This is a genomic window from Reinekea marinisedimentorum (assembly GCF_004341165.1).
Classification (GTDB): domain Bacteria; phylum Pseudomonadota; class Gammaproteobacteria; order Pseudomonadales; family Natronospirillaceae; genus Reinekea; species Reinekea marinisedimentorum.
This window is the reverse complement of sequence record NZ_SLZR01000008.1, coordinates 1-57671: the sequence shown is the minus strand read 5'-3', so window position 1 is coordinate 57671 and position 57671 is coordinate 1. Positions and strand designations below refer to the sequence as shown.

General features: G+C 52.3%; 46 protein-coding genes (1 of these 46 running past the window's edge). 26 read left to right on the top strand and 20 right to left on the bottom strand.

Features of this window, described 5'->3' with window-relative positions; genetic code table 11:
- A protein-coding gene (locus BCF53_RS10350) for a transporter substrate-binding domain-containing protein (protein ID WP_165901881.1) crosses the window boundary here: on the bottom strand, nucleotides 1-3197 show its 5' portion. The gene continues 1402 nt to the left of window position 1, outside the view; the window shows 3197 of its 4599 coding nt (coding positions 1-3197); the start codon lies at nucleotides 3195-3197; its stop codon lies beyond the left edge, outside the window.
- Nucleotides 3198-3359: 162 nt separating this feature from the next.
- Nucleotides 3360-3818: an Lrp/AsnC family transcriptional regulator gene (locus BCF53_RS10345; protein WP_132701664.1), complete on the bottom strand. Its 459-nt coding sequence runs from the start codon at nucleotides 3816-3818 to the stop codon at nucleotides 3360-3362.
- A gap of 126 nt (nucleotides 3819-3944) precedes the next feature.
- Between BCF53_RS10345 and BCF53_RS10340 the strand changes: the two genes are divergently transcribed.
- Nucleotides 3945-4556 (top strand): LysE family translocator, encoded by a 612-nt coding sequence (locus tag BCF53_RS10340; RefSeq protein WP_132701663.1) that lies wholly within the window; start codon nucleotides 3945-3947, stop codon nucleotides 4554-4556.
- An 82-nt stretch (nucleotides 4557-4638) separates the two neighbouring features.
- On the opposite strand, the gene BCF53_RS10335 is transcribed toward BCF53_RS10340, so the two are convergent.
- The 3 genes from BCF53_RS10335 to BCF53_RS10325 form a co-directional block, all read right to left on the bottom strand.
- Nucleotides 4639-4893: an acyl-CoA-binding protein gene (locus BCF53_RS10335; RefSeq protein WP_207902705.1), complete on the bottom strand. Its 255-nt coding sequence runs from the start codon at nucleotides 4891-4893 to the stop codon at nucleotides 4639-4641.
- 201 nt (nucleotides 4894-5094) lie between these two features.
- On the bottom strand, nucleotides 5095-5658 hold the full coding sequence (locus BCF53_RS10330) for a single-stranded DNA-binding protein (protein ID WP_132701662.1): 564 nt from the start codon (nucleotides 5656-5658) through the stop codon (nucleotides 5095-5097).
- Between the two features lie 93 nt (nucleotides 5659-5751).
- Nucleotides 5752-6936 (bottom strand): MFS transporter, encoded by a 1185-nt coding sequence (locus BCF53_RS10325; RefSeq protein WP_165901880.1) that lies wholly within the window; start codon nucleotides 6934-6936, stop codon nucleotides 5752-5754.
- 247 nt (nucleotides 6937-7183) lie between these two features.
- On the opposite strand from BCF53_RS10325, the gene uvrA reads away from it, so the two are divergent.
- On the top strand, nucleotides 7184-10012 hold the full coding sequence (gene uvrA / locus BCF53_RS10320; protein ID WP_132701660.1) for an excinuclease ABC subunit UvrA: 2829 nt from the start codon (nucleotides 7184-7186) through the stop codon (nucleotides 10010-10012).
- Between the two features lie 61 nt (nucleotides 10013-10073).
- On the opposite strand, the gene BCF53_RS10315 is transcribed toward uvrA, so the two are convergent.
- Together BCF53_RS10315 and trxA are read right to left on the bottom strand one after the other, a co-directional pair.
- A complete protein-coding gene (locus BCF53_RS10315) occupies nucleotides 10074-11747 on the bottom strand; it encodes a methyl-accepting chemotaxis protein (protein WP_207902704.1) in 1674 nt (557 codons plus the stop codon).
- A 215-nt stretch (nucleotides 11748-11962) separates the two neighbouring features.
- Nucleotides 11963-12829: a thioredoxin gene (gene trxA, locus BCF53_RS10310; RefSeq protein ID WP_243645812.1), complete on the bottom strand. Its 867-nt coding sequence runs from the start codon at nucleotides 12827-12829 to the stop codon at nucleotides 11963-11965.
- Nucleotides 12830-12988: 159 nt separating this feature from the next.
- Between trxA and BCF53_RS10305 the strand changes: the two genes are divergently transcribed.
- Nucleotides 12989-15907 (top strand): insulinase family protein, encoded by a 2919-nt coding sequence (locus BCF53_RS10305; RefSeq protein WP_132701659.1) that lies wholly within the window; start codon nucleotides 12989-12991, stop codon nucleotides 15905-15907.
- Here BCF53_RS10305 and BCF53_RS10300 read toward each other — a convergent pair whose 3' ends face one another.
- The 3 genes from BCF53_RS10300 to BCF53_RS10290 form a co-directional block, all read right to left on the bottom strand.
- A complete protein-coding gene (locus BCF53_RS10300; protein ID WP_132701658.1) occupies nucleotides 15908-17095 on the bottom strand; it encodes a sensor histidine kinase in 1188 nt (395 codons plus the stop codon).
- On the bottom strand, nucleotides 17088-18659 hold the full coding sequence (locus BCF53_RS10295; protein ID WP_132701657.1) for a GAF domain-containing sensor histidine kinase: 1572 nt from the start codon (nucleotides 18657-18659) through the stop codon (nucleotides 17088-17090). Before BCF53_RS10295 ends, BCF53_RS10300 begins: the two co-directional genes overlap by 8 nt.
- A gap of 73 nt (nucleotides 18660-18732) precedes the next feature.
- Entirely contained in the window at nucleotides 18733-19836 is a 1104-nt protein-coding gene (locus BCF53_RS10290) for a GGDEF domain-containing protein (RefSeq protein ID WP_132701656.1), read from the bottom strand.
- Nucleotides 19837-20001: 165 nt separating this feature from the next.
- Here BCF53_RS10290 and BCF53_RS10285 point away from each other — a divergent pair, with 165 nt between their 5' ends.
- From BCF53_RS10285 to nosR, 4 genes are read left to right on the top strand one after another with little or no spacing between them, the layout of a single operon-like run.
- Nucleotides 20002-20781, top strand: a complete 780-nt coding sequence (locus BCF53_RS10285) for a response regulator (RefSeq protein ID WP_132701655.1) — start codon at nucleotides 20002-20004, stop codon at nucleotides 20779-20781.
- A complete protein-coding gene (locus BCF53_RS10280; protein WP_132701654.1) occupies nucleotides 20778-21059 on the top strand; it encodes a hypothetical protein in 282 nt (93 codons plus the stop codon). Before BCF53_RS10285 ends, BCF53_RS10280 begins: the two co-directional genes overlap by 4 nt.
- Nucleotides 21035-21811, top strand: coding sequence for an HDOD domain-containing protein (locus tag BCF53_RS10275; RefSeq protein WP_132701653.1), 777 nt, complete (start codon nucleotides 21035-21037; stop codon nucleotides 21809-21811). Before BCF53_RS10280 ends, BCF53_RS10275 begins: the two co-directional genes overlap by 25 nt.
- Before the next feature lie 4 nt (nucleotides 21812-21815).
- Nucleotides 21816-23150, top strand: a complete 1335-nt coding sequence (gene nosR / locus BCF53_RS10270; RefSeq protein ID WP_132701652.1) for a response regulator c-di-GMP phosphodiesterase, NosR family — start codon at nucleotides 21816-21818, stop codon at nucleotides 23148-23150.
- 18 nt (nucleotides 23151-23168) lie between these two features.
- On the opposite strand, the gene BCF53_RS10265 is transcribed toward nosR, so the two are convergent.
- Nucleotides 23169-25268 carry a putative bifunctional diguanylate cyclase/phosphodiesterase gene (locus BCF53_RS10265; RefSeq protein ID WP_132701651.1) on the bottom strand — a complete coding sequence of 700 codons (2100 nt, stop codon included), beginning with the start codon at nucleotides 25266-25268 and terminating at the stop codon, nucleotides 23169-23171.
- Between the two features lie 107 nt (nucleotides 25269-25375).
- Nucleotides 25376-26356, bottom strand: a complete 981-nt coding sequence (locus BCF53_RS10260) for a histidine kinase (protein ID WP_132701650.1) — start codon at nucleotides 26354-26356, stop codon at nucleotides 25376-25378.
- 132 nt (nucleotides 26357-26488) lie between these two features.
- On the opposite strand from BCF53_RS10260, the gene BCF53_RS10255 reads away from it, so the two are divergent.
- From BCF53_RS10255 to BCF53_RS10240, 4 genes are read left to right on the top strand one after another with little or no spacing between them, the layout of a single operon-like run.
- Entirely contained in the window at nucleotides 26489-26953 is a 465-nt protein-coding gene (locus BCF53_RS10255; RefSeq protein WP_132701649.1) for a chemotaxis protein CheX, read from the top strand.
- A 58-nt stretch (nucleotides 26954-27011) separates the two neighbouring features.
- Nucleotides 27012-27785, top strand: coding sequence for a deoxyribose-phosphate aldolase (gene deoC / locus BCF53_RS10250; RefSeq protein WP_132701648.1), 774 nt, complete (start codon nucleotides 27012-27014; stop codon nucleotides 27783-27785).
- 19 nt (nucleotides 27786-27804) lie between these two features.
- Nucleotides 27805-29121, top strand: a complete 1317-nt coding sequence (deoA, locus tag BCF53_RS10245; RefSeq protein ID WP_132701647.1) for a thymidine phosphorylase — start codon at nucleotides 27805-27807, stop codon at nucleotides 29119-29121.
- Between the two features lie 19 nt (nucleotides 29122-29140).
- Complete coding sequence (locus BCF53_RS10240; protein ID WP_132701646.1) at nucleotides 29141-30358, top strand: phosphopentomutase; 1218 nt, start codon at nucleotides 29141-29143, stop codon at nucleotides 30356-30358.
- A 106-nt stretch (nucleotides 30359-30464) separates the two neighbouring features.
- Here BCF53_RS10240 and BCF53_RS10235 read toward each other — a convergent pair whose 3' ends face one another.
- Nucleotides 30465-31127 carry an endonuclease III domain-containing protein gene (locus BCF53_RS10235; protein WP_243645821.1) on the bottom strand — a complete coding sequence of 221 codons (663 nt, stop codon included), beginning with the start codon at nucleotides 31125-31127 and terminating at the stop codon, nucleotides 30465-30467.
- A gap of 55 nt (nucleotides 31128-31182) precedes the next feature.
- Nucleotides 31183-32670 (bottom strand): aldehyde dehydrogenase, encoded by a 1488-nt coding sequence (locus tag BCF53_RS10230; protein WP_132701644.1) that lies wholly within the window; start codon nucleotides 32668-32670, stop codon nucleotides 31183-31185.
- 202 nt (nucleotides 32671-32872) lie between these two features.
- Between BCF53_RS10230 and BCF53_RS10225 the strand changes: the two genes are divergently transcribed.
- Complete coding sequence (locus BCF53_RS10225; protein WP_132701643.1) at nucleotides 32873-33589, top strand: glutamine amidotransferase-related protein; 717 nt, start codon at nucleotides 32873-32875, stop codon at nucleotides 33587-33589.
- 85 nt (nucleotides 33590-33674) lie between these two features.
- Here the strand turns inward: BCF53_RS10225 and aguA are convergent, their stop codons facing one another.
- Genes aguA through BCF53_RS10210 form a run of 3 tightly spaced genes read right to left on the bottom strand, consistent with a single transcriptional unit; the run spans nucleotide 33675 to nucleotide 37485 of the window.
- Complete coding sequence (aguA, locus tag BCF53_RS10220; protein WP_132701642.1) at nucleotides 33675-34778, bottom strand: agmatine deiminase; 1104 nt, start codon at nucleotides 34776-34778, stop codon at nucleotides 33675-33677.
- On the bottom strand, nucleotides 34779-36056 hold the full coding sequence (locus BCF53_RS10215) for an NAD(P)/FAD-dependent oxidoreductase (RefSeq protein ID WP_132701641.1): 1278 nt from the start codon (nucleotides 36054-36056) through the stop codon (nucleotides 34779-34781).
- Between the two features lie 55 nt (nucleotides 36057-36111).
- Nucleotides 36112-37485 (bottom strand): glutamine synthetase family protein, encoded by a 1374-nt coding sequence (locus BCF53_RS10210; RefSeq protein ID WP_132701640.1) that lies wholly within the window; start codon nucleotides 37483-37485, stop codon nucleotides 36112-36114.
- Nucleotides 37486-37707: 222 nt separating this feature from the next.
- Here BCF53_RS10210 and BCF53_RS10205 point away from each other — a divergent pair, with 222 nt between their 5' ends.
- The 8 genes from BCF53_RS10205 (at nucleotide 37708) to BCF53_RS10170 (ending at nucleotide 46239) form a co-directional block, all read left to right on the top strand.
- Complete coding sequence (locus tag BCF53_RS10205; protein WP_132701639.1) at nucleotides 37708-39039, top strand: glutamine synthetase family protein; 1332 nt, start codon at nucleotides 37708-37710, stop codon at nucleotides 39037-39039.
- 15 nt (nucleotides 39040-39054) lie between these two features.
- Nucleotides 39055-40398: an aspartate aminotransferase family protein gene (locus BCF53_RS10200; RefSeq protein ID WP_132701638.1), complete on the top strand. Its 1344-nt coding sequence runs from the start codon at nucleotides 39055-39057 to the stop codon at nucleotides 40396-40398.
- A 39-nt stretch (nucleotides 40399-40437) separates the two neighbouring features.
- Nucleotides 40438-41544: an extracellular solute-binding protein gene (locus BCF53_RS10195; protein WP_132701637.1), complete on the top strand. Its 1107-nt coding sequence runs from the start codon at nucleotides 40438-40440 to the stop codon at nucleotides 41542-41544.
- A gap of 61 nt (nucleotides 41545-41605) precedes the next feature.
- Nucleotides 41606-42799 (top strand): polyamine ABC transporter ATP-binding protein, encoded by a 1194-nt coding sequence (gene potA / locus BCF53_RS10190; RefSeq protein ID WP_132701636.1) that lies wholly within the window; start codon nucleotides 41606-41608, stop codon nucleotides 42797-42799.
- Nucleotides 42796-43704, top strand: coding sequence for a putrescine ABC transporter permease PotH (gene potH / locus BCF53_RS10185; protein WP_132701635.1), 909 nt, complete (start codon nucleotides 42796-42798; stop codon nucleotides 43702-43704). Before potA ends, potH begins: the two co-directional genes overlap by 4 nt.
- Nucleotides 43701-44543, top strand: coding sequence for an ABC transporter permease subunit (locus BCF53_RS10180; RefSeq protein WP_132701634.1), 843 nt, complete (start codon nucleotides 43701-43703; stop codon nucleotides 44541-44543). Before potH ends, BCF53_RS10180 begins: the two co-directional genes overlap by 4 nt.
- A gap of 29 nt (nucleotides 44544-44572) precedes the next feature.
- Entirely contained in the window at nucleotides 44573-45115 is a 543-nt protein-coding gene (locus tag BCF53_RS10175; protein WP_132701633.1) for a cupin domain-containing protein, read from the top strand.
- Between the two features lie 242 nt (nucleotides 45116-45357).
- On the top strand, nucleotides 45358-46239 hold the full coding sequence (locus tag BCF53_RS10170) for an NAD(P)-dependent oxidoreductase (protein WP_132701632.1): 882 nt from the start codon (nucleotides 45358-45360) through the stop codon (nucleotides 46237-46239).
- A 67-nt stretch (nucleotides 46240-46306) separates the two neighbouring features.
- On the opposite strand, the gene BCF53_RS10165 is transcribed toward BCF53_RS10170, so the two are convergent.
- On the bottom strand, nucleotides 46307-47008 hold the full coding sequence (locus BCF53_RS10165) for a 2-phosphosulfolactate phosphatase (RefSeq protein WP_132701631.1): 702 nt from the start codon (nucleotides 47006-47008) through the stop codon (nucleotides 46307-46309).
- Between the two features lie 131 nt (nucleotides 47009-47139).
- On the bottom strand, nucleotides 47140-49614 hold the full coding sequence (locus BCF53_RS10160) for a glycogen/starch/alpha-glucan phosphorylase (RefSeq protein WP_132701630.1): 2475 nt from the start codon (nucleotides 49612-49614) through the stop codon (nucleotides 47140-47142).
- 477 nt (nucleotides 49615-50091) lie between these two features.
- On the opposite strand from BCF53_RS10160, the gene BCF53_RS10155 reads away from it, so the two are divergent.
- Genes BCF53_RS10155 through BCF53_RS10130 form a run of 6 tightly spaced genes read left to right on the top strand, consistent with a single transcriptional unit; the run spans nucleotide 50092 to nucleotide 56776 of the window.
- Nucleotides 50092-51048 carry an AAA family ATPase gene (locus BCF53_RS10155; RefSeq protein ID WP_132701629.1) on the top strand — a complete coding sequence of 319 codons (957 nt, stop codon included), beginning with the start codon at nucleotides 50092-50094 and terminating at the stop codon, nucleotides 51046-51048.
- Nucleotides 51049-51056: 8 nt separating this feature from the next.
- Nucleotides 51057-51968, top strand: coding sequence for a DUF58 domain-containing protein (locus BCF53_RS10150; RefSeq protein WP_132701628.1), 912 nt, complete (start codon nucleotides 51057-51059; stop codon nucleotides 51966-51968).
- Nucleotides 51950-52414 carry a DUF4381 domain-containing protein gene (locus tag BCF53_RS10145; RefSeq protein ID WP_165901879.1) on the top strand — a complete coding sequence of 155 codons (465 nt, stop codon included), beginning with the start codon at nucleotides 51950-51952 and terminating at the stop codon, nucleotides 52412-52414. The genes BCF53_RS10150 and BCF53_RS10145 overlap by 19 nt, the downstream gene beginning before the upstream one ends.
- Nucleotides 52411-53376, top strand: coding sequence for a VWA domain-containing protein (locus BCF53_RS10140; protein ID WP_132701626.1), 966 nt, complete (start codon nucleotides 52411-52413; stop codon nucleotides 53374-53376). The genes BCF53_RS10145 and BCF53_RS10140 overlap by 4 nt, the downstream gene beginning before the upstream one ends.
- A complete protein-coding gene (locus BCF53_RS10135) occupies nucleotides 53373-55145 on the top strand; it encodes a VWA domain-containing protein (protein WP_132701625.1) in 1773 nt (590 codons plus the stop codon). Before BCF53_RS10140 ends, BCF53_RS10135 begins: the two co-directional genes overlap by 4 nt.
- Nucleotides 55139-56776, top strand: a complete 1638-nt coding sequence (locus BCF53_RS10130) for a BatD family protein (protein WP_132701624.1) — start codon at nucleotides 55139-55141, stop codon at nucleotides 56774-56776. Before BCF53_RS10135 ends, BCF53_RS10130 begins: the two co-directional genes overlap by 7 nt.
- Before the next feature lie 333 nt (nucleotides 56777-57109).
- On the opposite strand, the gene BCF53_RS10125 is transcribed toward BCF53_RS10130, so the two are convergent.
- Nucleotides 57110-57424 (bottom strand): hypothetical protein, encoded by a 315-nt coding sequence (locus tag BCF53_RS10125; protein WP_132701623.1) that lies wholly within the window; start codon nucleotides 57422-57424, stop codon nucleotides 57110-57112.
- Nucleotides 57425-57671 lie beyond the last annotated feature (247 nt).

The window sequence follows — 57671 nt, the reverse complement described above, 5'->3', positions numbered from 1 at the left end:
TCGTTATCATCAACCACCAGCACGCGCATCCCTTTCAGCGCCTCGCCGACCAGCATATTGGCTTTGGTCTGCTGGTTTTCCGCTGTTGATAAATTAACAGAGAAGGTAAAGGTGCTGCCGTAATTCAGCATACTGGAGGCCGTCAGCTCACCGCCCATCAGGCTGACCAGCTGCCGGCAGATGCTCAGCCCCAGCCCGGTACCACCGTGCACACGCGTGGTGCTGGCGTCGGCCTGGGTAAAGGGCTGAAACAGCCGCTGCAATTGCTGTGGCTCTATGCCCATGCCGGTATCAATCACCGAAAACTGAACCTCACTGACCGCACTCTGCTGACGCAGCAGGCGGAGACGCACAATAACCTGGCCTTTCTCGGTAAATTTAATTGCATTCTGAATCAGGTTGATCATCACCTGTTCGATGCGCAGCGCGTCACCCACCAGTCGCTGCGGAATATTGCTGTCGACATCAAACAGCACCTCAATGCCCTTTTCTTCCGCCTTCAGCGCAAACAGATTGGTTAAGCTCAGCACCAGGTCATTCAACTCAAATTCGGCGGTTTCTATATCCAGCTTGCCGGCTTCAATCTTGGAGAAATCCAGAATGTCGTTGATGATCGACAGCAGCGAGATAGAAGCGCGGGTAATCTTGCCGGCGTAATCCTTTTGCTGTTCGTCCAGTTCGGTCGATTGCAGCAGGTGCGTCATACCGACGATGGCATTCATCGGGGTACGGATTTCGTGTGACATATTGGCCAGGAACTGACTCTTGAACTGATTAGCCTGCTCCGCGGCCTGCTTGGCTTCCGTAAGGCTGGACTGACTCTCTGCCAGCGATCTTTTTGCCTGCGTAAGCCTTCTGTTCCAGTACAGGCTGACGATCAGAATAGGCAGCAATATCAGGCAGGTGACCACCACCGCCAGCCAAATTCGCGCGGTATCAACCTGCTGTTCAACCTTCACCGCAAACCACTGGCTCTGAATACGCGCCAGCTGAGCCTCGCTAATGCGATCAATGGCGCGGTTTAGTATGGGCACCAGCTCTGACCAGTCTTTCCGGACCGCAATGGATTTCTCGAAAACATAATCGGTCTGAGCGGCAATTTTAACGTTGCGGATACCCAGCTCTTTTAAACTCCAGGTGGAAGAATTCAACTCACCAATATAGGCGCCGATCTCATTGCGGCTCAAACTGTTCAGCGCCGCCTCTGCCGTTTTAAAGGCCACCACGTTCAAATCGGGAAAGTCTTCCTGCAGCAGGTACTGAATGGAGTAATCCTGAATGACACCGACAGTAAAGCCTTCCAGGTCTTTAATACTGGCAACGTAATTGGTTTCATCCTCAACCATGATCATATAAGGGCTGATCAGGTAGGGCTTGGTGAAGTGCATATCAACGATATCCACAGTATTCGAGCTGGCCAGCGGTAAGATATCCACCCGCTGACTGCGCAATGCCCGCAACGATTCGGCGCGGCTTTGATCAGAGACGACTTCAATATCAACGCCGATATCGGACTGAATTAACTTCAGCACTTCAGCAGACAGACCAGAGAGATCACCCTGTTTATCGAGAAACTCCAGCGGTGGCAATGACGGATCGGCACCGATACGCCAAACCGGGTGCTCATTCAGCCAGTCCATCTCCGCCGGGCTTAACACCAGCGGCGCACTGCGGGCAAACTGATCCGCGTTATTAACCCATCGGCTTAAAATCTGCCGCCGTTCCTGTGTGGTAATAGAGGCCATGGCTTTATTGATCACAGATACCAGCGGTTGCCAGTCATCGTCCCGGTATACCGCAAAACGCTGCAACGAAACATCGATGCCCGGGTCTCCGGTTACCAGCAGGTTAGACAGCTGTAAATCCTGACTCAGCCAGGCCACCACGGCCTGATTGCCAACATAGGCATCCACCTGACTGAATGACAATGCCTTGAGCGCATCGGCCGTTGCAGGATAGGTTTTCAGAATAACGTCCGGGTAGTCGGCACGCAGCTCATCGATCAGATAGTAGCCGTCTTCGATGGCCAGCGTTTTGCCGGCCAGCTGGTCAAAGGAAGTAAAATGCTCACCTTCAATATTACTGACCAGTACCTTAACCGCGCCAAAGTAGGGGGATGTGAACCAGAGGTTTTTAGACCGCTCTTCCGTTTTAACGATGGTGGCGCCCACTTTATTCACACCCTGCTGAACCTTGGTGACCATCTCGTTAAAGCTGCCATAACGCACTGGCACAAAATCGATGCCGGTGCGTTTTTCCAGCAGATTCAGGTAGTCGCCAAGAATACCGGTTTGCTGGCCAGCAGCGTCGGTAAAATCGACAGGCGGCCAGTTGCCATCGACCGCGATCTCAACCACAGGGTGTTCAGCCAGCCATGTCTGCTCCTGTTCGGTCAGTTGCAGATCGACAGCACTGGTTTGCTGTTCAACGCCGGCCCAGATAAATTTATTCCACTGCGGACTGATCTCCGCCCTGTTTCTGGCGGATAAATTCTCAATGCCGTCATTGAGCAATTCCAGAAGCAGCGTATTGCCCTTTCTCACCGCTGCCCGATAAGGCCGCGAATAGAGCGCTTCCGGCAGCACATCGAGCGACAGGGTTAGGTTATTCCCGTTCAGGTACTCACCGAGATACGAAGCCTGAGTGATGAAGGAGGTCACCTCGTTGTTGCCGTAGGCAGCAAACAGGTGCTCATAATCGCTGTAAGTGTGAATCTCGGTAGCGGGGTAGTTTTCCAGCAGCCAGTCGTGGTGATAGCTTGCATCGACAACACCAACCGGCAGTTCGGCTATCTCTTCGGCCGAGCGAACCGTATGAACCGCCGGGTTAAAAAACAGAAAATACTGGCCATACACAACCGGGGCTGAAAAATCGAACAGGTCCGAACGCCGGTCATTAGCAAACAGCCCGGCGATCAGATCGACCCGGCCCTGTTGCAGCCACTGCTGAGTCTGTTCATTGGTGCCGCCAACAAACGACAGATCAATACCCGCCTCCAAGGCCCATGCGCGCCAGTAGTCGATCAACACCCCTTCCGGCTCACCGGAAGCCCCGCGGTACTGAACCGGAGCACTGTCTATGCGGTAGGCGATAATCAGTTGCTCAATAATGCCGGCTTCCGCCCAGGCATTCAGCGCTGCAAATGCACAGAACAGAATAAACAGTACGTACTTTAATGACCTGAAAAGTAGTTTCACAATGCTCGTCGGGCCTCCTGGCAAAGGTATAAGCATCAGCTTTGAAGTACTGCAGGATGGAATAATCTCTTCATGCTTCTGATTCCGTTCACTTACTATAGAAGATTGGCAAATATCTGCCGAATTCTATTGGTCAACTGCGCTGAAAAAACACCGGGTAGATTAGTCCGGGAACTCATCATTCAATGGTTTCACCGCCCTGCGCCGGATTGGGTGCGACATCACGATGGAGGTTCTGGTTTCACCCAGATGATTGATATAGCCAACAAAACTCTCCAGGTGCTTCAGGTTAATGGTAACAACGCGAATCAGGTAGGAATCGGCACCGGTGACATGCAGGCACTCTGTTACTTCATTTCGTGCTTGCAGCAGTGCCATCAGCCTGGGTTTGTCGGCCCGCGAGGTCGTGATGCCGATCACCGCTTCAACGCCATAACCAAGCGATTCGGTATTAATGTGCGCACTGTAGCCCTCAATAACGCCAGCCTCTTCCAGGCGCTTAACCCTTTCAGACACGGCAGGCAAAGACAGACCTACGGTTTCAGCCAATGCCTTCAGAGACTGCCGGCCATCGGCCTGCAGTGCCTCAATGATTTTCCAGGAAATTGCATCCACTTTCATAAATTAAAGCCCTATCGAAATTAACCTGATTAATTAAAGAAAATAGCCAATATTCAAAATAAATAGCATTCAAAGAGACCAAAAGCCATTAGATAATTAACCCAATTATTTAACAGGAATGACCCTATGCTGTTCTTCAAGGCAATGGCGATCGGTTTTCTAATCGCGGCCCCCGTCGGCCCTATCGGGCTGCTCTGTATGCAGCGCACGCTGCAATCGGGTTTAAAAACCGGCCTGGTGACGGGCTTAGGCGCTGCTTGTGCCGATGCGTTTTTTGGCTTCATTGGCGCATTGGGTTTGGTCGCGCTCACCCACTGGCTGGTGAGCATTAAGCTGCCGCTCTCGATTGCCGGCGCGATCTTCCTGAGCTGGATGGCGATTGATCTGTTGCGCAAAACCACCGCCGCCGATACAGCGTTTAAAGCGCAGGAAGCCTCTCTGTTCAGGGCCTTTGCCAGTACGGTGCTGCTTACCCTGACCAACCCCCTGACTATATTCTCCTTCCTGGCGGTGTATGCCACCCTGATGACCGGTATTCAGGGCTCAGCCCTGGTCGGCGCTATTCTGGTCACAGGAATCTTTACCGGTTCGGCGCTCTGGTGGCTCACGCTTTCAGGCACCGTTGCCGTTATCCGTCACCGCATCAGCGCAAAGGTTCAGCGGGCGGTGAACTACCTGTCCGGCACACTGTTGATGGCTTTTGCAATCTTTCAGCTAGGCAGCACGCTGATCGGCTGAGCCGTTGCTGGTTGCACAAAAAAAAGCCCCGCTTAAACGCGAGGCTTTCATCAGACCCGTCTGATTTCAGGCCGGAGAACGCTCACATGAGCTCTTCCACCAGCGCGATGTACTCTGCCTTCGCTTGGTCGCTTGAAACACCGTTAAGCGACGCCCAGGCATCGTACTTGGCGCGGCCTTTAAAATCGGTCATGCCCGGCCTTTTCCCTTGCACATCGCCTTCACTGCCCTGCTTGTACAACGAATAGAGCTTTAACAGCACATCGGTGCCGGGCTTTTTACTGATCGTCTTTACATCCAGTGCGGCCTGTTCAAATTTTGCAGTCAAATCGGTCACGTTGATCACTCCCTTTAAAGTTATTTTTAGAACGGCAATCAATACTGTAGCTGGAAAACAGGCAGAGGAGAGATGTAATGTGAATGGGGAATGTAAGGGTTTGGCGGAGCTGAGCAGTGTGAAACGAAGGGGGCGGTGAAAAGGGGGTGGTAAAAAAAGTCAGAGAGTGGTGCCTGAGTCATCAGGCACCACTTGGGAGAGCTAGAACGGAATGTCGTCATCAAAATCATCAAAACCACCCGGAGCCGGCTGAGCAGGCTGGCTTGGTGCTTTTGGTGGCTGCTGTGGGGCGCCAAAACCACCGCCCTGTTGTGGCGGGTTGTATGGTTGCTGTGGCTGCTGAGCCGGTTGCTGGTAACCCTGAGGCTGACCAAAGCCCTGTGCCGGTGCCTGACCAAAGCCACCACCTTGCTGACCACCTTCCTGACGACCACCAATAAACTGCATCTCGTTACCAACGATTTCAGTTGAGTAACGGTCCTGACCGTTCTGGTCCTGCCACTTACGGGTTTGCAGACGGCCTTCAACGTACACCTGAGAGCCTTTGCGCAGGTACTGTGCAGCCACTTCTGCGGTGCGTCCGAACAGCACAATGCGGTGCCATTCGGTAATATCGGTGCGATTCCCTTGCTCATCGGCACGGCCAATTTCATTTGTCGCAACATTCAGGTTAACCACCTGAGTACCGGAAGCCGTTGTGCGTACGTCCGGGTCCTGACCCAAACGTCCTAAAATGATGACCTTGTTTACTGTGCCCTTTGCCATAGTGTTTCCTATTCGAATATTTTTGCTAGCCGCAAACTATCTATGAGTTGACCGCTAACTTCAAGCCGATTTCAACGATTGAATAGCGTTTGGTCAGGCTGCGGTGACTTCCTGCTCTGCAAGTGGCTCAACCGCAGAAAGCAACAGCACCCAAATCATCTGAACCACAACCCCCATCATCACCAACGGCCACAGGCTACCGGTACTGAACAACCAGCCTCCGGCAATACCACCCACAGCGGCACCAAGGAACTGGCAGGTTGAAAACACCCCCATGGCGGTACCGCGCGATTCAACGCCAACCTTACGGCTGAGCAGCGAAGGCAGGCTGGCCTCGGAAAAGTTGAAGCCGATAAAGAAGATCATCAGTGCCACGGCGACCAGCCAGGCATGAGCGACTAAGCCAATAATCAACAGCGCCGCAACCGCTAACAGGGCAGCCAAACGCAAATAGCGAACATGCAGCAGGCCGCGCTCGGCTTTGATCATTAACGGAATCATACCGATGAAGCCCAGCAACATTGTTGGCGCATAAACAGCACCCAGCTGATTTTCCGTCAGACCATAAGCCACCAGTATATTGGGCAAGGCGACAAACAGCGCCGTCATGGTCAGGTGCAGCATGCCGATACCCAAGCTGAGCAGCATCACCTCACGGTTAGCAAACACCGAAGACAGCAGGTCGCGGCGAATGCGCCGCTCGTTCGGGGCGCTGTTTTCCGGCACTTCCGGCAACAGCGCCAGTACCAGCAGGCCGATCAGCGCCAGCGCGGCGATAAACCAGAACAGTCCATTCAGCCCAACCCAGCCGGCAATAAACGGCCCCAGCACAACAGCGACAACAAAAGAGCCGCCGATCACCGCGCCGATCACCGCCATCGCCTTTGAGCGTTGCGATTCACGCGTGTAGTCCGCCAGCAGCGCCAAAATAACGCTACTGATGGCGCCGGCACCCTGCAGCGCGCGGCCAATGATCAGCTGATAAACGTTGCTCGCCAGCGCAGCCATCAAACTGCCGGCCAAAAAGATAAGCAGGCCAATAAAGATAAGCTTCTTACGGCCAAAGCGATCCGATGCCGCACCAAACGGGATCTGCAACAGGGCCTGTGTCAGGCCATAGATGCCCAGCGCCATACCCAGCGTTTGTGCATTTGCGCCCGTCAGCGAGTAGCCATAGAGCGTAAGAATCGGGAACACCATAAACAGGCCCATCATGCGGCTTGCATAAAGCACCGCTAGGCCCGTCAACGCCCTGGTTTCAAGTTTATTAAACGCCATCGGTATCATCACAAGTAAAAAAGACCGCCATAATATCAGAGCGAATCCGGTTGCGGCGAATCATTAAAAAGCATTGCAATCTGTATATTCATACAGTAGATTTAACCCGCTTTTTAATCCACACACTTGAAAAGCTTTTCCGGCAGCTCTGGGTGCAGGTTCCCCAGTCTGGGCCTAAGAGCTGCTGGAACTTCTTTTTAATTTATGCTTTCTTTGAGCCTTTGCTTTTTCCGAGTTTGAGGATTTCATGGACAAAATTTCCGTCCAGGGTGCCCGTACCCACAACCTGAAAGACATCACCATCGATATTCCGCGCGATAAACTGGTGGTCATCACCGGTCTTTCCGGCTCAGGTAAATCGTCTCTGGCGTTCGATACGCTCTATGCCGAAGGCCAGCGCCGCTATGTTGAATCACTTTCAACCTATGCCCGGCAGTTCCTATCGATGATGGAAAAGCCCGATGTTGACCACATTGAAGGTCTGTCACCGGCCATCTCCATTGAACAGAAAACCACCAGCCACAACCCGCGCTCAACCGTGGGCACCACCACTGAAATCTACGACTACCTGCGCCTGTTGTTTGCCCGCATTGGCGAGCCCCGCTGCCCGGAACACGGCGAGCCGCTGGAAGCCCAAATGGTGAGCCAGATGGTCGATACCGTGCTGGCACTGCCGGAAGGCAGCAAGCTAATGCTGCTGGCACCGCTGATCCGCGACCGTAAGGGTGAACACCTGCATGTCTTCAACGAGCTGCGCGCCCAGGGTTTTGTGCGCGTACGGGTCGATGGCACGGTGATGGATTTAGACGAAGTGCCGGAACTCGACAAACGCAAAAAGCACAGCATTGAAGCCGTGGTCGACCGCTTCAAGGTGCGCGACGACTTACAGCTGCGCCTGGCGGAATCGTTCGAAACCTGCTTAACGCTGGCCGGTGGCATCGCTCAGGTTTCCTGGATGGATGGCGATGGCGAAGACATTCTGTTTTCCAATAAATTTGCCTGCCCGGTCTGCGGCTATTCCATTGCCGAGCTGGAACCGCGCATGTTTTCGTTCAACAACCCGGCCGGTGCCTGTGAAGAATGCGATGGCCTGGGCTTAAAACAATACTTTGACCGCAGTAAGGTCATCCGCGACCCCAGCCTGACCATCGCCGAGGGCGCTATTTCCGGCTGGGACCGGCGCGCGGTTTATTACTTCAGTCAGCTGACCTCGTTGGCGGAGCACTTCAATGTCGATATCGACAAGCCGTTTAAAAAGCTGCCGAAAAAGTTTCAGGATGCCGTGCTCAACGGCAGTGGCACCACCGAGATTGAATTCAACTACGTTAACAGCCGTGGCGCGGTGTACAGCCGCGTGCACACCTTTGAAGGCGTTGTGCCCAATATGGAGCGCCGCTACCGCGAAACCGACAGCAACTCGGTTCGCGAAGAGCTGTCCAAATACCTGGCCGAGCAGGATTGCCCCGGCTGTCATGGCAGTCGCCTGAAAGAAAGTGCCCGCAATGTCTTCATTGAGGGCGTTACACTGCCGGAAATCACCCGCATGTCGATCGTCGATGCGGTACGTTACTACCACTCTCTGCAGCTGACCGGCAGCAGGGCTCAGATTGCAGAAAAAATTCTGCGCGAGATCATTCAGCGGCTCAGCTTTCTGGAAAACGTCGGCCTTGATTACCTGACGCTCGACCGCAGCGCCGACACCCTTTCCGGTGGCGAAACTCAGCGCATCCGTCTGGCCAGTCAGATTGGCGCCGGCCTGGTCGGGGTGATGTACATTCTGGATGAACCGTCCATCGGCCTGCACCAGCGCGATAACGACCGCTTGCTGCAAACCCTGACCAACCTGCGCGATATGGGCAACACGGTACTGGTGGTGGAGCACGATGAAGACGCCATCCGCACCGCTGACTGGGTGCTCGACATCGGCCCCGGTGCCGGCGTACATGGCGGCGAGATTATCGCCAGTGGCACTCCGCAGCAGATTATGAAAAGTAAGGACTCGCTCACCGGTAAATACCTGAGCGGCAAGCTGAAGATTGATGTCCCGACAGAACGCGCGGTGGCCGACCCGAAACGACAACTGGTGGTTAAGGGGGCAACCGGGCACAACCTGCAGAACGTCAACCTGAGCATTCCGGTGGGGCTGTTTACCTGCATTACCGGTGTTTCTGGCTCGGGTAAGTCGACACTGATCAACCGCACGCTTTACCCGCTGGCGGCCACCGCCCTGAATAAGGCCACCACGCTGAAGGCGGCGCCCCATAAAGCCATTGAAGGGCTCGAGTTTTACGACAAGGTGGTCGATATTGACCAGAGCCCGATCGGACGAACCCCACGCTCTAACCCGGCCACCTATACCGGTATCTTTACCGCCGTGCGTGAACTCTTTGCCGGCACGCAGGAATCTCGCTCACGCGGTTACGCACCGGGCCGGTTCAGCTTTAACGTCAAGGGCGGGCGCTGTGAAGCCTGTCAGGGCGATGGCCTGATCAAGGTTGAGATGCACTTCCTGGCCGATATCTACGTGCCCTGCGATGTCTGTTCCGGCAAGCGTTATAACCGCGAAACCCTGGAGGTTCGCTACAAAGGCAAAAACATTCACGAAGTACTGGATATGACCATTGAAGATGCCCTGGGCTTCTTCGATGCCATTCCGGCGTTACAGCGAAAACTGCAAACACTGGCCGACGTCGGGCTGTCTTATGTCAAATTAGGCCAGAGTGCGACAACCCTTTCCGGTGGTGAAGCACAACGCGTCAAGCTCGCCCGTGAGCTTTCCAAGCGCGATACCGGCAGCACCCTGTACATTCTGGATGAACCGACCACCGGCCTGCACTTCCACGACATTAAAATGCTGCTCGAAGTTCTGCACAGGCTGCGCGATAACGGCAACTCGGTGGTGGTCATCGAGCATAATCTGGATGTTGTGAAAACAGCCGACTGGGTGGTCGACCTGGGGCCGGAAGGCGGCGTCAAAGGCGGCAAGATTGTCGCCACCGGCACGCCAGAACAGCTCGCAGCCAACAAGGCGTCAATTACCGGCAAGTACCTGAAGCCGCTGTTGGAAAAACAGTAAAAAAAAAGCGGCAGACTCTCACGAGCTGCCGCTGTTTTTTATGCTCTGTTTTGTATCTACGCTAAACCTTAAAGTTCCCCACCAACTCCTGAACCTTGGAGCCGGACGCCGCCAGCGATGAGCTGATCTGTTCGGATTCATGAATATCATGACTGAGCTGATGCACGATCTCCTGAATCGCCATCAGGTTGCTGCTGATCTCTTCACTGACCGCACACTGCTCTTCCGCCGCTGAAGCGGTTTGCAACCCCATCTCCTGCATGGTATTCACCGCACTCAATACACCATCGAGTCGCTGCTGCACCTGCGCGGAACTTGCCACCGTCGCCTCGCCGCGACCTTTACTCTCGGCCATGGATGTGACGGCGGCTTTCACGCCCTGCTGCAAAGCCATGAGCATATCGTTAATCTCATGGGTGCTGTTTTGTGTGCGGCTGGCCAGTGAGCGCACTTCGTCGGCAACCACAGCAAAGCCACGGCCCTGTTCACCGGCGCGCGCCGCTTCAATCGCCGCATTCAGCGCCAGCAGGTTGGTCTGTTCTGCGATGCCTCCAATCACTTCAATCACACCGGTAATCTTTTGGGTGTGGTCGTTCAGCAAGCCGATAGCCTCAGCAGTGCCGTTCACTTCTTCAACCAGTTTGTTGATGTTTTCAGTTGCTTCCAGCATGCCTTTTTTAGCGTCGTCGAGTTCCTGATAGGCCTCGTTAATGGCATCAGATGTGGCGCTGGTAATATTGGCAACTTCGCGCGAGGTGGCGGCCATTTCAGTTACCGCAGAAACAACCTTTTCGTTCTCTGCGCTGTGGTTTTGCATGGTGCTGTTGGCCTGAGAGGTTTGCCTGTCGAGTCGCTGCGAAGCATTCAAAACCGTCGCTGAATTTTCTTTCACCTCTTTCATCATCGACTGCAACTTATCCATAAAGCTGTTGAATGACTTTCCAAGCTCAGCAATTTCATCATGACCGGATGCTTCCAGACGGTTGGTTAAGTCGCCGTCACCCTGAGAGATCTCGGTCAGCTTATCCACCATGTTGCGCAGCGGCGCAATAAACCGGGCAACAAAGAACACCACAATAACAACGGTTACCGCCAAACCAATGAGCGTTATCGAAACGGCGAACCAGACATCTTTGGTGATGTCACTTCTGCGCTGCCCGACATAGGCCGTCACCGCTTCGTCAACATCGTCAATGTAGATGCCAGTGCCGAGGGACCAATCCCACTTGGAGAGATATTCGGAATAGCCCAGCTTAGGCGCTACAGCATTAATGGAAGGCTTATGCCAGGCGAAGTTTAAAAAGCCGTCGCCGGATTTAGCCTGATTAATAACGCCCGCAATCACTGCCACACCGTTGTCATCTTTCAGGTTATACAGGTTTTGGCCTTCCAGCTCCGGTTTAATGGCGTGCAGCGTATTCACACCGGAAGAGTCGTACGCGAAGAAGTAACCATCATCGGCAAAGCGCATGTTTTTCAGAATCACTTTGGCCTGCTCTTTGTTTTCTCCGGCAACATCAGATTCGTACAGAGCCTTAATGGCCGTTCTGCCCATACGCAGATGCGCCTGCAACTCAGCTTTACGGGCTTCAAGCAGATCGTTGCGGTAAAACTCCGCCTGCTTTGTCAGATTGCTGATGCCATTCCAGTAAAAAACTGCGCTGACCAGCGTGGTAATCAATATGAGTGGGACGATCGAAATTAGTAGTAATTTGCCGCGACTTTTCAGCTTCAAGGGGGGTACCTCCAAACAACGAGCTTTTGTATTTTTTTAGCTTTGTAACTGTAGTTTAGAGCGGCCGGAATGCAGGATTATTTAGCGGCAAAAATGAGAATAAATGATTTAAAGCAGCTTAAAAGCGGAAAAGTTCAATAGTAAAAAGAGCGGCTAATTTATGCGATTCATTTTGAATATTTTTAAGCAAACCAAAATGAACCGCACAATAAAGATCAATGCAGAATCGTAAACAGTTTACGCTGATATTTAACCGCCAACGGGTCACCTTTCGGCAATGAATTTAAGATATCCAGCATGGTTTTGCGCGCACCACCGTCCTGAAAGTTTTTGTCTTTCTGCAGTACTTCAAAGATGCTTTGCAGCGATTCCTCAACCCGCTCTGCCTGACTGAACTGTACCGCCAGTTCGGTTTTTAATTCCAGGTTGTCAGGGTCCTGCTCCAGCTTTTGCTGCAACTCTAAAATTGCCGGCGTATCCGCCGCCTCCTGCATCAACTCCAGGCGGGCAAACAACTCTTTGTATTTCGGCTCCAGCTGTTGCTCCATGGTTGCCGCATCCAGAATCGTCGCCGCCTCGTTGGCCCGCTTCAAATCCAGGTAGCATTCCGCCATGAGCAAACCAATGGCAAATTCTTCATTGCTCAGCACATAGGCTTCACGCAGCAGCGACAGAGCTTCATCGGGACGGCCTTCCGCCATCAGCGCCATGGCATCTTTAACCGCAGCTTCCCAAGGGGCCGGCAGGTGCGCATTCAGACGCTCGCGGATTGCGCTTTCCGGCTCTGCGCCGGCAAAGCCATCAATCGGTTGACCGTCTTTCATGATGGCAACGGTGGGCAAGCTGCGAATACCAAACTGAGCGGTAATCGCCTGCTGCTCATCGGCATTCACCTTGGCCAGCAGGATCTGGCCGTTGTATTCCTCGGCCAGCTTTTCCAATAGTGGCGTCAGCACCTTGCAGTGTGAGCACCATTCAGCCCAGAAATCGACCAGTACTAACCGCCGCGTCGATTCCTCCAGCAGTACCTGCTGAAAATTCTGTTCAGTAACATCAATAACGTTTACAGCCAAACTTTCCATTGCAACCTCGTCTTTATCCGGCGCCAGCGTGCCGTTTGCTTGAATGTATTTGGTAAACCATATGGGGGCAGTTCGACAAATCCCTACCCCTGACTGGTGCAGCGCTACCACCACCAGTAAACTAGCCGTTCATAATTCACTGTATTACCGGAGTTTAGTATGAAGCATGGCAAAGCCATTGCCGTTTTCACAGGTTTCGTCATTCTGATTGTTGCCGGCGTGCTTTACTGGCAGCACTATGCGCCCCAGCAAGCGACAAACCCATCTAACATCGAAATTAGTGATTACGAAACCCGCGTATTTAAAAGCCTGACGCTGAAAAACGGTCTCAAGGTCATTCTGGTGTCTGACCCGGCCAGTGACAAGGCCGCTGCAGCCATGAACGTATTCTCCGGCTCCTGGGCAAACCCACCGGAAGTACCCGGGCTGGCTCACTTTCTGGAGCACATGCTGTTTCTGGGTACCGAAAAATACCCGGCAGCCGATGAATACAGCAACTTCATGCAGACCAACGGTGGCAGTGATAACGCCTATACCAGCGCTGAAAACACGCTGTACTATTTCAACATCAATGCCGGCCAGTACCAGGAAGCGCTGGATCGTTTCTCGCAGTTCTTTATTGCCCCGCTGTTCGACAGCGACTTTACCCAGCGCGAAATCAACGCCGTTCACTCCGAATACACGGCTTCTCTGCAGCACGATGGCCGCCGCATTGAAGATGCAGTGCGTGAGCTGACCAGCCAGAACCACCCGGCATCGCGCCTGGCCATCGGCAATCTGGACACACTGCACGTAGACGACCTGCAGCAGCAACTGCAGGCCTTCTTCCGGCAGCATTACGTCGCCTCCAACATGGCTCTGGCGGTGTATGGCCCTCAAAGTATTGAAACCCTGGAACAGTGGGCCGAAGACTACTTCAACGGTATCCGCGATGCCGAAAGCAACACCGTCAGCTACAGCCAGCCACAATTCGAGCCCGCGTCACTGCCACAGCTGGTTGAAGTGAAGCCGCGCCGTGAAATGCGCCAGCTGCAGCTGCGCTTCCCGCTGACGGCAGACACCCCCATGCTCGCCTCCAACCCGACTGGCTATGTTGCCTCGCTGATTGGTCAGCGCTCCACCGGCTCACTCTATTCAGTGCTGAAAGAAAAAGGCTGGCTGGAAGGCCTGTACGTTGATGATGGAGGCCTGACCCATTCCAGCACCACCTTCAATGTTACCCTCGCATTAACACCGGAAGGCATGGAGCACTGGCAAACCGTTACCGAAATGCTGTTCAGCGAGATTGAGCTCATCCGCCAGCAGGGCGTTCAGCAGTGGTACTACGACGAACAGCAGCAGATTAACGAGATTGCCTTCCAGTTTGCCGAAAAGGTCTCTGCCGATGCCACGGCTCAAAGCCTGGCCGAGCGCCTGCAATACCTGGAGCCGCAAAAGCTGCTTTCCGGGCTGTACCGTCTGCCCGGTTTCAACCCGCTGGAAGTGGAAACGGTGCTCAACCAGCTCAAGCCGGATAACGCCTTGGTAATCCTCACCTACCCGGAAGCCGAAACCAACAAGACCAGTCAGTACTACAGAACCGGCTACAGCGCTGGCCCGCTGACCGGCAACCGTGTGGCTGCATGGCGCAATGCAGCGCTGAACAGCGAGTTAAAACTGCCGGAAGCCAACCCCTTTATTCCCGCCGAGCTGACGGTTCAGCCGCTGGAACAGCCGGCCTCCGAGCTGTATAAAAACACGCCTCACATCATCACCCAGGATGATCACAAAACCGTCTGGTTTGAGCAGGATGATGAATTCCAGACCCCGAAAGTCGATATTCACCTGCTGCTGGAAAGCCAGTACACCAATGCCAGTGCAGCCAATATGGCCGCAGTTAACCTCTACTTAACGCTGGTCAACAATGGTTTGCAGGAAATTCGCTATCAGGCCGGTGTTGCCGGCTCCGGTTACGGCATCGGCCTGGCTGAAAACGGCGTGCAGGTTCGCCTGTACGGCTATCAGGAAAAGCTCGGCCTGCTCATGGATGCGCTGATTGTTGAGCTGACCAGTCACGAAATCGACCCGGTACGCTTCCAGCTGGAAAAAGAAGAGTATTTGCGCGCACTGAAAAACCGCTCGGAAGACCCGGTGTTGAATCAGATGATACGCACCCTGAACAACTGGCTGGTATCGAGCAGCTTTACCACCGAAGCACTCATCGCCGCCGTTGATAAACTGGAGGTAAAAGACCTCGTTGCTGCTCGCAGCGAGCTGTTCGACAACGCCTACCTGACCATGCTGCTGCACGGCAACCTCACCAAAGCCCAGGCAACACAGCTGGCTGAGCGTGTCGATGCCGTGATTCCACAACAGGGGAGCGAATCTAAGCGCAGAACGATGGCTAAGCTGCCACAGAAGACATTCCTCGATACCGTTTCCATTGATCACTCAGACTCGGCTTTCCTGCAGTTTTATCAGGGTGACAACAGCAGTCTGCGCGAACGAGCCCTGTACAGCCTGCTGGCTGAAACCATCAACGCGCCATATTTTGCCGAGCTGCGCACCGAAGAACAGCTGGGTTATATTGTGATGGCGCGCGCCTATGCGTTAGATGGCCTGCCGGGCGTTATCTTTTATGTGCAGTCGCCCAATACCGATGCGGCGCTTTTACAGCTCTATTCCAACCGCTTCTTAAGCCGCTACACCCATCAACTGGCCAGCATGAACGAGCAGCAGTTCCTGAAGTACAAACAGGGGCTGATGACCACCCTAACGCAGCCGGATAAAAACCTGTACGAGCTGAGCAGCCGTTATTGGGACAACATTATTGAGGGTAACAAACACTTCAATACCCGGGTGAGACTGTCGCATGAAATTGAAAAGATCAGCCTGGATGGCTTCCGTCGGTTCTTTGACAATGAAATTAACGGTGACCTGGCCCGTTCGGTTTCAATGCATCAGGTGAGCACGGATATGAAGGACGACTACACCGAACACGCGGTCAACCTGGTTGGCCTGTACCCGCTGAATGAGCCAAAAGAGTGGCCGGAAGACATCACCTGGATTACCCCGGCCTTCAACAACATTACCGACTGATCATTCGAACTCTACGCTTGCTTCATCTGTCTGCTGTTGATGGATGGGCAAGCGAACCACGAAGGTGGTGCCTTCACCAACCATGCTGTACACCCGAATTGAACCGGCATGACGCTCGACGATAGAACGGGTAATCGCCAGCCCGATACCGGTGCCCTTGCCAACCGGCTTGGTGGTAAAGAAGGGTTCGAATACCTTTTCCAGCTGTTCTTTTTCGATGCCGGTGCCGGTATCTTTAATTGAAATTTCAACGCTGTCACCAGACGCTTCGGTGGCAATGGTCAGATCCCCAAAATCTTCGATGGCCTGACAGGCATTCATAATAATATTCACAAATACCTGACTCAGCTGCGATGGAATGGCATCGATCACCCCAACCTCTTCCAGATCGAAATTCACATTGGCTTTGTACTTTATTTCGTTGCGCAACAGGTTGACGGTCGAATTCAACAGCTTGTTTATATCGGTTGCTTCAAACGACTGGTTGCCGATATGGGTGTATTCCTTCAGGTCTCTGACGATCTCGCGCATACGCACTAGGCCATCTTTGGATTCCTCGATAACCTCGTCGACATCTTCCATGCACTGAGTGAATTTGGATTCAGACTTCCAGATATTGTATTGCAGCACCGCCATACCGGTTTCTTCCTTGGCAAGAAACTCTTCCAGAGACGTCATCTCATCTCTGATCATGGAGGAGTACCTGCCCAGCAAGTTCATGTTGGAAGAAATAAAGCCCAGCGGGTTATTAATTTCATGCGCAACGCCTGCAGCAAGTTGCCCGAGCGCGGCCATTTTTTCGGAGCGCACCAGCTGATTCTGCATCTCGGTAAGCTGCTCTTCAGCGGATAACGCCGTGCAGAGACTGCTAACCCGGCCGTATAGCTGGTCAAGCAATTCAGCAGGATAGGCCTCCAGCCTTTCCGAGATAAAGGGCTTAAGCAACGGATAGTCTGCCGGGTCACGAACAACCACCAGGCTGTGGATGTTTTTTTCAGCCAATAGAGCAAACATCTTGCTTTTAGATTCAGTATTGCCGGCGCTGTTGCTGTCTACGACACACAGCTGCGCATCTTCCACCAGTGCTGGCAGCTGCTGACTGTCATCAGCGGTTTTAAGCTGCCAGCCTTCGTTTAGTTTGTCTTCTGAGCATCCAAGAGATGAGCTCACCACCACAAATTTAGCCATTCAGTTTAATCCCTCTTGGAAATACCAACGTCATAGAGGTTCCCTTTCCTTCAGTTGATGTAACTTTGATAGAGCCGTTAATCATCTTCACCAGATTTTCGCTCAGCGACAGGCCAAGGCCAACGCCATCGCCAACCGCTTTGGTGGTAAAGAACGGATCAAAAATAGAATTCAAATTGGCTGCAGAAATACCAATGCCGTTATCGGTGACCTCAACCGCAATATGGTCATCCTGTTCGATCACTCTGACGGTGATGGCCGGTCCCGGATTATCCTGAACGGCCTCGAGCGCATTGGTGAGTACGTTCTCCAGCGCCAGTGTGAAAACCTGCATGGGCAATTCAACGGTGATCGGGTTTTCCGGCTGCATAACCGAAATACAGTCGGCGTTTTTCTCCAGACTTAAAATAATAAAATCGATAGACTGAATCACATCGAACGACTGGTGCTGCTCATCGGAAAGATTATTTAACGGCTGCAACAGGCTGATGATATGGGTCACCCGGTCGAGCCCCTGCACCGACTCTTCAATCACCTCTTCCACTTCTTTTAAGTGTTCAATGGAATGACCGACCAACGCAGAATCCAATTGACTGACCGACTCAACCACCTTACCGCTGACCTTACCGATAAAGCTCAGGTTGCTGCGAATAAAGCCAATCGGATTATTGATCTCATGCGCGATACCGGCAGTAAAGTTCGCCAGCGTACGCGCCTTTTCGGTACTGACCAGATTTTCCCGCGTGGTGGCCAGGCTGTGAATAATATCCTGTAGCTCAGAGGTTTTTTGTTCTACCTTTTGTTCAAGGCTTTCGTTCAACTCTTTCAGGTTTTGTTCGGCCTTAAAGCGAGCAATCCACTGACCGATGGTCTGGCTGAACAGCAGCATCAGGGTTTGGTCGTTGGGCGAAAAATGCCGGCTATGAATTAGGTTATCGGCCACCAGCCAACCAACGGTGTCTTCGCTGTAACGAATGGCAGCAACAGCGTGCCAGCCATGACCGACCACCTCATGATTTTCGAACAGGCTGGCGTTCTGCTGAACATACACCTTGCCGGCTGCATTAACCGCGCCCTGATACCAGGGCGAATCCTGCAGCCGCTCCACCAGGGAGTGCTCATCGCGAATGGCACCATTGCAATCCGTACCCCAGGTTCCTACGATGGATTCCCCATCGGGGTTTAACAGAAAAATTGCCGCCCGGTCGAAATCCAGGTAATGCAAGACCCCATTCACCGAGCAATAGTAGATTTCATCGAGGGTTTTGCACTGATCCAGATCCTGAGAGATGTTGCGAAGAACTTCCAGCGCCCGGGTCAGGCTGCGGGTCTTTTCATAATCGATATCAGATTCCTGAAAAACCAGATAGCAGGAAGCGCCGGCTTTAGAGAGCAGCGGCTTAACGCTGAACCTCAAGCCCTTGAAAACAAAGTAACCGGTTTTTTCAGCAACAGAAAGCAACTGACTGGCGTCACTGAAACTGAGTGTTTCACCCAGTAACGCGCCAGGCTCTCCGTGGGCATCAAGAACAGAAGCTGTTTGAGTTTCATCATTTAGGGTCAAATAGCAGTGCAAGAAAACAACCTCTGAATACTTTCATTTAAAATTAGCAAAGTAGCTGTTTTTTGCCACCCGGCTATACCGCCTGAACATTGTTCTTGCCAGCCTGCTTGGCGGCTATAGCGCCCTGATCAGCCTTCTGTATCAACTCTTCCTTGCTGGCCATGGCGGCATCTTTCGCGGCCACACCCACGCTGATGCTGCCCTGCCATTGGCCACCCGGAACCGAAACCACCATGGCGGCAACCTGCTGACGCACCTTTTCGGCCAGCTCCACGGCATCGTCCAGCGGCGTCTTTGGGCAGATGACAAAGAATTCATCGCCGCCCAGCCGACAGACCTGATCATCATTGCGGAACGAATCGCGAAGCATGGTCGCCAGCTTTATCAGCACCTTATCACCGGAATCGTGGCCGTAAGTATCGTTAATGGTTTTAAAGTTATCGGCATCAATCATCAGCGCACTCAGTGGGCTGCCAGTCTGTTCGGACTCTTCCCATAGCAGCTGCAGGCTTTTCATGGCATGGCGCCGGTTGGGCAGCGAGGTCAGAATATCAGTCAGCGACAGAACCTCTAACTTTTGATTAGCAGCAAGCAGCTGCTGAGTTCGTTGCTGAACCTTATCTTCCAGTTCGGCGTTGAGCTGCCGCAGCTCTGCGTTGCGTTTTGAAAGCTGCTCCAGCAGGCCATCCAGTGCTTCAACCAATGGCTCCTTGGTGTCGTCATTCGGCTTGTGCTTCAGGTAGGCCGCTTCCGGCGTTGCTCCGTTTCTGATGTCGTCAATCTGCGCCGACATTTCTTTGTCTTTGCCAAGAATATGATAGGCCAGCCAGTGAATCAGAAACTTCAGGTAGGAATGCGCCCGACTGCGGTCGTTAAAGGACATGCCTGAATAAATTAATTGCACCTCGTCCAAAAAGCGTTTGTGCGCCTCCTTGTGCCCGGCAATGTGCCGCTCGTCCAACCGGCATTGCTGCATTAACGCTTCTTCTTCCTCGAAGTGATATTCGGTATAGGCCAGTAAATCCAGGTACAGCCCATCGACGGCTGCGCGGTCAATCTCTTCCAGTTCAAACTCTTTGCCAAACTGATTAATAATGTCAATCAGCTGGTAATGCTGCTCATCTACCGTACTCTGCCCGGTAAGGAATGCAGCGCTCCATTTAAAGGCCGTAGCCATAAGGACTCCACAACATTAACACCCATCATTTTAATATAGGTAACAATTGCACCGGCTGCGCAATTATTGCAGCAGCAAATTAGCTGCAGCTCGTGAAGCGCGGTCTGCTTGCGGATCACCACCCTGCTTCTATAATCAAAATACGGAGTTTTACGGACCAAATAAATGTCAAAAGTACTGGTTGTCGATGATGAAAAAAGCATCGCCAATAGCATTAAGCGCCTGCTTTACACGCACAATATGGATGTTCTAACCGCCAGCAATGGTCAGGAGGCTCTCGATTGCATTGAGGCAAACCCGGATATCAGCGTTGTTATATCCGACCAGCGCATGCCGAAGATGACCGGCTCGGAGTTGTTCGCCCGCGTTTCAGCCGCTTACCCCAACATACGCAGAATTCTGATCACCGGTTACACCGATCTGGAATCGATCCGTGCGGCCGTCAACACCGGGCAGATATTCCGCTTTCTGCTCAAGCCCTGGGATGATGACGAACTGTTAAGCTGCGTTGAGGATGGCATGCAGGCCTATGATCTGATCACCGAGAACCAGCAGCTAAAAGACAAGCTGATTACCGCTAACGCTAACCTGGAAGAAAATATCGAACGCAAGACCCGCGTGCTCAACATGAACATACTGTCGCTGCAGCGCTATGAAAAAATTGTTGAACAGCTGCCCATCGGCATTGTCTGCATCAGTCATGACGGCATGGTAGTCCTGGCAAACCAGCAGTTCTGCACAGACTTTGATTTTTCCAGCGCCGTTGAAGGCAGGCCCTATAAACGGGTCATTCCCGAGCCGATGCATCACATGATCGAACACTTTGAGCCGGGCAGAACGATAGAATTTATAACCGGAGAAAAAGAGTTCAAGGCCAGTGCCACACACCTTTCACTCAACAATACGGATATTGGCCAGCTTTACACCATTCAGGCAGTCGTATGAAAATTGATATCAGCAAAGCAGAAGGCATGACGACCCGGGAGGCTGTTGTCAGCGCTTCCGGCGCGACCCTGCTACCTGCCGGGATTGCATTAACCGGCGCTGTAATCAGGGCACTGACAAAGCAAAACATTCAGCAGGTTGAGGTTAATGAGGCCAACGCACCAGACAACTCAGCCAATCTTGATGAGCAAAGAAAATTTATTGAAACTCTATTTGAGCCTCATGCCAGTAAACTAATGCGGGAACTAAAGGAATGTCTGCTGAAAAAAGTCGTATAAGCGCTGAATGGCTAAGCAGTTTAGAGAAACTCGACCAGGCACAAATCATCAGCCAGAACACCAGCGCGATTATTCAGGAGATTGAAAAACCCACTCCGAATACTGCCGCACTGAAAGCCCTGATCGCAACCGAGCCGTTGCTCAGTGCAAAGCTACTGCTTATTTGTAACAGCCCGTTCTTCGGTTTTCCCAGAACCATTGAAAACATCGAAGAAACCATCGTGCTACTGGGCTATAAAAAGCTGAAGTCGCTTATTTTTACCAGCGTTGTTATGGGCACGGCCGGTAACGAAAAGTTAGCCGGCTATGTAAAGCACAGCCTGACAACCGCCCTGATTTGCCGCGAACTTTACGGCAAGATGGGCTTGCCGGAAGACAACGGCTATTTAACCGGTCTGCTTCACCTGTTGCCGGTACTCATTAACTATGAGCCCGGTCTGGAAAAGTTCCTGACGGTAAACCTGCTGCACGATGCCAGTGCTATTCTTTTCAGCAAAATGAACTTTCCTGAGCGTATCAGCAACGCCATTGTTGAGCTCTATCAGCAAAGCCGTCACTGCAAAGAAACCAGCGCACTGAAGCTTGCCTTTAACATGGCAATCGTCCTTCAGGGGAAAAAAGAAGCCGTCTTCAAAAAACTAAACAACCTGGACGTTGAGTTACAGGTACTGAACCTTAAGCCAAGTGAGTTAGCGGATATCACTTTTGGTATTCGCGATGAACGCAACGATTTGATTAAACTGATCAGGTGACTTGATGGAAGAAACCAGCAACGACATTCGTATTCTATTTGTAGATGACGAGGTCAATATTCTTAAAACGCTGAAGCGACTGATGACCTTTGAAAGCTACCAGTGCGCCTTTGCCACCAGCGGTCAGAAGGCCATAGAGTTTCTGAACAAGCAACCTTGCGACATCATCATTTCCGACATGAGAATGCCCGGTATGATGGGCGATGTTTTCATGACCAAAGCCAGAGAGATTTGCCCGCACTCGTTTCGCTTTATCATGTCTGGCTACTCTGATTTCAACTCTATGATTCAGGCCCTCAATGATGGCGGTGTTCACCAGTTTCTGAAAAAGCCGTGGGACGATGACGTTCTGCTCAGCAAAATACGAGAGGCAGCCTCGTTTGTTAAAGTGCGCAAAGAACGGGATCACCTTGCCGATGTGACCAAGAAGCAGGCCATTCAACTGGCAGAGGCAAACAAAAACCTGGAGGCAAAGGTTGCCGCAAGAACCCAGGAGCTGCAGCAAACCGCAGACATGCTCGACTTAAGTTTTCAGGAATTGAAATCCAGCTACAGCGTTTTTATTGATGTGATCGCCCAGGTACTGCAACTGAGAACGGTTGCCCCCAAGGACCACCTTAACGATATTGCCGATACCGCACTGGCACTGGCCAAACACCTGAAGCTTGATGAACAGGAGCAGGAAAACATCTACCGGGCCGCAAAACTGCACGAGCTTGGCAAGATACGCATCCCCGACGCCAACCTGGTAAAACCCTACTTCAATTTAAGCGGGCCAGACCTGAACGAGTACAAGTCTTACCCGTTGCAGGGCTACTCGCTGATGGCGAGTCTCGATCACCTGAGCAATGTATCCAACCTGATTAAGTTCCATTGTGAGCAATACGATGGCAAGGGCTTCCCGCATAAACTGCCGGGCAAAGACATTCCCATTGGTGCACGGATTATCGGTGTCGCCATGCACTTCTTTATGTTTCGCAACGGGCTTGCGGATGGCAGTCATCACTCCGATGACGATGCTGAAAAGTATTTACGGTCAATCGCCGGGAAGGAGGTCGACCCGGAACTGGTCGAGCCGTTCCTGCAGTGCGTGAAACAGGAGTTCGCCAAGAAGGGCAAATACGAAACCATGGTAGCACTAGGAAAAGCCCAACCCGGCATGGTGCTCTCGCGCGATCTGTACAACCTGCGTGGCATCATCATGCTGACCCGCGGTGCGGTGCTAACCGAAAAGATCATCAGCAAGCTGGAATACATCGGCTCAAAAGAACAACACAAATACGTGCTCTATGTTGAAAACGACCAGCAGGAAGAAGACGCCTTGGAACAAACAAGCTAGCCACCAGGGATGGTTGGTTCACTGGCCCTGTTTATTCAGAGTCCAGTCAGAGGGGATGTCCATAACCTTCAGGTTATTGGCCACCTTCTCTGCCGGGCCGGGGCGATGCAAGCCAAAGCCCTGCACGATTGAGCAGCCGATATTCAGCAGTAAATGCGCCTGCTCTTTGTTTTCCACACCTTCGGCAATGATGTTGCGGTTAAAGATCTTCGACATTTCACAGATGGCCTTAATCAGACTCAGATTACGATAATCATCGACCATCTGATTCACAAAGGTCCTATCAATTTTTACGCTGTGTACCGGCAGCTGGTTGAAGATACTCAACGAACTGTAGCCGGTGCCGAAATCATCGAGCGAAAACCTGACGTTAAATTTATCCAGCCGGAATATCAGGCTTCTTACCGAGTCTAAGTTCTGCAGTGCATCGGTTTCCAGAATTTCAAATTCCAGACGCCGGGTAACGCGTGGGCTCACCGTTAGCAGCTTCGCCTCCAGCCATTTATGAAAGCGCTCACTCTGCAGGCTCACCGGCGTTAAGTTGATACCAAAGCTGACCTTTTCGAAAAGATCATCGGAGAAATGATCTTCAATAATATCCATAGCCTGGCCGACAACCCATTCATCGATCTTCAGCAACAGGTTCTTGTCTTTTAAGTTCGGCAGAAACTTATCCGGCGTTACCAGGCCAAAATCCGGTGAGTTCCAGCGCAGCAGAAACTCAGCACCATAGATAGCGCGGTTTTCCAGATCGAACTGGGGCTGAACGTACAGTTCGTAATGGCCCTGCTCTAACGCATCCAACGCCTGCTGTCGGGCAACCAGGTTCTTGCTCCGTTCCTCTTCGAGCTGACCGGAATGCAGCACAAAACTGGCGCGGCCATAAGATTTGGCAACGCCCATAGAGTGGTTGGCATGGCGTATCAGCTTTTCTGCCGAGGCATCGTCTTCCGGGAAGCGGGAAATACCAATACTGGTGGTCACCACTACGTCCTGCTGATCGATCGAGATCGGCATCTCAATTGTATTAATGACACGCTCTACAAATTTTTCCAGATCAAAATCCATAGCCAGATCGCGCAGCACCAGTACAAACTCATCACCGCCGGTGCGGGAAAGGGTATCGCCCTGGCGAATGACATCGTGCAACCGCTCGGCGATCTTTTTAATAACGCTGTCACCAAAGTTTTTACCGAACTGATCATTAACATTGGAGAAATGATCAAGGTCCATATAGAGCACGGCAACACCATAGTCATGCCGCTTCGCGTAAGCCAGTGCCTGTTCCAGACGGTCGATCAGCAAGGTGCGCTTCGGCAGTGCGGTAAGCACATCGAGCTCGGTCAACAGCTGTTTATCGGCCTCGACCTGCTCTGAAAGTACCACCTCGCTGTAAACACCCAGGTAGTAAATAATGTTTTTATCCACACCGCGCACGGCACGGATCTTCAGATGATCGGAGCACAGCTCACCGGATTTACGCCGGTTTATCATCACCCCCTGCCAGAAGTCTTTCTTTTTCAGCGATTGCCACATGTCCTGGTAGAACTCACCACCGTGCGCACCCGAGGTTAGAACCGAGGGTGTTTTCCCAATAACTTCTCGTTCGCTGTATCCGGTTATCTTATGGAAGGCCGGGTTTACCTGAAGAATTTCGTTTTTATCGTTGGTAATGACAATGGCGTTGGAACAGGAGGCAAACAACTCATCAAACAGCTGCAGCCTGTCCTGCAATGGCGCGATGTCCTTTTGATGAGAAAACAGCAGTACAAACTGGTCATCGGCGCAGGTGACATCGACGTTAAGGTTCAGTAGCGTGCCGGCAAGGGTTTTAATGAGCAGGCTCGTTTGCCCGGATTGATTGGCCGACAGAAACTCCGTCAGCAGCGGATGGTCGGACCAGTCCAGCTCGTCATAATCCGTGGTCAAAGGGATTAAAGGCAGGTCGGCAATATGCACCTGGTAAAGATCAAACAATGTGCGACCCAGGGCTGCGACCAGCCCGGGGCTTACATCTTTTACTTTCAGCTCCCGGTCGAGAACCAAATAGTACATATTCGATGATTGGCGCAACTGCTCGTATATCAGGCGTTCACCAGGCTCCAGATCGAACTCCATTATGCTCTCAACGTAAATTGCTATTACACCAGAGTGTAGACGCTGCCTATGGAATCACAACAAACCGATATTTCAAAGCGAGGCATTATGCTCCGCTTTTCAACAACTTAGCTGAAGGTGTCCTGCTCTTCGATGTCTTCCCGACGGGGAATAACAACCAGTGCTTCAATCCCGTTTTCTGAAGACGTCACCTCAAAACTGCCATTGAGCATTTGTGCAACACGGCGGCCAACAACAAATGAGAGCCCTGGGCCAACCTCCTGACCTTCGTCGATCACCGAGATATAGTCGCCAGCGATATGAGCCAGCTGTTTAGCCGTAAGCGTTCGGCCTTCAATGGAAAAGGCCAGGCGCAGTGAATCACCCAGTTCTGCATCGGTATAGGTGATCAGGCCAATATGCAGCAGGGTATCGCGGTTCATACGCAGCAGGGCCAGCACCAGACGGGTTAACAGGTTTTCCACCCAGTTCACATCGGTGTACATGGAAATCTGGTGTTCCGGGTTATCTAGCTTGATTTTGATTTTCCGTGACCGGGCAATGCTGTTCCACTGAGACATCAGCCGGTCTATCTCGGTATTGAAATCAATCTCGACCGGTTCCGGCAGTTCCGACTTCAGCTCCAGCTTGGCCAGTACCAGCAAATCTGCGGCGTACTGCTTCATGCTCATGGCTTTGCTTTTAACAATGGCGGCCGGCTCTGTCTGCAGGTCATCCACAGACAGCAGAATTTCATCCATGGCTTTATCCAACGCCCGCGCCATATTCTGCACGGCGTGGTCTTTTTCCTGCGTAGAGTTCAATACTATACGGCGCAGTTCACTGCTCTTTTTAGCGTCGTATTCGTAGCGGTCTATCTTCAGCTGCAACTCCTGCAGCTGCCGCTTGGTGCGGCTATGGCTCTTATTGAGCTCAACCACCTGCTGCTGACCGGTATTGAACATCCATACGCCGCTCAGCCCGAATAACACTGACAATACCAGTACCCCGGCCGGCAAGCCCACACCTGCATCCAGATATACCGAATAGCCGGCAACCGCAATGAGCAGCAGCCAGATAACAAAAAACACCAGGACGACCTGTTTCATTCGCTTCTGTTCTTTCAATGAAAAGTTCCTTAAACCTTTGAGAATTCTTTTTTAATCTTGATTAATGAATTGGCTCGGCATTTTGCCAGATATAAACTAACTTTAGCATTAACTACTTTTTTCGAACTGTTTATGGATGTAGGCATCATTAACCCCTTTCTGGAAGCCACGCTGGAAGTTACCCGCACCATGGCCAATATGGAGTCAAGAGTGGGTAAACCAGCGTTAAAAAAAGGCAATCAGGCGAACGGAGAGGTGACCGGCTTCATTGCGCTTTCCGGCCCGGCCCACAAGGGCACCCTGGCGATCACCTTTGAAAAGGAGGCATTGCTGGCCGTTTACGAGCGCATGCTGGGCGAGAAGCTCAGCGAACTGGACGATTCCGCACTCGATCTGGCCGGCGAGATCACCAACATGGTCTGCGGAGGTGCCAAACAGCGGTTATCCAGCAGCGGATACGATTTTGACCTGACACGGCCAACCATCCTCACCGGCAAGCCCCATGAAATAAACCACCCCGGCAATGGTCCGGTGCTAACCCTTCCGCTGGAGCTGGATCAGGGTAAAATGTACATAGAAGTGAACCTGAGCCGTTGAGTTAACACGGCTTTAATTCTAGAATACCCCCACCAAATCTGACCGTCCGGACAAGTAAATGACTGAATTGAAAGCCGTTGCCGAACAGGCACTGAAACTGATGGATCTGACTTCGTTGAACGAAGACGATACCACCGCCGTAATCACCCAGCTTTGCCAGCAGGCAAATACACCCGTCGGCAACCCGGCCGCTGTTTGTGTATACCCGGCTTTTATTGCGACTGCACGTAAGGTGCTGGCCCAGAATGGCCTGAGCAATGTCAAAGTTGCCACCGTAACCAACTTCCCGCATGGCAATGCCGATGTTGCCGTTGCCGTTACCGAAACCCGCGCCGCGGTTGCCGAAGGCGCACACGAGGTCGACGTGGTATTCCCTTACAAAGCACTGATGGCTGGCGATGCAGAGGTTGGCCAGCAGCTGGTTAGCCAGTGCAAGCAGGCTTGCGGTGACGAAGTTAAGCTGAAGGTGATTATCGAATCCGGCGAGCTGAAAACAGCTGAGCTGATTAAGCAGGCCTCGGAAATTTCCATTCAGGCAGGCGCAGACTTTATTAAAACCAGCACCGGTAAAGTGCCGGTTAACGCCACACCTGAAGCCGCAAAAATTATGATTCAGGCGATCAAAGACAGCGGAAAAGACGTTGGCTTTAAAGCCGCCGGCGGTGTACGTAACGCTGAAGATGCACAAACCTACCTTCAGCTTGCCGCAGACATTATGGGCGAAAGCTGGGTCAACGAAGCGCACTTCCGCTTTGGCGCCAGCAGCCTGCTGGGCAATCTGCTGAGCACCTTAGGGTACGGCAGCGATTCTTCAACTTCTGGCAGCTACTAAGCCCATATTCGGAGACACCATGTATCTACCGCAGGAAATTATTCGTAAAAAACGTAACGGCGGGCTACTGAGCCAATCTGAAATTGAATGGTTTGTCGCAGGCATTCGCGATGAATATGTTACTGAAGGGCAGATCGGTGCCTTCGCTATGGCCATCTACTTTAAAGGCCTGACCATTGAAGAGCGTGTACACCTGACGCTGGCCATGCGCGACTCCGGTACCGTGCTTAACTGGGATGATCTGGACGGTCCGATCGTTGATAAGCACTCTACCGGCGGCGTCGGTGATGTTGTTTCGCTGATGCTTGGCCCAATGGTGGCCGCCTGTGGTGGCTATGTACCGATGATCTCCGGCCGTGGCCTGGGTCATACCGGCGGTACGCTGGATAAGTTTGAAAGTATTCCCGGTTACGACCCCTACCCAAGCCCGGAACGCTTTAAAGAAATCGTTAAAGAGGTGGGTGTGGCCATTATCGGTCAAACCGGCAACCTGGCGCCGGCGGATAAACGCTTCTACGGCATCCGCGATGTTACCGCGACAGTGGAAAGCATCGATCTGATCACCGCGTCAATCCTGTCCAAAAAACTGGCCGCAGGCCTGGATGCGCTGGTCATGGACGTGAAAGCCGGTGACGGTGCCTTTATGCCCACCTACGCAGAAAGTAAGGCCCTGGCCGAAAGCATCGTTAAGGTGGCGAATGGTGCCGGCACGCAGACCACGGCACTGATCACCAATATGGATCAGGTTCTGGCGCGTTCTGCCGGTAATGCCGTTGAGGTGCGCGAAGCCGTTAAATACCTGAGCGGTGAATACCGTGACGCAGCCCTGCATGAAGTGACCATGGCGCTGTGCGCTGAAATGGTGGTTTCTGCCAAGCTGGCCGACAACCTGGACGCGGCGCGCGAAAAACTGCAGGCAGCGCTGGATGATGGTTCTGCCCTGAAGAAATTTGCCGACATGGTCACCGCCTTGGGCGGCCCGGCCGACTTCATCGAAAAAATGGATGATTATCTTCCAAAAGCTCCGTTGGTGTTGCCATTGAATTCCGAGCAAACTGGCTTCATCAAAGAGATGAAGACCCGTGAACTGGGCGTTGCCGTGGTCAAACTGGGCGGAGGCCGCTCACGGGCAGATCAGAAAATCGATCACGCTGTCGGTTTGGATAAAATTGTAAAACCGGGCGAAGCAATCAAAGCCGGTGAACCCCTGCTCTATGTGCATGTCCAAGATCAGGCGCAATTCGATCAGGTTGAGCAGATGCTGCGCGAGGCCATTGTCATTAGCGACAGCCCTTGCGAATCACTGGTTCCGGTTTTTGAAACCATCAGCGCCTAACAGAAGGCAGGTTATAAAAATGAAGAGAGTACATATTTGCGTATTGGATTCCTTCGGTATTGGCGCCAGTGCCGATGCCGAGAAGTTTGGCGACGCCGGTTCTAACACGCTGGGCAGCATTGCCAAGTGGTGCGTTGAGGACCGCGGCCAGCCATTGTCATTACCTAACATGACCAAACTGGGCCTGGTCAACGCCGCGACCGAAAGCAGCCAGGGTGAAACCCCGGCCGGCATGGCGCAATGCGACAGCCCGATTGGCAGCTACGGTTACGCCAAAGAGCTTTCCAGCGGTAAAGACACGCCGAGCGGCCACTGGGAAATTGCCGGTGTCCCGGTTCTGTTTGATTGGGGCTACTTTGATCAACTGGAAAACTCATTCCCGGAATCGCTGCTGAACGCCTTTATCGAACGCACCGGCGTACCGGGCATTCTGGGTAACTGCCATGCCTCCGGCACAGAAATTCTGAAGCGTCTGGGCGAAGAACACATGCGCACCGGTAAGCCGATTGTCTACACCAGTGCCGACAGTGTGTTCCAGATTGCCTGCCATGAAGAAACCTTTGGCCTGGAACGACTGTACGAGTTGTGCCGCGTTGCCCGCGAACTGGTGAATGAATACAACATTGGCCGGGTGATTGCCCGTCCGTTCATCGGTGCCGATGCAGAAAGCTTTGAACGTACCGGCAACCGCAGCGACCTGGCCGTGCAGCCACCGGCAAAAACGGTGTTGCAGAAGCTGGAAGAAGCCGATGGCAGTGTCATCTCTATTGGCAAGATCGCCGATATTTACGCCAACACCGGCATAACCGAAAAGCACAAGGCGACTGGCCTGGAAGCGCTGTTCGATAAAACACTGGATGTCATCAAGGGCGCGGAAGACCGCTCCATTGTGTTCACCAACTTTGTGGATTTCGACTCCAGCTACGGCCACCGCCGCGACATAAAAGGCTACGCCGAAGCACTGGAATACTTCGACAGCCGCATTCCGGAATTGCTGGAAACCGTTGCCGACGACGATCTGGTGATCTTCACCGCTGACCACGGCTGCGACCCGAGCTGGCATGGCACCGACCATACCCGCGAGCACATCCCGGTGATCGTTTATGGTAAAAATGCCAAGCCGGTTAATCTGGCTCAGCGCGAGACCTTTGCCGATATCGGGCAAACGATTGCCGACTATTTCGGTCTGGAAGCGATGGATTACGGCACCAGCTTTTTAGCTGAACTGAAAAGCTAAGCGACCTGGCTCGCGGTCTCTGAAATGAAGAAAGCGCCCTGTGGCGCTTTTTTTTTCGATTCACAAAACGTCCGGTCTGAAATAGCGGCCAGAGCCGACAAACGATTCAGCCAGTAACCCCTAAACAATCCTGCGCCAGCGGGCAACCACTGCACTTGGGGGTTTTATGACAGAACTGCTGCGCATGATCCACCATGAGCCCGTGATAGTAGGCGTAGGTATCGTTATCCTGTGGAATGACACTTTCCAGCAGAGCCTGAAACTTATCGTAACTGGCCGGTACCGCCAGCCCATTACGGGTAAAAATTCTCCGCGTGTAGGCATCTATAACAAAGGATGGCTTTCGAATGGCGTACACCAGTATCGCGTCGGCGGTTTCATTACCAACCCCCTTTACCGACAGCAGCTGCTGACGCAGGGTTTGCTGATCAACCTGCCGCACCTGCTGGATGCTGTAGCGGTAATGGGCAAACCAGCTGGTGATAGCCTTCAGCTTTAGGGCCTTCTGGTTGTAATAGCCGCTCGGCCGGATCAGCTCCGCCAAATCTGCCACCGGCATCTGCGCAATGGCATGCGGATTAAAATGCTCAGCCAGATTTGCCAGCGCCTTTTCGACATTCTTCCAGCTGGTATTTTGCACAAGAATGGCCCCCACCATCACCTCGTAAGGCTCTTCCAGGTGCCACCAGCCATAACGACCGTAGTGCGTCTCTAAGCGGCTGAAAACCTGATTTATCAGCTGGGCTTGTTGTGGGCTGGCGTCATTCATTGTGGTCACTCAATCGCCAAAAATAGGCGGCTATCTCACGGCCTCGTTACTGGTCTTAATCCAGCTCTATCCAGGTTGATTTCATCTCGGTGTATTTTTCGATGGCGTGCAGCGATTTATCCCGGCCATTACCACTCTGTTTGTAGCCACCAAATGGCATGGTCATATCGCCGCCATCCCAGTTGTTCACAAATACGGTGCCAGCGCGCAGGGCTCTGGAGCACCGCACCGCTGTTGAGATATCGCGGGTCCACACACCGGCGGCCAAGCCATACTCACTATCATTCGCCAGTGTAATCGCCTCTTCAAGGGTATCGAAAACCGTCACGGCCAGAACCGAACCAAAGATTTCCTCTTTAAAAATTCTCATGCCGGGCGTGACATCGGTAAACACACAGGGCTCAACATACAAACCACCTGTTTCGGTAAGCACCTGCTGCCCCCCGCAGAGCAAGGTGGCACCTTCAGCCTGCCCGATGTTGATATAGTCCAGAATACGGTCGAGCTGTTGCTGATCAATGATGGCACCGACATTGGTCGAAGGCTCCAATGGGTTACCGGGCTGCCAGGTTTTAATCGCCACCAGGAGCTTCTCAATAACCTGTTCATAGATATCGCGCTGAACCAACAAGCGCGAGCCGGCCGTACAAACCTCACCCTGGTTATAACAGATGGCTGCAGCGGCTGTGTTCACGGCCTTATCAATATCCTTAACATCGCTGAAAATGATGTGCGGGCTCTTTCCGCCACATTCCATAAAGGCGCGCTTCATGTTCGATTCACCGGCAAAGGTGAGCAGCTTCTTACCCACGGCAGTAGAACCGGTGAAGGTGATGCAGTCTACATCCTGATGCAATGCCAGCGCCTGCCCCGCTTCATGACCAAAGCCGGGCAGCACCTGAAACACACCCGCTGGTATACCAGACTCATGCGCCAGCTCTGCCAGAAAGATCGCCGAGAGCGGGCTTTTTTCAGACGGCTTAACGATCACCGAGTTACCGGCCGCCAGCGCCGGGCCGAGCTTCCAGGACATCATCACCGCCGGGAAATTCCACGGCACAATGGCCGCAACCACACCCAAAGGTTCACGCGTCACCAGCGCCAGGGAATCCTGTGAGACCGGTGCAACTTCATCATAAAGTTTATCAATGGCTTCAGCATTCCAGGCGATGCAACGAGCGGTTGCAGGGGCGTCATAACCGAGCGTATCGGCAATGGGTTTGCCGGCGTCGATGGTTTCAAGCATCGCCAGCTTTTCAGTATTTTTTTCTATGAGCGCTGCATATTTTTGTAAGGCCGCCTTCCTCTGCGTTGGCGCTAATGCTGACCAGACCCCCGAGTCAAAAACACGGCGGGCAACCCGCACCGCCAGATCAACATCCGCCTGATCACAGCGGGCAACATTGCCCAGCAGCTTTCCGTTGGCCGGATTAACACAGGGGAAAGTTGCCCCGCTTTTTGCCTCCGTCAACTCTCCGTTGATGAACGCACCTGTCGAATATTGCAAAGAATCTGCCTGCGCTATCCAATTACTATTTTCCATACTCTCTCTCAGTTTCAGCCTGGCTGATGTTACGATCAGCACACATTCACGAAAGGGTTGCGCACTTGCAAGCGTTAATTATTATTTGTATGTTTGGCACATATTTACCTTAAAAAAGCCAAGCTTGTAAAGTATAGCTGAACAAAAGTTCGGGCACGCTGTCACAGAAAACCTTCATCAGAACGTCACTGCAGGAATAAAAATGAAGATAGGAATTATTGTTTGCGGGCTGGTTAACCCGAAGCTGGTGCCAGAGTTCGGCGAATATGCCGACATGATCAAAGCCACGCTGTCACCCCATGGGGATTTTGCGTACAGCCTATACAGCGCACTGGATATGACATTACCCGCCAACCCGGACGAATGCGACGGATACATCATCACCGGCAGCGTTCATGATGCCTATGCGGACGAGCCGTGGATACACAACCTGGCGAGCTGGATCCGTCAACTGGATGAAATAAAGAAGCCGCTCGTTGGCATTTGTTTTGGCCATCAGATTATCAGCATTGCCTTGGGCGGTACGGTTGAAAAATCATCCAGGGGCTGGGGTATCGGCATGAGCTATAACCAGATTGAAGCAACGCCTGAATGGATGACCCCGAAGCAAAAAAACCTCAACTTGCTGGTCAGCCACCAAGATCAGGTCGTCCAGCTTCCGGCTGAGGTTAACCTGCTGGCCGCCAGTGATTTCTGTCCGTACTTTATGTTCGCTAAAGACGCGCACATTCTAACAGTACAGGGGCACCCGGAATTTTCGCCGGAGTTTGTGCAACGTCTCATTGAGGCCAGACACACGGTGTTGGGTGAAGCGCACTATCATAAAGCGATGACAAGCCTGCAGGACCCTGCGGACTCAAATACCGTGATGAAATGGATAGCCAATTTCCTGCAGATCAACCGCAACCCAGCGCAATAAGAATAAAGACCGCACTGCTGCCAAGCTTTTGAATTCAACTTAGGGCTGCGACGCACAGCCCTCATACATTCAAAAGCTACACCACTCAGGGTGCGGCAGAGCCTCTGGGCACCTGCTGCGTAATGCAGTGAATATTGCCACCGCCAAGCAACACTTCCCGCGCCTCAATACCGATGATTTCGTAACCGGAAAACACCCGCTGCAATACCGCACGCGCCTGCTGATCATGGCGTTCATCAAGCAGGGGGAAGATAACGCGGCCATTGGTAATCAAAAAATTCGCGTAGGATGCCGCAAGCCTTGTACCCGGCTGCCGATCCATCATCGAGCTGTGTTTAATGCCGCGGGCTTCTTCTTCGGTAATGTAAAGCGGCCCGGGCATGGGCAGCTTGTGAACCACAATTGGCCGGCCTTTGGCGTCGGTTTCAGTTGTTAGCACATCGTATGCAAGGCGGCTTATCTGGTATTGAGGATCAGCCGGATCATCGCACCAGGTCAACAAGACCTCACCCGGCCCTGCGACATGAAGAATATTATCTATGTGGCCATTGGTTTCATCTTCATAAAGGCCCGCGGGTAACCAAATAACCTTTTCGATGTTCAGATAAATTCTCAGCAGCGCTTCAATATCTGACTTACCAAGTTCTGAATTTCGTCCGGGGTGCAGCAGGCACTCTTCCGTGGTGTAAAGCGTTCCCTCACCATCGCAATGGATTGAACCGCCTTCCAGTACAAAAGGCGCGATATAAAAATCATCCCCGGTCAGGCTTAACATTTGCTCAGCAACCCGACTGTCACGCTCCCACTGTGGGTACAGCCCGTCCACCTCGCCACCCCAAGCATTGAACTGCCAGGAGATACCGCGACGCTGACCCTCCGGGCTTAATAAATAGGTGGCACCGATATCACGCATCCAGCTGTCATCATAAGGTATTGAGAGCACCTTAATGCGCTCCGGAAGCTGCTCCCGTGCGGCTTCGTAGTGGGAAGGCTGGACAATCATAACCACCGGCGTAACCTCGGAGATAGCGCTCGCAACGGCCGCGAAAACGCGCTGTGTTGGCGCTGCACCTAATCGCCAGTTATCCGGCCTTATTGGCCATGCCATCCAAACCTCTGATTGAGGCTGATGCTCAGCCGGCATGTAAAAGCCATCCTGGATAGGCAGGCTGTCTATTCGATGAGTCATTTACATGTAGTCACGCAAGCGATAGTAGGCCATACCCAACACCATGGCAGGCGTTCGGAACAGTTTGCCGCCATCGAACGGCAGGTGTTTAATTTTTTCAAAAACATCGAGCCGCTCGGCGGTTTCTGATACCGCCTCGGCCATCAGTTTACCGGCAAGGCCGGCAGCGGCGATGCCATGCCCGGAAAAGCCCTGGGCATAAAAGATATTATCTTTCAGCCGGCCAAAGTGTGGTCCGCGATTAATGGTCACGGCGACATTGCCGCCCCAGGCCGATTCAATTTTCACATCGGCTAATTGCGGGAACACCTTCAGCATGCTTTTGCGCATCGACTCGGCAAGGTGTCGCGGCTCAATGCCGGAGTAACTGACCTTGCCACCAAACAACATGCGATAGTCGCCGGAGCACCGGAAGTAATCCAAAACAAAATTTATGTCGCAGGCAGATATGTGATTTTTAAGCAGCTTTAATGCGCGCTCTTTTCCTAAGGGCTCGGTTGCACAAACATAGGTTCCCACCGGCATCACCCGGCTTTCGAGCCCCCAGTTCACACCTTTCATATAGGCATTGCCGGCCAACACGACATGGCTGGCCTTCACCGAGCCCCGCTCTGTTTCCACCACGGCCGGGTCTTGGTATTTGATATTGTTGACTTCACTGCCTTCATAAAATTCTGCACCGAGATCTTTTGCGGCCTTCACCAGGCCGAGTGTATAGTTAAGCGGGTGCAAGTGGCCGCTGTTGGAATCAAACAGGCCGGAACTGTAGCGATCGCTATCGATGTTTTCACGCACCTTGTTTTTATCCCACAATTCCAGAGACTGATAACCGTAGACATTTGTCATGTCTTCATACCATTCTTTCAGCTCGCGGTCGTGCCGGTCCTTTAAGCCCAGGTGAACCATGCCGTCGCGCCAGTCACAATCAATGTTGTAATCTTTAATAAAGCCTTTTGTTACGTCCAGGCTTTCAACCGACAAATCCCAAAGCTTTTTTGCGTCGTCTTTATTAACCAGTTTTTCCAGGGTGTACTGATCCGCCCCCCAACCAAAAATCGCCTGACCACCACTGCGCCCGGAAGCGCCCCAGCCCACTCGCTGCGCTTCCAGAACAATAACTTTATAGCCCCGTTTTGCTAATTCCAGAGCTGCCGACGCACCGGTAATACCCGAACCGATGACACAAACATCGGCCTGTTGCTCACCCTGCAACTCCGGAAAGTTAAACTCGATGTTTGCACTGTCGGCATAATAAGAATTTGCATGGGGTTGTTTCATGACTGTTTTCCTTCATTTATTTATAAGTGCAGACGCCCTGACAACTGAACATTAATTACAGATACCACTGGTATTCCAGGGGTGACACCTGAGCCGCAAAGGTTAATTGCTCGCTGTATTTATTTTCCAGATAGACATGGCAATACTCGGGCGTCAGATGGCGGTACAGCACTTCACAGGATCGAAACGCTTCCAGTGCTTCCGGCCAGGACAATGGGAAATGATTTTCCCCCGCCATTTCGTAGGCATTGCCGGTAATCGGTTCAGGCGGGTTAAGCTGTTTATCCATGCCTTCCTGCATGCTCGCAAGAATGACAGCAACAACCAGGTAGGGATTGCAGTCGGCTCCGGCCAGGCGATGCTCAAGGCGGCGGTTCTCTTCGCTGTCGGATGGAATTCGCAGTGCAACCGTTCGGTTATCCCAACCCCAGTTCGGCCAAAGCGCAACAAACTTGTTTGGCTGAAAGCGTCGGTAAGAGTTGGCATTGGGCGCCAACACCGCCATGCTTTGCGGCATGGTTTCCAGCACACCGGCAACAGAATGGTGCAGTATTTCCGGTTTCTTTATGAACAGATTGTCACCCTCTTCATCCAGCAGGCTGATATGAATGTGACAACCACTGCCGGCATATTCGCTATAGGGTTTGGCCATAAAGTTGGCAGTAAAGCCATGCTGTTTGGCAACGGCACGTATTGCGCGTTTCATCAGCAGAGATTGATCACACGCCAGTAAAACATCGGTACTGTGCTTCAGGTTCACCTCAAACTGACCCGGTGCATATTCCGCGGTAATGTTCGCCGCCGGAATATTTTGCGCTTCACAAACCGCAATAACCTCGTCAATAAAGTCTTTAAATTCGTCGAGCTCATCCAGTGAATAAACTTGGGTTTCACTCATGCGCTTTTTACTCAGCGGCATGATGGGCGGCTGAGGCATGCCCTGTTCATCGGGCTCCAGATCCTGCAGGTAAAATTCATACTCAACAGCAACACAGGGTTGATAGCCACGGGCTTTCATCGCCAAAAGCTGACGCCTTAATACCTGGCGGGCATCGGCAAAAAAACCGACCTCTCTTTCGGCGCACAGCATGGTCAGCATTGCCTGTGCGACACCCGGCTTCCACGGAATCACAGACAGCGTATTAGGAACCAGGCGGCACTGCCGGTCGGAATCGCCCTGGTCAAAGCCAAGCCCGGTTTCTTCAATGGTTTCGCCCTGAATATCCAGCGCAAAGACTGAAGCCGGTAGGCACACTCCCTGCTCCACAACCTTAGGCAGCAAAGAAACTGGAATTCGTTTGCCGCGCTCTTTTCCGTTCGTATCAAAAAGAATCAGGTCAACACTCTCAATTTCCGGATGCTGGTCAATAAATTGCTTAACTTCCGGTAAGTGCTCTGCGGTTAACCAGGCTGATTGGTTGATAGGCATTGATACCGTCCTTTACATTTTTCGTCCTTTCAGGCTACTCGAACAGCCTCTCTTCTGTAAAGTATTTAATATCAAAAACCTACAATTGTGACATGCAATGGCAAATTATAATACATAATAATTAACACCTAAGCTTGACTTCCCGCTATTGCCATGGCATTTCTATTACACCGCTTCAGCGCGGAATTCAGCTAAACAGAGCAACAAAAGGCGTAACATCGAATGAATACCATCAAGGAATGGCTATTAGAGCAGAACGCCACAGAAGTGGAGTGCCTTGTGCCCGATATCACAGGCAACGCCCGGGGCAAGATCATCCCGGCCAGTAAGTTTCTCAAGGACAAGGGGATGCGGCTGCCTGAGAGCCTTTTCTTTCAGACGGTTACCGGTGAATGGCCGGACGACGACCAGATGATCGACCTGACCGACAGTGACATGATTTTAAAGCCCGACCCGCACAGTATTCGGCTGGTGCCCTGGGCAAAAGAACCAACGGCTCAAGTTATCCATGACTGCTTTAACAGTGACGGCAGCCTGATAGACATTGCGCCACGCAGCGTACTGCGCAAGGTGCTGGATTTATACGCCAAAAAGGGCTGGACTCCGGTTGTTGCCCCAGAGCTGGAGTTCTACCTGGTCCAGAAAAACCTCGATGAAGACTACCCATTAGAGCCGCCCATTGGCCGCAATGGCCGCCCGGAAACCGCACGCCAGTCTTACAGCATTGATGCCGTCAACGAATTCGACCCGCTCTTTGAAGACATGTACGACTACTGCGATGCCCAGCGTCTGGATGTCGATACCCTAATCCACGAGTCGGGTGCGGCTCAGATGGAAATTAATTTTGAGCACGGCAATGCACTGGAGTGTGCCGACCAGGCGTTTCTGTTTAAAAGAACCGTCCGCGAAACCGCACTCCAGCACGATGTCTACGCAACCTTTATGGCAAAGCCGATGGAGCATGAACCCGGCTCTGCCATGCACATTCACCAGAGCATTCTCGACAGCGACTGTAAAAACATTTTCAGCAACGAAGATGGCACCAAGAGCGAACAGCTTTACCACTTCATCGCCGGACTGCAAAAATTCACGCCGGCCGGCATTGCCATCTATGCCCCAAATGTGAACTCCTACCGTCGACTCATGTTCGGTGACAGTGCACCAACCAACCTTGAATGGGGCGAAGACAACCGCACCGTCGGCATTCGCATTCCTTCTTCCGGTCCGGAATCGCGTCGCGTTGAAAACCGATATGCCGGCGCAGATGCCAACCCCTATCTGGCGATGGCCGTAACACTGGCCTCTGGCTATCTGGGTATGGTTAACAAACTGGAACCGACAAAAAGAGCCACCGATGATACCAGCGAAGATCCATACACCCTTCCCCATACACTCGAGGAAGCTTTGGTTCTGCTGGAAAACAGCGCAGAGCTGAAAGAAATTCTGGGCGAACGTTTCGTCGACGCCTACATCGCAATAAAGCGCAAAGAATATAAAACATTCTTCCAGGTAATCAGCTCTTGGGAGCGTGAATTCCTGTTGCTAAACGTTTAAAGAAGGAATTAAATAATGAGCCAGTTGGTACAGTACGATGCGGAACACTGCTTCCATCCTTTCAGCAACTATCACGATCTGAATAACAAAGGCGCCCGAATGATTGAGCGTGCCGAAGGCATTTATGTGTATGACGAAAACGGTCATGAAATGTTAGATGCTATGTCCGGCCTTTGGTGTACCAACCTTGGCTACAGCTGCGAACCCTTAGTAGAGGCTGCCACCGAGCAGCTGAAGAAGCTGCCGTATTACAACCTGTTCTTCCAGACCACACACCCACCGGCGGCAAAGCTTTCCAAGCTGCTTGCCGAGATCACTCCTGAGGGTTTGAATCATGTGTTCTTCACCGGCTCGGGCTCTGAATGCAACGATACCGTCATTCGTATGGTTCGCTACTACTGGAGCACGCTGGGTAAAGAAGACAAACGCACCATCATCAGCCGAAAGAACGCCTATCACGGCAGCACGATTGCCGGGGCCAGCCTTGGCGGCATGAGCGCCATGCATAAACAAACCGCCGGTGTCGTACCGGATATTGTTCACATAGACCAACCCTACGGATTCGGTGAATGTGAAGATGGAGACTTGCAGGCCTTTGGCCTGGAGCGTGCGCGTCAACTGGAAGCGAAGATTCTGGAGCTTGGCGAAGACAAGGTTGCCGCTTTCATCGCGGAACCTATTCAGGGCGCAGGTGGCGTTATTATCCCGCCGGAAAGCTACTGGCCGGAAATTCAGCGTATTTGCGACAAGTACGAAATTCTGCTGGTGATTGATGAAGTCATCTGCGGCTTCGGGCGCACTGGCGAATGGTTTGCAAGCGAAACCTACAACATCCGGCCCGATCTGCTGTGCATGGCAAAAGGCATTACCTCTGGCTACCTGCCACTGGGTGGCGTCATGGTACGCGATAACGTTGCCGATGTATTGATCAGTGCCAACTCTGAGTTTGCTCACGGCTTTACCTATTCCGGTCACCCAGCTGCCTGCGCTGTGGCCATTGCCAACATCAACGAAATGCAGTCACGCAATATCATTGCCGAGCTGAAAGAAACTATCGCACCCTATTTTGCTGAGAAATGGCAGGAGCTAAGCGAGCACCCGCTGGTCGGTGAAGCTCGCGTTAAGGGTATGGTGGCTGCCATTGAGCTGGTCAGCGATAAGACAACCAACACCCGCTACAAAAAAGAACTCGAAGTCGGCATGAAGTGCCGTGACAACTGCATTAAAAGCGGACTCATTATGCGTGCGGTTGGTGACACCATGATCGTTTCGCCACCACTGATTATTACCAAAAAAGAAATAGACTTGCTCATTGAGCGAGCAAAGAAAGCCCTCGATACAACCTTAGATTCACTTTAAGAAAAACACTGAATAAAGATTCATAGAGAGAGGTTCACCATGGTTCGCACACCAACAAAGAAATCACTTCTTGTCGCACTGGCTGCATCGGTGGCTTTGCAGACGGCATCGGCAAGTGAAGAAAAAGTTTTGCATATTTATAACTGGTCCGACTATATCGCAGCCGACACCATTAAAAACTTTGAAGCAGAAACCGGCATCGATGTTATCTATGACGTGTTTGACTCGAACGAAGTACTGGAGGCAAAAATTCTTTCCGGTCAGACCGGCTTTGACCTGGTGGTGCCCTCGAACGACTTCCTTGGCCGTCAGGCACAGGCCGGTGCGTTCCAGCCACTGAACAAAGATACGCTCACGAACTATGGCAACCTAGACCCTAAGCTGATGTCGGTACTGGAAGGCACCGTAGACCCGGATAATAAATTCGCAGTGCCTTACCTTTGGGGCACCACCGGCATTGGTTACAACGTTGCGAAGGTTGAAGAATTGCTGGGTGAATACGCACCCACCGACAGCTGGGACCTAGTCTTCCAACCAGAGTATATGGAAAAACTACAAAGCTGTGGTGTGGCATTCCTGAACGCTCCCACTGAGATTCTTGCCGCCGCATTAAACTACATCGGCAAAGATCCAAACTCGACCACAACATCCGATTACCAGGACGCACTGGCACTACTGGAGCCTATCCGCCCTTACATCACTTACTTTCACTCTTCACAGTACATCAATGATTTAGCCAACGGTGATATTTGCGTTGCTATCGGCTGGTCCGGCGATGTATTGCAGGCAGCAGACCGTGCCTATGAAGCCGACAACGGTATCGAAATTGAATACAGCATTCCTAAAGAGGGTGCTCTGGCCTGGTTTGATCTAATGGCCATCCCCAACGATGCCAAACACCCGGAAAATGCCATGCTGTTTATCAACTACCTGCTGCGCCCTGAAGTGATTGCAGAGGTCAGCAACTATGTTTGGTATGCCAACCCGAATACCGCTTCACGCGAGTTCATCGATGAAGAAATTCTGGCCAACCCAGGTATCTACCCGCTGCCGGAGGTTTCTGAAAAACTCTACAGCAATAAGATGCTGCCGCTGAAAGTTTCCCGTGTAATCACCCGCACCTGGTCTGAATTCGTTAAAAACTGATTAAGACGTTATGCCCTGGCTTTCACCGGCCGGGGCTCTTGCTTTTTAAGAGAGAGTTGCAATGACCGAAACTGCTTTAGAAAATGCTGCGCAGCGGCACCATTCAAATGGCCATGACAACCCTGAACCTGACCATTCTGCAGAGGCGGGCGAACTGAGCGATGACAGCCAGAAAGTGCCGTTACTGAAAATTCAGGGGCTGACCAAAACATTTGATGGTCACGCGGCGGTCGATAACCTGGACCTCACCATCTATCAGGGCGAAATCTTCGCGCTCGTCGGTGCTTCCGGTTGCGGTAAATCGACCCTGTTACGAATGCTGGCCGGCTTCGAAAAACCAGACTCCGGAAACATCATCCTGGCCAACCAGGATCTTTCCGGCATTCCGCCCTACCGCCGCCCGGTCAATATGATGTTCCAGTCTTACGCCCTGTTTCCTCACATGACGGTTTACAACAACATTGCCTTTGGCCTGAAGCAGGAACGGCTTTCCAGCGCTGAGATAAAACGCCGGGTTGAAGAGCAGCTGGAGTTGGTTCATATGAGTGAATACGCCAACAGAAAGCCACACCAGCTTTCCGGCGGCCAGCGTCAGCGCGTCGCCCTTGCACGCAGCCTGGCTAAGCAACCCGCCCTGCTACTGCTGGATGAGCCAATGGGCGCACTGGATAAAAACCTGCGGGAAAAAATGCAGCTCGAGATTGTCGATATTCTTGAGCGGGTAGAGGTAACCTGCGTCATGGTGACACACGATCAACAGGAAGCCATGACCATGGCCGATCGCATCGCCATTATGAATCGGGGTCAGTTCGTGCAGATAGGTTCACCCAAAAATCTGTATGAATCACCCAACTCGCGCTACGCCGCTGAGTTTATTGGCTCGGTTAATATTTTTGAAGGCACACTGGAATCGAACACGGATGCCCGCTCAGTTATTCAGTGCCCAAGCATCGACAACCCCATCGCGCTCAGCCACGGCATTACCGCAACACCCGGCAGCAAACTGATGGTTGCTGTTCGCCCGGAAAAACTCTACCTGACCACAGATTCTTCGCCACAGGAAAACAGCTGCAGCGGCATTGTTGAAGACATTGCCTACCTGGGCAGCCAGTCAATATTTTATATTCGGCTACCGAGCAATAAGCTTGTGACGGTCTCGGTTCAAAATGTCAGCCGGCAGGAAGAGCTGCCCAACTGGAATGATCCCATCAATGTATATTGGGAAATGGACAGCGCCGTGGTACTGAAAATATGAAGTTATTCAACGCTATTAAATCGATACCGCTGAAACGCTATGCACTCATTGCCGTGCCTTACAGCTGGTTGTTATTGTTTTTTTTACTGCCGTTTCTTTTCGTATTTAAAATCAGCCTCGCGGAAGCACAAATATCGATTCCGCCCTATTCCAGCCTGTTCAGTTTTGTCGATAACCAACTGAGTATATTTCTCAATATTGGCAATTATCTTTATTTAATCGAAGACAGCCTTTATGTGTCGTCTTACTTGCAGTCGGTCTGGATCGCATTTTTCTCTACCCTGCTTTGCCTGCTGATTGGCTTCCCCACCGCCTGGGCCATCGTACACTCGAAGCCTTCCATGCGTAACGTTTTATTAATGCTGATTATTCTGCCTTCCTGGACCAGCTTTCTGATTCGCATCTACGCCTGGATAGGCATCTTAAAAAACAATGGTCTGCTCAATAATGCGCTGATGTCGATCGGCCTCATCGACCAGCCACTGCACATTATGCATACCCAAATCGCCGTCTACATCGGCATTGTTTATAACTACCTGCCCTTTATGGTACTGCCGATTTACACCGCACTCATGAAGGTCGATTACTCGCTGATGGAAGCCGCTTCCGACCTGGGCGCACGGCCGGCCGTATCCCTTTTTAATGTGCTGATTCCTCAGGCGAAGGCCGGGCTTATTGCCGGTTCAATGCTGGTATTCATCCCCGCGGTCGGTGAAGTCATTATCCCGGAACTGCTCGGCGGGCCGAATTCCCTGCTCATTGGTCGCGTGCTCTGGCAGGAATTCTTCAACAACCGTGACTGGCCGGTCGCATCGGCCGTCGCCATCGTCATGCTGTTGGTTTTGATGGTGCCGATCGTGTGGTTTCACCGCTATCAGAAACGGGAAATGGAGGCCTCCAGATGAATGCGATTCCGGAATACAACAGTAAGTGGAAATGGATGATCATCGGGCTGGTGCTGGCGTTTCTGTATATCCCTATTCTGTTGCTGATGATCTACTCATTTAATGAGAGCCGCCTGGTAACGGTATGGTCCGGCTTTTCAACAAAATGGTATGGCGAGCTGCTGCGTGATGAGCTGCTGATGAAGGGGTTCAAAACCAGCCTGATCATTGGTGTATTTTCCGCCTCTGCCGCCGTCGTGCTGGGTACAATTTCCGCGTTTATCATGCAGCGCTTTACCAGCTTCCGCGGAGAAACCGGCTTTGCCTTCATGATTACAGCGCCGCTGGTCATGCCGGATGTGATTACCGGGCTTTCGCTACTCCTGCTATTTATCTCGCTGGGGCAATTCTTTGATCTGTTCGCTCAGCGCGGAATGCTCACTATATGGATTGCGCACGTCACCTTCTGTACCGCTTATGTGACGGTCGTGGTCAGCTCGCGGCTGCAAGAGCTGGATAATTCTATCGAAGAGGCCGCACAGGATTTGGGCGCGGCGCCGGTGAAGGTATTTTTCCTGATCACCCTGCCCATGATTGCACCGGCACTGGTCGCCGGCTGGCTGCTGGCCTTCACGCTTTCGCTGGATGATCTGGTGATTTCAAGCTTTGTTTCCGGCCCCAGCTCAACAACGCTGCCGATCGCCGTGTTCTCGAGTGTGCGCCTCGGCCTGAGCCCTAAAATCAATGCTCTGGCCACTATTATGGTACTCATTGTATCATTCGCAGCCTTCTTGGGTTGGTGGCTTATGTCGAGAGCTGATAAGAGACGCCGCCAGGAAATCAGGGCTTCAATAACTTAGCCCATGCCAGTCAATACCGGGAACCGCCAATGGATGTAGGTAAACAGTTAAAAGCCATTCGCTCTATGAAAGGCATATCACAGCGAGAGCTTGCCAAACTGAGTGGTGTTACCAATGCCATGATTTCACAGATTGAGAAAAATCAGGTGAATCCGTCCATTGGCTCACTGAAGAAGATTCTCGATGCTATGTCGATATCAATGGGTGATTTTTTCACCATCGACATCGAAGCCAAAGATAAGATCTTCTTCAGCAGTGATGAGCTGGTAGACATCGGCGACAGCACCATCAGCATGTTGCTGGTCGGCAGTCAGATTAAAGACCGTAAGCTGGCAATGATTCGCGAAACCTACCCGCCCGGCGCCGACACCGGCACCGACTTTATGCAGCACGAGGGTGAGGAGATTGGCATTGTCCTGCGCGGTGAAATCGAAATTACCGTCGGCAACCAGAAACAGGTGCTGAAGCCCGGCGACTCTTACTATTTTGAAACCCGCCAGCCACATCGATTCCGTAATATCGGCAAGGTTGAGTGCGAGCTGATCAGTGCGGCGACCCCGCCGACCTTCTGACCGTTAGCCCGTTTACACCATGCCACTCTGGCGTTGGCAGGCGACGGTGAGGTGCCGATACGCTCTAAAACTCGCTTTACAGTGGTTGACACCCGCTCGAACACTGATAAAGCCCCTAAACCACTGTGTCTCAGTGAAAATCAACCCCACATCATTTGCCTATCTCAGCTCAGGTGTATATTCTTCACGCACCGAGAACATATAATAATACAAATATAATTTGGACATCTTAGGAGTACAAAATGACTAAACCCGTAATTGGCTTCATTGGCCTGGGCCTGATGGGCGGCAACATGGTTGAAAACCTGCAGAAACGCGGTTATCAGGTAAACGTAATGGACCTGAGCCAGACAGCGGTTGATGCAGTTCTTGCTCGTGGCAACGCAACTCAATTCACTTCTGCTAAAGAACTGGCTGCTGCCAGTGACATCGTTGAACTGTGCCTGACGACTTCCGCAGTTGTTGAAAAAATCGTATACGGCGAAGATGGCCTGCTCGCCGGCATGAAAGAAGGTTCTGTACTGATTGACTTCGGTACGTCTATCCCTGCTTCTACCAAGAAGATCGGTGCTGACCTGGCTGAGAAAGGCGTAGGCATGATCGACGCACCTCTGGGCCGTACACCTGCGCACGCTAAAGATGGTCTGTTGAACATCATGGCTGCTGGTGACAAGGATACCTTCGAAAAAGTTAAGCCTCTGCTGGATGAGCAGGGCGAAAACGTATTCCACCTGGGCGCACTGGGTGCCGGTCACACCACTAAGCTGATCAACAACTTCATGGGTATGACTACGGTTGCCACCATGTCTCAGGCGTTCGCGGTTGCGAAAAAAGCCGGTGTTGATGGCCAGCAACTGTTCGACATCATGTCTGCAGGTCCTTCTAACTCTCCGTTCATGCAGTTCTGTAAGTTCTACGCTGTAGACGGTGAAGAAAAGCTGGGCTTCTCTATTGCCAACGCGAATAAAGACCTGGGCTACTTCGTTCAGATGGTTGAAGATCTGGGCTCTGAGTCTCTGATCGCTGAAGCGACCTCTAAGAGCCTGCAAGCTGCGGTTGACGCCGGCCTGGCTCAGCACGACGTACCGGTTATCTTCGATTACTTCGCTAAACTGGAAAAGTAATCCAAAGCCCTGGCTTTAACCGATAAAAAACAGCTGCGTTTCGCGGCTGTTTTTGTTTTACAAGCCGTTAAATTCTTCGATAAGCACCGTCATACAGGCGCGCCGCGTAATGATCGGCATTGAGCTGGCAGGCCAGATGTACATCTTCAGCAAAGCCCCGCTTGATTAACTCCCGGCCGGAAACCGACTTGCTCATCCGCTGCTCAACCTCACCCAGCACACTTAAAAAGGCCACCTCTGCGACGGCAGCCTCGGGCGATCGCTCGCCTTTTAACTCCTGAATAATGGCACCGGCACCGATCAGATCTTCCCACGAGGGCCTGAGCGACTGATCTTCCCAGCGCTCTCCGGCGGGCACAATGCCAATGGTCGTGCCCAAATGCATGGCAGCCCGGGCTGTGGCGCGGGCATTGCGCAGGCAACCGGCCAACAGTGGCGTATTACCGGCCATTAGCGACAGCGCACTGCCGTTGGGTGACGGCAACAGCAGGTCGCTTTCCAGCCGGCCCAGTGATTGCGGTGACATGCTGCGCAGGCTGGAGTTTTCGAGCCATTCGGCCCGCCGCGACGCCTGAATGACGCCACTGGGTAATTCCGGCGTATCACCAATCGCTGCCGGGTAAACCTTTGCACCATGCTCTACGGCCACACTCACGCTGGTGGTAAATGACAGCACGTCGATCAGCACCAGAACGTCACATTCATCGGTCAGCTTCTGAACACCGTGCTCGCCCCATTCACAGCGAATATCGAAAATCGATTGTCTCACCCTGCTCTCCCGTCAGTTCAGGCCTTTCACCCGGATAGAATACCGTTTCATGAGGCTGGGTACAGTGCCAGCAATGCCTCTGAAATAAAAAAGGCGCCATACCGGCGCCTCAGATTCCAACAGAGCAATGCTTACTTCGCTGCGGCCTTAATCGGCTTCAGGTTCCAGATCGTATCTGCATAGTCCTGAATTGAGCGGTCCGAGTTGAACTTCGCCAGGCTGGCGGTGTTGATAATCGCCGCTCGCGCCCAGGCTTTCTTATCTCGGTACAGTGCGTCAATCTTCGATTGAGCATCGCTGTACGATTGATAATCCGCCAGCACCATGTAGGGGTCGTGATCCACCAGGTTGTGTTTCACCGCCGACAGCAAGCCAGGCTCGCCCGGGGTGAAGAAATCACTGTCCAGCCAATCCAGCACGGCCTTCAGCTCTTCGTTGTTCTGGTAGTAGTGGCCCGGGTTATAGCCCTGTTCACGCGTCTCAACCACTTCATCAACATCCATACCGAAGATGACGACATTTTCCTCACCGGCTTCTTCAGCGATTTCAATGTTTGCACCATCGAGCGTACCCAGAGTAATGGCACCGTTCAGTGCCAGCTTCATATTGCCGGTACCAGATGCCTCTTTACCTGCCAGAGAGATCTGCTGGGAAACATCCGCCGCCGGTATCAGCTTTTCAGCCAGCGATACGCGGTAGTTCGGCAGGAATACCACCTTGATCTTGTCTTTGATGCGAGGGTCGTTGTTGACCTTCTCTGCGACCTTATTGATGGCAAAGATAATCTCTTTTGCCAGATAGTAGCCCGGTGCTGCTTTCGCGCCGAAGATAAACACACGCGGATGCATGTCGTAATCCGGGTTGATCAGCAAACGACGATACAACGCCATGATGTACAGCAGGTTCAAATGCTGACGCTTGTATTCGTGCAGGCGTTTAATCTGCACATCGAAGATCGCATCGGCACTGACATCGACATCGGTCAGCTCTTTAATGACCTTAACGAAGTCTTCCTTATTGGCGTGCTTAACAGCCATGTATTCTTTCTGGAACTTGCTGTCGTCTGCCAGTGGTTTCAGCGCGGTCAGTTTTTCCAGATAACGTGGCCAGTCGGCATCGACATGCTTTTCAATAAGCGTAGACAGGCGCGGGTTACAGGCCTTCATCCAGCGGCGTGGCGTAATACCATTGGTCACGTTGAGGAATTTACCCGGCCACAACTCGTTCATTTCCGGGAACAGGTCTTTCTTCACCAGGTCAGAGTGAATCTGGGCCACACCGTTCACCGCGTGCGAACCAACAACAGACAGGTTGCCCATACGCACCATCTGACCATTGGCTTCCTCAATGATGGAAAGCTTACGCTTGATGCCGTCATTGCCAGGCCATTTGGTTTCCACTTCGTCTTTCAGGAAGCGGGCATTAATTTCGAAGATAATCTCCATATGGCGCGGCAGCACATGCTGAATCATACGCAATGGCCATTTCTCCAGTGCTTCCGGCAGCAGAGTATGGTTGGTGTAGGAGAACGTTTCGCGGGTCATCTTCCAGGCTTCGGCCCAGCTGATGCCTTCTTCGTCGACCAGTACGCGCATCAGCTCGGGAATAGCGATCGCCGGGTGGGTATCGTTCAACTGCAGTGCGTTTAACGCGGTAAATTTAGAGAAGTCATTGCCATGGGCGTTGCGGAAACGACGCATAACATCGGCAATAGAGGCGGCACTGAAGAAGTACTGCTGAATTAAGCGCAGCTCTTTACCGGCATCGGTTTCATCGTTTGGATACAGCACCTTGGATACCGTTTCAGCCTGAACCGATTCGGTATAGGCATCAACATAACCGCCGGAGTTAAATACATCCCAATCGAAGAACTTATCTGCACGAGACTCCCACAAGCGCAGTACATTCACGTTGTGGCCGCCGTAGCCCACAATTGGAATATCCCACGGAATGGCGCGCATGGTGCGGCCCGGGTGCCAAACCTTATGAGAGCCGCCATTCTCGTATACGGTCTCAACATAGCCGTACAGTTTTACCACCTGCTCTGATTCCGGACGGCAGATTTCCCATGGGCTGCCAAACTCACGCCATTGATCCGGGCGCTCAACCTGGCGGCCCTTGAAGAATTCCTGACGGAACAAGCCGTGCTCATAGTGAATGCCGTAACCAATGGCCGGCAGGGCCAGGGTGGCCATAGAGTCAATAAAGCACGCCGCCAAACGGCCAAGGCCACCGTTACCCAGTGCCATATCCGGCTCTTCTTCCAGAATATCGGCCAGCTCAAAACCCAGCTCTTTCATGGCTTTATCTGCCAGTTCATACAGGCCGAGGTTCTGAAGGTTGTTCGACATCAACCGCCCCATCAGGAACTCCAGCGAGAGATAATGCACCGCACGGGCATCTTTACCGGCATGGGTTTTACGGGTTCGGCTGACGCCATCAAAAATAAATTCGTTTACTGAGGCTGCAATCGCCTGGTTCCAGGCTTGCTTGGATGCCTTCTCCTCGTATGTGCCCAGGGTAGAGCGCAGGTGTTTAATAACCGTTTCCTTAAACTGCTTTACGGTCATATCAGGCTTTGGTGCCGCTGACTTTTTGCCAGACATATCAATTGACTCCTTAATAATCACAGCTCTTCTGAGGCTGCTGTCGAGGTTATAATCTAACAGCAAGCATAGTAGCTGGCAGCGCTAAAAGAAAAAGGCGGAAATCCCACTTTTTAATGTCGAATAAAAACTCCACCCCTGACTCACCACCAGCACAACTACACAAGACTAACTTTCCTAGCATAGCTTGCAACTGCCGTTATTCCGGCATTCAAATCTATTACAAAGGACAAAAATGCATCTGCAAGTGATTTACTGGCAGACAATATCCGATTAAAAACCACACCCTTCGTAAAATATAAAATACACGATGATGGCATGGCCGATCACTTGAGCGTAGCACCCTATTGCCAATATGACGGAATTAAACGAATGACTATTGAGTCAAACTTTTGAAGAAAAGGCGTAAAAGGTCTTGCCTGAGCAACCAAATATTATAAATTCCGCACCACTTAAACTGCTCATTTGTATGGAACTATGGTTAATCAAAACGCTATCAGCTCGCTGAAAACAGCCCTGCAGGCACGCATCATTGGTCAGGCTCAACTTATCGAATCGCTGGTCATCAGCCTGCTTGCCGACGGCCACCTGCTGGTTGAAGGCGCCCCCGGACTGGCCAAGACCACCGCCATTAAAACCCTGGCGGATGGCCTGCAATGCTCGTTTAAACGCATTCAGTTTACGCCCGATTTAATGCCGGCCGATGTGACCGGTTCAGACATCTACCGCACCGAAGAGCACCGCTTTGAATTCCAGCCCGGCCCGGTGTTTGCCAACCTGGTGCTGGCCGATGAGATCAACCGTGCACCGGCTAAGGTGCAGTCGGCCCTGCTGGAAGCAATGAGTGAACGCCAGGTATCGGCCAGCGGCACCACCTACAGCCTGCCGGACCCGTTCCTGGTGATGGCCACACAAAACCCGGTTGAACACGAAGGCACCTACCCGCTGCCGGAAGCCCAGCTCGACCGCTTCCTGATGAAGGTCTCGCTGGATTACCCGAGTATTGAAGAAGAACGCAGCATTCTGCACCTGGCCCGCCAGCAGCAGAGCAAGAGCCTGCCCGATCTGGTTCCGGTGGCGATGGACGATGTTCTGGCAGCACGAAAAGAAGTGGAAGCCATTCATGTGTCTGACGCGGTAGAAAGCTATATTGTGCGCCTGGTCGATGCCACCCGCCGGCCGGAAAATTACAGCGATGCGCTGGCAAACCTGATCAGTTACGGCGCATCACCACGAGCCACCATTGCGCTGGATCTGTGCGCCCGCGTGGTCGCCTGGCTGGAAAACAAAGACTTTGTCACACCCGCGCATGTGCAGTGGGTGGCCGGCCGCGTTCTGGCTCACCGCCTGGTACTCAGCCTGCCGGCTCAGGCTAAGGGCTACACCGGCGATTCCATTGTCGAAGAAATCATTTCAGCGGTGGCCGTCGGGTAATTCAAAACATGCACCAGAGCTTGGAAATTAAAGGCACTGACGTCGCACTGAACGATTTACTGCAACTGCAGTTGCTGGTGAACGACTTACAGGCGCTCGGCAAATCACGCGTTCACAGCTACCGCAAGGGCGACCAGCGCTCAGTCTTTAAAGGTCAGGGCCGCGAGTTTGCGGAAATGAAGCATTACTGGCCGGGTGACGACGCCCGCCAGATTGACTGGCGGCAAACGGCAAAAAAGCAAACCCCCTTTGTGCGCATCATGGAAGAAGACCGGCATGCCCAACAGGCCGTCTGGCTCGACCTGACCGCCAGCAGCTACTTTGGCACGCGCAGTTGTTTTAAATCCGTCATGGCGTGTCATTGGTCGGCATTTTTAGTCTGGCGTTTTCTGCATCTGCATCACCCGGTGCGCTTTCTGGTGCGCGTGGGCAGTGAATGGCAACAGGAACTGAACCTGCTCAACCAACGCGACGGTGCCCGCGCCTGCGAACTCATCGCAACCGCTCATCAATACCTGGCCAATAACTTTGCCAGCCTGCAGCCAGCAAACAGTGCCAACATTCTGCATTGGCGCGGCAAACCCAACCTGTGGTTTATTTCCGATTTTATGCAAACCCCGGCAGAAAACTTAACCGCCGAAATACCCGTGAACCTGTTTAATTCAGTCTCGCTGCTGCAGGCGGCGGATGCGTTCGACAGCAAACTGCCCGAGGCCGGTGCACTGCCGGTGAGGCACAAAAACATCACCGGCTATATCGATACCGCCGGCAAGCAAACCCAGCAAAGTTATCGGGCACTGGCCGAGCAACGAGAACAGTCGCTGCAGGAATTTGCCTGGCAACGTGGTGGTGTATTCCATAAACACCTGAATGAAAGCTTTCAGTGGCAGGAGGTGCTGGCGTGGCCACTCTACCACTGATATTCAGCACCGCCTTATCCGGCGGCGTGCCGCAGCAACTGCTCAGCCAGCTGGAACCGAATACGCCACCGGCCGAGCCTTCGGCCTGGCCACTGGCTCCAGGTTACTGGCTGGTACTCATGGCCGTGCTGGTGATGGCCTGCCTGATTGCGTACCTCTGGTATCGCGGCCGACACTGGCGGCACATTCAACAGCATCTCGCCCGCATTAAGCGCCTTGCCGAGCCCAATGCGGAATTACACCAGCTGCTGCGCTGGCTGCTGATCACGCATTTGAGCGCACCGAAGAGCATGGATGAGCAGGCTCTGGCCGAAAAAATAACCGCCACACTGGGCACCTTGCCGGAATGGGTCAACGGCCATTATCAGGCCGATAAATCGAGCGACATCAATTGGGCCGAAGTTAAAACCCTGCTACAGCACTGGAAAAAGGAGGCACGCCTATGAGCTTTGCATGGCCCTGGTTCCTGGCCGCCCTGCCGCTGCTCTGGCTGATACCGCGCTCGCGCTCCTCAGCTTCGCAGGGTGCGTTGAACCACCCCTATCTTGCAACACTGGCTAACCAACAACAGACAACGCCGGGCAAGCGCAAGCTACCCCTGTTGTGGCTGCTCAGCTGGCTGTTCTTGGTATTGGCACTGATGCGTCCACAATGGATTGGTGAACCCATTACCAACACCCAGGCCGGGCGCAGTATCTTTTTATCGGTCGATTTATCGGAAAGTATGCTCACCGAAGACATGCGCTGGAACGGCCAAAGCACCTACCGCTATAAAGCCGTTCAGGAAGTGGTCGGCGAGTTTGTAGAACAGCGCAAGGGCGACTTTCTTGGTCTGGTGGTATTCGGCAGCTTTGCTGCGGTACAGGCACCCCTCACGCCCGACACCGGCGCAGTACAGGCATTGCTGTTTGATTTAATCCCCGGTATGGCCGGTAAATCGACGGCCATCGGCGATGGTCTGGCGCAATCGGTGAAGCAACTGCGCACCTCAAAATCGAAGGACAAAATTATTATTCTGCTCTCCGATGGTGAAAACAACGCCGGCAGCGTATCACCAAGCGATGCCATTACCGCCGCGCAAAAATCCGACATACGCGTGTATACCATCGGCTTCGGTGGCGATGCTTCGGCCAGCAGCAGCTTCTTCAATTTTATGCGCAGCAGCGGCATTGATGAAGCCACACTGAAAAGCATTGCCGACCAAACCGGCGGCCAGTACTTCCGTGCCACATCGGCTGGTGAACTCAAACAGGTTTTTGAACTGATCGATCAGCTGGAAACCGACGACAAAGACATCGATAACTTCCGCCAGATTAACGAGCTGTACTGGCTGCCATTAACAGCCTCTTTACTACTGCTGGGCTTTGCTCAAGTTAACCGTTCAACACTCAGGGGGCGCAACGCATGACCTTATTACGCCCAGAGCTTCTGTTACTGCTACTGGCCTGGTGGCCATTGTGTTTTTGGCTGAACAAAAGCCGTAACCAACAAAGCCAGTGGAGCGATGTTATTGAACCAGAGCTGTTAAAGGTGCTGGGTAAACCCAACAGCAAATCAACACAAAGCAAAAGCCTCACGCTGCTGCTATTGGGCACCCTGATGATAGTGGCACTCAGCGGCCCGGCCATTAAAAACGGCGAAGTTGAAACCGGCAGCCAGGGCAATCTTTATGTTGTTCTCGATAACAGCCTTTCCATGGCCGCCAATGATTTAACACCGAACCGTTACAGCCGCGCTAAATGGATGATTGAAGACTGGGCGAAAAGCGGTCTGTTCTTTCAAACCAGTGTCACCGTTTACGCCGCCTCGGCGCACCTGCTCACACCACTAACACAAGATAGCGAAACGCTAAAAACGCAACTGGCCCCGCTGACACCCTACCTGATGCCAAAGCAGGGCAGCAACCCGGCCCAGGCCTTTGATTTAGTCGCCCAACAAATTGCGCAACAGCCCGGTCAGGCCGCGCATATTTTATGGCTGACAGATGAAATAAAAGCCACGCAGGTGCAGCAGCTTAAGAACAGCATTCCCGATGCCGCGAGCAAAACAGTGGTGGCTGTCGGCAGCGCGGAGGCCACACCTATTCCTATGGAAGGGGGCCAGGGCTACGCCACCTATAATGGCGAGATGATTATGGTCACCACCGACAGCCGCGGGATAGCATCACGCGCGACCCAGCTCGGTTTTGCCACTCAGGCCATAGGCTCGCAGCCCAATGCCAACCTGCTCAATCAGCTGAATAAACAGAGCAACCCCATCTCTATGGATAAAGACATGGGCTACTGGCTGTTAATTCCAGCACTGTTTGTGTTTTTGTTTCAGCTGCGCCGCAACAGCCTATTGTTGCAGGCAAGCCTGCTACTGATCAGCCTGTCGTTCTTTACACCGCAACCGGCCATGGCAGCCAGCCTGTTTAAAAACAGTAATCAGCAAGCCTATGAGGCATTAAATAATAACGATGCCGCAACGGCACTTTCATTGGCAAAAGACCCACAGCTGCAGGCCCAGGCATTGTTTGACAGTGGCAGCTATGAGCAGGCGGCAGCGCTGTTTGCCGAACAAAATACAGCCGATGCGCAATACAATGCAGGTAATGCGTATGCGCACGCCGGTCAGTTCGAGCAAGCAATTAAAGCCTACGAAAACGCACTCAGCTTTGGCGCGCACCCTGCTGCAGAAAAGAACAAAAAACTGATTGAAGATTTGCTGAATCAGCAACAGCAGAATCAACAAAACTCTGATCAGCAGCAATCAGATCAAGACAATTCCGACCCGCAGGACTCTGATGAACAGAGTTCGCAAAGTGAACAGGAAAGTGACGCTCAGCAACAGCAACAGCAACAGCAACAGCAACAGCAACAGCAACAGCAACAGCAACAGCAACAGCAACAGCAACAGCAACAGCAACAGCAACAGCAGGATGCTGAACAAAATGACGAATCATCACAACAACAAGACGAACACCAAAGCGAACAAAACCAAAACGATGGCTCTGAACAGGAAAACAACGAGCCACAACCTGCCAGCGCAATTCCAAGCCCGGAAGAGATTCAAAACGAGCAGGAAGTTGAGGCCATTCTGAATAATTTACCGACCGAGCAGGATTCCCTGCTGCGCTATAAATTTCAGTATCAATATCAGCAAAACCCGAGTGAGGCAGAAAGTACACCATGGTAACTAACAACTTAAAGTTAATAACATTACTGCTGTTGATGGTTTCCTGTTTCAGCTGGGCGGATGTGACCGCCCGCATAGACCGCTTTGAAATGTATTCCGATGAAACCCTGCAACTGAATATACGGGTGACACCCAACGGCGAAATTAACCAGAGTGATCTGGCCTCGTTGCAGGCGCTGTTTAATATTGTGCAGCGCGGGCAGTACAGCAACACCACCATCACTAACGGTAAGCGCACGGCAGAAACCACCTATCAGTTTGCGCTGCAACCAAAGCAAACCGGCATACTCACGATACCCGCTTTTCGATCTGGCAACGACACCAGCGAACCCCTGCAGGTTACCGTTTATGAAGCCAAGCAACGGCCGGATACACTCCCCGAAGATGCCGTCATTCTTTCAGCCCGTTTGAGCAAGAACGACCCTTACATCAGCGAGCCCTTCACCCTCACCATAGAAGTGGCCTTCAAGATACAAATGCAGAACGCCACTCTACAGGGCATTGAGCTGGATAACTTTGAAAGTGAACAGATCGACAGCGGGCAGACCATCGCCACCCGCAACGGCCAGCAATACAACATCTATCAACAGGTAATTAAACTCACACCGAATGAAGCCGGCTTGTTTGAAGTGCCCGAGGTTGTGTTCACCGCAGCCTACACAAACCCCTCTACCCGCAGGAGCGAACGCTTCACCCGCACGGCCAAACTACCCACCATTCAGGTTAAGAAAATACCGAGTGACTACCCTGCAGGCGCCTACTGGCTGCCAGCAAAATCACTCACCCTGGTGGATGACTTGGATAGCAGCAAAACCTACAGTCAGGGTGACTACATCGACTGGCTCACCCTAATGACGGTAGACGGCATCGAAGCAAACCGCCTGCCCGACCCGTTGCAGAATTTTGAATCGCAACTCACCGGTGGCGTACGCATTTACCGCAACGCTGCGGAACTGGATGAAACCAAACGCATCGACCCTTCCGCGCTTAGCTTTACTGAAGCTGGTACAGTCACACTGCCCGCCGTTCGTATTCCCTGGTGGAACACACAAAAAGACGCGCTGGAATGGGCAGAGATTCCTCAGCGTACGCTCAACGTCGCGGCCAGCACCGCCACAGCGGCAAACCCGGCTACGGCCAGCCCGGCAGTTCAAACGCCCACACCGCAGCCTGAAACAGCGCCACCTAGCATAAGCCCGCAGCTAACAACCGAGCAGAGCGGCAACGGGCTGTGGCAGGCATTAACCGCGCTGTTCTTTGTATTGTGGGTCGGCACATTGGCCTACCTGCTGAAAATAAAAAAAGGTAATCAACCCAATACGGTAGCCGCTGCTCAAACAAAGCCGAATGCAGCGGCATTCAGCTTTAAAAAAGCGATCAGCGAAAAGGCCTACGGCAGCTACTATCACGAGTTGCTAAAACTGATGAATGAAAAGAGCATCAGCCGTACTGCGTTGGCCAGCGATGAACTGGACAGCTTGGGTAAATTGGAGAACTTTTTATTTAATGGAAACGACAGCGCACCGGATGATAAGGCTCTGCTTGCACTGGCGAAGAGTGCTCAGAAATCTTCAGTGGCTAAGTCAAATAAGCCAGCTCTTAGTAGTCTGTCGGTGATGTTTGGCGAGTAGTAACTTTAAAGGCAGTGACATTGCTGGTCGAATTTGCTGTACAACTATTCGTATTAGCTCAGACGTAATCTGACAGTAATGAATAAAAGGCTGGCCTAGATCATTTCAGTTTTATAATTTTAGCTGTCGGCTTAAAGCCCCAACCTACAATGCTCTACGGTCTCTGTAGGTCGGGCCTTTAGGCCGACAGAATCCTATCGAATTACCACTTCGAAACTCGAAAAGGGGCAAAGGTGATTCGGGCTGTGAGGCTATGTAGAAACTGGACAAAAGCGAGTTGGGTAAAACACCGGTTTAAGCCCGAATTCTAACATCTATCGATGGGTAACAAATCTACTGTAATACATCCGGATCATTTAACAATGGGTCGTGCATTTCTGGAATCAACTCACCTTCTTCGCCTTCACACTCAGAAACTGATGGATAACTTTTACTCCAAGTTAGGGCCTTGTCGGATAGCCACGATTGAATAGTGGCCTCATCGGTTTCTTGTGGTAGGTATTGTCCGGTAACCACCGTAGAAGTCCATTGAGCTTCCAGATCCCTTTCATAATGCACAAAAGACTGACCAATTAAACTGAACCCTTCGGCATCTCCAATTTTACCATCTCGGCTTATATTGAAAGGAGCAGCGCCCTCTCCAAACACCGGTACATATCTAATTTTGGGGCTTTATGGTTTATGCGGCCAGGCTATATCGAATTTGGACATTCACCACTTTATAAAAAACACCACCGCGTCATTTCCGCGAAGGCGGAAATCTATTATTAAGGTGGCTAAGAGTGATGGATACCCGCCTTCGCGCACTACTGTCCGGAATAAATTAATGGGATTCTTTGAAAGGGTTGCAGCCTCTGATTTTAACGGGTAGAACCCTCTGACACGACTCAGAAAA

Bases quoted from the DNA above. Each gene is read 5' to 3' on its own strand.
- BCF53_RS10345 (WP_132701664.1), bottom strand. From the start codon at position 3,818: ATGAAAGTGGATGCAATTTCCTGGAAAATCATTGAGGCACTGCAGGCC.
- BCF53_RS10340 (WP_132701663.1), top strand. From the start codon at position 3,945: ATGCTGTTCTTCAAGGCAATGGCGATCGGTTTTCTAATCGCGGCCCCC.
- BCF53_RS10330 (WP_132701662.1), bottom strand. From the start codon at position 5,658: ATGGCAAAGGGCACAGTAAACAAGGTCATCATTTTAGGACGTTTGGGT.
- BCF53_RS10325 (WP_165901880.1), bottom strand. From the start codon at position 6,936: ATGGCGTTTAATAAACTTGAAACCAGGGCGTTGACGGGCCTAGCGGTG.
- uvrA (WP_132701660.1), top strand. From the start codon at position 7,184: ATGGACAAAATTTCCGTCCAGGGTGCCCGTACCCACAACCTGAAAGAC.
- trxA (WP_243645812.1), bottom strand. From the start codon at position 12,829: ATGGAAAGTTTGGCTGTAAACGTTATTGATGTTACTGAACAGAATTTT.
- BCF53_RS10305 (WP_132701659.1), top strand. From the start codon at position 12,989: ATGAAGCATGGCAAAGCCATTGCCGTTTTCACAGGTTTCGTCATTCTG.
- BCF53_RS10300 (WP_132701658.1), bottom strand. From the start codon at position 17,095: ATGGCTAAATTTGTGGTGGTGAGCTCATCTCTTGGATGCTCAGAAGAC.
- BCF53_RS10290 (WP_132701656.1), bottom strand. From the start codon at position 19,836: ATGGCTACGGCCTTTAAATGGAGCGCTGCATTCCTTACCGGGCAGAGT.
- BCF53_RS10285 (WP_132701655.1), top strand. From the start codon at position 20,002: ATGTCAAAAGTACTGGTTGTCGATGATGAAAAAAGCATCGCCAATAGC.
- BCF53_RS10280 (WP_132701654.1), top strand. From the start codon at position 20,778: ATGAAAATTGATATCAGCAAAGCAGAAGGCATGACGACCCGGGAGGCT.
- BCF53_RS10275 (WP_132701653.1), top strand. From the start codon at position 21,035: ATGTCTGCTGAAAAAAGTCGTATAAGCGCTGAATGGCTAAGCAGTTTA.
- nosR (WP_132701652.1), top strand. From the start codon at position 21,816: ATGGAAGAAACCAGCAACGACATTCGTATTCTATTTGTAGATGACGAG.
- BCF53_RS10265 (WP_132701651.1), bottom strand. From the start codon at position 25,268: ATGGAGTTCGATCTGGAGCCTGGTGAACGCCTGATATACGAGCAGTTG.
- BCF53_RS10260 (WP_132701650.1), bottom strand. From the start codon at position 26,356: ATGAAACAGGTCGTCCTGGTGTTTTTTGTTATCTGGCTGCTGCTCATT.
- BCF53_RS10255 (WP_132701649.1), top strand. From the start codon at position 26,489: ATGGATGTAGGCATCATTAACCCCTTTCTGGAAGCCACGCTGGAAGTT.
- deoC (WP_132701648.1), top strand. From the start codon at position 27,012: ATGACTGAATTGAAAGCCGTTGCCGAACAGGCACTGAAACTGATGGAT.
- deoA (WP_132701647.1), top strand. From the start codon at position 27,805: ATGTATCTACCGCAGGAAATTATTCGTAAAAAACGTAACGGCGGGCTA.
- BCF53_RS10240 (WP_132701646.1), top strand. From the start codon at position 29,141: ATGAAGAGAGTACATATTTGCGTATTGGATTCCTTCGGTATTGGCGCC.
- BCF53_RS10235 (WP_243645821.1), bottom strand. From the start codon at position 31,127: ATGAATGACGCCAGCCCACAACAAGCCCAGCTGATAAATCAGGTTTTC.
- BCF53_RS10230 (WP_132701644.1), bottom strand. From the start codon at position 32,670: ATGGAAAATAGTAATTGGATAGCGCAGGCAGATTCTTTGCAATATTCG.
- BCF53_RS10225 (WP_132701643.1), top strand. From the start codon at position 32,873: ATGAAGATAGGAATTATTGTTTGCGGGCTGGTTAACCCGAAGCTGGTG.
- aguA (WP_132701642.1), bottom strand. From the start codon at position 34,778: ATGACTCATCGAATAGACAGCCTGCCTATCCAGGATGGCTTTTACATG.
- BCF53_RS10215 (WP_132701641.1), bottom strand. From the start codon at position 36,056: ATGAAACAACCCCATGCAAATTCTTATTATGCCGACAGTGCAAACATC.
- BCF53_RS10210 (WP_132701640.1), bottom strand. From the start codon at position 37,485: ATGCCTATCAACCAATCAGCCTGGTTAACCGCAGAGCACTTACCGGAA.
- BCF53_RS10205 (WP_132701639.1), top strand. From the start codon at position 37,708: ATGAATACCATCAAGGAATGGCTATTAGAGCAGAACGCCACAGAAGTG.
- BCF53_RS10200 (WP_132701638.1), top strand. From the start codon at position 39,055: ATGAGCCAGTTGGTACAGTACGATGCGGAACACTGCTTCCATCCTTTC.
- BCF53_RS10195 (WP_132701637.1), top strand. From the start codon at position 40,438: ATGGTTCGCACACCAACAAAGAAATCACTTCTTGTCGCACTGGCTGCA.
- potA (WP_132701636.1), top strand. From the start codon at position 41,606: ATGACCGAAACTGCTTTAGAAAATGCTGCGCAGCGGCACCATTCAAAT.
- potH (WP_132701635.1), top strand. From the start codon at position 42,796: ATGAAGTTATTCAACGCTATTAAATCGATACCGCTGAAACGCTATGCA.
- BCF53_RS10180 (WP_132701634.1), top strand. From the start codon at position 43,701: ATGAATGCGATTCCGGAATACAACAGTAAGTGGAAATGGATGATCATC.
- BCF53_RS10175 (WP_132701633.1), top strand. From the start codon at position 44,573: ATGGATGTAGGTAAACAGTTAAAAGCCATTCGCTCTATGAAAGGCATA.
- BCF53_RS10170 (WP_132701632.1), top strand. From the start codon at position 45,358: ATGACTAAACCCGTAATTGGCTTCATTGGCCTGGGCCTGATGGGCGGC.
- BCF53_RS10160 (WP_132701630.1), bottom strand. From the start codon at position 49,614: ATGTCTGGCAAAAAGTCAGCGGCACCAAAGCCTGATATGACCGTAAAG.
- BCF53_RS10155 (WP_132701629.1), top strand. From the start codon at position 50,092: ATGGTTAATCAAAACGCTATCAGCTCGCTGAAAACAGCCCTGCAGGCA.
- BCF53_RS10150 (WP_132701628.1), top strand. From the start codon at position 51,057: ATGCACCAGAGCTTGGAAATTAAAGGCACTGACGTCGCACTGAACGAT.
- BCF53_RS10140 (WP_132701626.1), top strand. From the start codon at position 52,411: ATGAGCTTTGCATGGCCCTGGTTCCTGGCCGCCCTGCCGCTGCTCTGG.
- BCF53_RS10135 (WP_132701625.1), top strand. From the start codon at position 53,373: ATGACCTTATTACGCCCAGAGCTTCTGTTACTGCTACTGGCCTGGTGG.
- BCF53_RS10130 (WP_132701624.1), top strand. From the start codon at position 55,139: ATGGTAACTAACAACTTAAAGTTAATAACATTACTGCTGTTGATGGTT.